General features: G+C 66.9%; 35 protein-coding genes and 1 pseudogene. 22 read left to right on the top strand and 14 right to left on the bottom strand.

The features are described 5' to 3' along the window. Positions 1-100: 100 nt before the first annotated feature. From CH339_RS17490 to CH339_RS17480, 3 genes are read left to right on the top strand one after another with little or no spacing between them, the layout of a single operon-like run. Complete coding sequence (locus CH339_RS17490; protein ID WP_111435668.1) at positions 101-781, top strand: response regulator transcription factor; 681 nt, start codon at positions 101-103, stop codon at positions 779-781. After that, positions 765-2,189, top strand: coding sequence for an ATP-binding protein (locus CH339_RS17485; protein WP_111435667.1), 1,425 nt, complete (start codon positions 765-767; stop codon positions 2,187-2,189). Before CH339_RS17490 ends, CH339_RS17485 begins: the two co-directional genes overlap by 17 nt. Before the next feature lie 51 nt (positions 2,190-2,240). Continuing rightward, a complete protein-coding gene (locus CH339_RS17480) occupies positions 2,241-5,228 on the top strand; it encodes a bifunctional [glutamine synthetase] adenylyltransferase/[glutamine synthetase]-adenylyl-L-tyrosine phosphorylase (protein ID WP_111435666.1) in 2,988 nt (995 codons plus the stop codon). A gap of 30 nt (positions 5,229-5,258) precedes the next feature. Here CH339_RS17480 and CH339_RS17475 read toward each other — a convergent pair whose 3' ends face one another. Further along, positions 5,259-7,625, bottom strand: a complete 2,367-nt coding sequence (locus CH339_RS17475; protein WP_111435665.1) for a PAS domain-containing sensor histidine kinase — start codon at positions 7,623-7,625, stop codon at positions 5,259-5,261. A 227-nt stretch (positions 7,626-7,852) separates the two neighbouring features. Next, positions 7,853-10,495, bottom strand: coding sequence for an aminopeptidase N (gene pepN / locus CH339_RS17470; protein ID WP_245408163.1), 2,643 nt, complete (start codon positions 10,493-10,495; stop codon positions 7,853-7,855). 278 nt (positions 10,496-10,773) lie between these two features. Between pepN and CH339_RS17465 the strand changes: the two genes are divergently transcribed. From CH339_RS17465 to CH339_RS17445, 5 genes are all read left to right on the top strand, one after another. Continuing rightward, positions 10,774-12,000, top strand: a complete 1,227-nt coding sequence (locus CH339_RS17465) for an acyl-CoA dehydrogenase (protein ID WP_111435663.1) — start codon at positions 10,774-10,776, stop codon at positions 11,998-12,000. Between the two features lie 33 nt (positions 12,001-12,033). Beyond that, positions 12,034-12,660 (top strand): LysE family translocator, encoded by a 627-nt coding sequence (locus tag CH339_RS17460; RefSeq protein WP_111435662.1) that lies wholly within the window; start codon positions 12,034-12,036, stop codon positions 12,658-12,660. A gap of 16 nt (positions 12,661-12,676) precedes the next feature. Then, positions 12,677-13,171, top strand: a complete 495-nt coding sequence (locus CH339_RS17455) for a GFA family protein (RefSeq protein ID WP_111435661.1) — start codon at positions 12,677-12,679, stop codon at positions 13,169-13,171. A gap of 43 nt (positions 13,172-13,214) precedes the next feature. Next, positions 13,215-14,432: a CaiB/BaiF CoA transferase family protein gene (locus tag CH339_RS17450; protein ID WP_111435660.1), complete on the top strand. Its 1,218-nt coding sequence runs from the start codon at positions 13,215-13,217 to the stop codon at positions 14,430-14,432. 120 nt (positions 14,433-14,552) lie between these two features. Next, positions 14,553-16,469, top strand: a complete 1,917-nt coding sequence (locus CH339_RS17445) for an adenylate/guanylate cyclase domain-containing protein (RefSeq protein WP_170138568.1) — start codon at positions 14,553-14,555, stop codon at positions 16,467-16,469. 13 nt (positions 16,470-16,482) lie between these two features. On the opposite strand, the gene CH339_RS17440 is transcribed toward CH339_RS17445, so the two are convergent. Continuing rightward, a complete protein-coding gene (locus tag CH339_RS17440; protein WP_146610223.1) occupies positions 16,483-16,827 on the bottom strand; it encodes a hypothetical protein in 345 nt (114 codons plus the stop codon). A gap of 274 nt (positions 16,828-17,101) precedes the next feature. Between CH339_RS17440 and CH339_RS17435 the strand changes: the two genes are divergently transcribed. From CH339_RS17435 to CH339_RS17415, 5 genes are read left to right on the top strand one after another with little or no spacing between them, the layout of a single operon-like run. Then, the gene (locus tag CH339_RS17435) at positions 17,102-18,988 is read left to right on the top strand and encodes an ABC transporter ATP-binding protein (protein WP_111435657.1); all 1,887 of its coding nucleotides are present in this window, start codon (positions 17,102-17,104) and stop codon (positions 18,986-18,988) included. Continuing rightward, positions 18,988-20,925 (top strand): ABC transporter substrate-binding protein, encoded by a 1,938-nt coding sequence (locus CH339_RS17430; RefSeq protein WP_111435656.1) that lies wholly within the window; start codon positions 18,988-18,990, stop codon positions 20,923-20,925. The genes CH339_RS17435 and CH339_RS17430 overlap by 1 nt, the downstream gene beginning before the upstream one ends. A 6-nt stretch (positions 20,926-20,931) precedes the next feature. Continuing rightward, the gene (locus CH339_RS17425) at positions 20,932-21,954 is read left to right on the top strand and encodes an ABC transporter permease (protein ID WP_111435655.1); all 1,023 of its coding nucleotides are present in this window, start codon (positions 20,932-20,934) and stop codon (positions 21,952-21,954) included. After that, positions 21,955-23,118: an ABC transporter permease gene (locus tag CH339_RS17420; protein WP_111435654.1), complete on the top strand. Its 1,164-nt coding sequence runs from the start codon at positions 21,955-21,957 to the stop codon at positions 23,116-23,118. It begins immediately after the preceding gene. A gap of 52 nt (positions 23,119-23,170) precedes the next feature. Beyond that, the gene (locus CH339_RS17415; protein WP_111435653.1) at positions 23,171-23,836 is read left to right on the top strand and encodes an O-methyltransferase; all 666 of its coding nucleotides are present in this window, start codon (positions 23,171-23,173) and stop codon (positions 23,834-23,836) included. A gap of 172 nt (positions 23,837-24,008) precedes the next feature. On the opposite strand, the gene CH339_RS17410 is transcribed toward CH339_RS17415, so the two are convergent. The 5 genes from CH339_RS17410 to CH339_RS17390 are packed head-to-tail and all read right to left on the bottom strand — an operon-like array spanning position 24,009 to position 29,545. Next, positions 24,009-24,761 (bottom strand): polysaccharide deacetylase family protein, encoded by a 753-nt coding sequence (locus CH339_RS17410; protein ID WP_111435652.1) that lies wholly within the window; start codon positions 24,759-24,761, stop codon positions 24,009-24,011. Then, on the bottom strand, positions 24,758-25,897 hold the full coding sequence (locus CH339_RS17405) for a glycosyltransferase family protein (protein ID WP_201240863.1): 1,140 nt from the start codon (positions 25,895-25,897) through the stop codon (positions 24,758-24,760). The genes CH339_RS17410 and CH339_RS17405 overlap by 4 nt, the downstream gene beginning before the upstream one ends. A 16-nt stretch (positions 25,898-25,913) precedes the next feature. Further along, positions 25,914-27,008 carry a glycosyltransferase family 4 protein gene (locus CH339_RS17400; protein WP_111435650.1) on the bottom strand — a complete coding sequence of 365 codons (1,095 nt, stop codon included), beginning with the start codon at positions 27,006-27,008 and terminating at the stop codon, positions 25,914-25,916. 6 nt (positions 27,009-27,014) lie between these two features. Beyond that, the gene (locus tag CH339_RS17395) at positions 27,015-28,259 is read right to left on the bottom strand and encodes a glycosyltransferase family 4 protein (RefSeq protein ID WP_111435649.1); all 1,245 of its coding nucleotides are present in this window, start codon (positions 28,257-28,259) and stop codon (positions 27,015-27,017) included. 20 nt (positions 28,260-28,279) lie between these two features. Beyond that, complete coding sequence (locus tag CH339_RS17390; protein ID WP_111435648.1) at positions 28,280-29,545, bottom strand: glycosyltransferase family protein; 1,266 nt, start codon at positions 29,543-29,545, stop codon at positions 28,280-28,282. Between the two features lie 215 nt (positions 29,546-29,760). Here CH339_RS17390 and CH339_RS17385 point away from each other — a divergent pair, with 215 nt between their 5' ends. The 3 genes from CH339_RS17385 to CH339_RS17375 all read left to right on the top strand — a co-directional run bounded on the left by CH339_RS17385 (position 29,761) and on the right by CH339_RS17375 (position 33,813). Further along, a complete protein-coding gene (locus CH339_RS17385; RefSeq protein WP_111435647.1) occupies positions 29,761-32,400 on the top strand; it encodes an ABC transporter ATP-binding protein in 2,640 nt (879 codons plus the stop codon). A gap of 94 nt (positions 32,401-32,494) precedes the next feature. Beyond that, positions 32,495-32,953 carry a cyclic nucleotide-binding domain-containing protein gene (locus CH339_RS17380; RefSeq protein WP_111435669.1) on the top strand — a complete coding sequence of 153 codons (459 nt, stop codon included), beginning with the start codon at positions 32,495-32,497 and terminating at the stop codon, positions 32,951-32,953. 20 nt (positions 32,954-32,973) lie between these two features. Continuing rightward, the gene (locus CH339_RS17375) at positions 32,974-33,813 is read left to right on the top strand and encodes an MBL fold metallo-hydrolase (protein WP_111435646.1); all 840 of its coding nucleotides are present in this window, start codon (positions 32,974-32,976) and stop codon (positions 33,811-33,813) included. A 92-nt stretch (positions 33,814-33,905) separates the two neighbouring features. Here the strand turns inward: CH339_RS17375 and CH339_RS17370 are convergent. Both CH339_RS17370 and fliK read right to left on the bottom strand, forming a co-directional pair. After that, positions 33,906-34,175 (bottom strand): annotated as a pseudogene (locus CH339_RS17370) (EscU/YscU/HrcU family type III secretion system export apparatus switch protein); the annotation flags it as partial. Then, entirely contained in the window at positions 34,172-36,040 is a 1,869-nt protein-coding gene (gene fliK / locus CH339_RS17365; protein ID WP_170138567.1) for a flagellar hook-length control protein FliK, read from the bottom strand. The gene fliK and the pseudogene CH339_RS17370, both read right to left, overlap by 4 nt. A 207-nt stretch (positions 36,041-36,247) precedes the next feature. On the opposite strand from fliK, the gene CH339_RS17360 reads away from it, so the two are divergent. The 4 genes from CH339_RS17360 to CH339_RS17345 all read left to right on the top strand — a co-directional run bounded on the left by CH339_RS17360 (position 36,248) and on the right by CH339_RS17345 (position 39,717). Continuing rightward, positions 36,248-37,696: an adenylate/guanylate cyclase domain-containing protein gene (locus CH339_RS17360; RefSeq protein ID WP_111435643.1), complete on the top strand. Its 1,449-nt coding sequence runs from the start codon at positions 36,248-36,250 to the stop codon at positions 37,694-37,696. 73 nt (positions 37,697-37,769) lie between these two features. After that, positions 37,770-38,537, top strand: coding sequence for an SDR family NAD(P)-dependent oxidoreductase (locus CH339_RS17355; protein WP_111435642.1), 768 nt, complete (start codon positions 37,770-37,772; stop codon positions 38,535-38,537). 30 nt (positions 38,538-38,567) lie between these two features. Continuing rightward, on the top strand, positions 38,568-38,930 hold the full coding sequence (locus CH339_RS17350; protein WP_111435641.1) for a hypothetical protein: 363 nt from the start codon (positions 38,568-38,570) through the stop codon (positions 38,928-38,930). 73 nt (positions 38,931-39,003) lie between these two features. Next, entirely contained in the window at positions 39,004-39,717 is a 714-nt protein-coding gene (locus CH339_RS17345) for a DUF4396 domain-containing protein (protein WP_111435640.1), read from the top strand. A 48-nt stretch (positions 39,718-39,765) separates the two neighbouring features. Here CH339_RS17345 and CH339_RS17340 read toward each other — a convergent pair whose 3' ends face one another. The 3 genes from CH339_RS17340 to CH339_RS17330 all read right to left on the bottom strand — a co-directional run bounded on the left by CH339_RS17340 (position 39,766) and on the right by CH339_RS17330 (position 45,828). Continuing rightward, the gene (locus CH339_RS17340; protein ID WP_111435639.1) at positions 39,766-40,176 is read right to left on the bottom strand and encodes a VHL beta domain-containing protein; all 411 of its coding nucleotides are present in this window, start codon (positions 40,174-40,176) and stop codon (positions 39,766-39,768) included. 538 nt (positions 40,177-40,714) lie between these two features. Next, positions 40,715-43,102 carry a phosphoketolase family protein gene (locus CH339_RS17335; protein WP_111435638.1) on the bottom strand — a complete coding sequence of 796 codons (2,388 nt, stop codon included), beginning with the start codon at positions 43,100-43,102 and terminating at the stop codon, positions 40,715-40,717. 566 nt (positions 43,103-43,668) lie between these two features. After that, a complete protein-coding gene (locus tag CH339_RS17330; RefSeq protein WP_111435637.1) occupies positions 43,669-45,828 on the bottom strand; it encodes an anthranilate synthase in 2,160 nt (719 codons plus the stop codon). Between the two features lie 347 nt (positions 45,829-46,175). On the opposite strand from CH339_RS17330, the gene CH339_RS17325 reads away from it, so the two are divergent. Together CH339_RS17325 and CH339_RS17320 are read left to right on the top strand one after the other, a co-directional pair. Continuing rightward, on the top strand, positions 46,176-46,427 hold the full coding sequence (locus CH339_RS17325; protein WP_111435636.1) for a DUF4089 domain-containing protein: 252 nt from the start codon (positions 46,176-46,178) through the stop codon (positions 46,425-46,427). A 17-nt stretch (positions 46,428-46,444) separates the two neighbouring features. Then, complete coding sequence (locus tag CH339_RS17320) at positions 46,445-47,833, top strand: AtzE family amidohydrolase (RefSeq protein ID WP_111435635.1); 1,389 nt, start codon at positions 46,445-46,447, stop codon at positions 47,831-47,833. Between the two features lie 39 nt (positions 47,834-47,872). Here the strand turns inward: CH339_RS17320 and CH339_RS17315 are convergent, their stop codons facing one another. Next, a complete protein-coding gene (locus CH339_RS17315) occupies positions 47,873-48,406 on the bottom strand; it encodes a NapC/NirT family cytochrome c (RefSeq protein WP_111435634.1) in 534 nt (177 codons plus the stop codon). Positions 48,407-48,871: the final 465 nt, after the last annotated feature.

Raw genomic sequence — 48,871 nt, 5'->3', positions numbered from 1 at the left:
GCCATCCGGCCTGCCGTCCCGGCCCTTTTCAGGGGACGCGCGACTTGCGCGTCCCTTTAGCCTTTCCCGCGCCGTCCGGTTTGTTTGTATAGTGCGCCCCATGCGGATTCTGGTGATCGAAGACGACCGCGAAGCGGCGGTCTATCTCGGCAAGGCCCTCAACGAGGCCGGCCACGTCGCCGACCATGCGCTGGACGGCGACACCGGCTGGCAGATGGCGGCGACCGGCAGCTATGACGTGCTCGTCGTCGACCGCATGCTGCCCAAGCGCGACGGCCTGTCGATCGTCTCCGAATTGCGCCGCTCCGGCGACCGCACCCCGGTGCTGATCCTGTCCGCCCTCGGCCAGGTCGACGACCGCGTCACCGGCCTGCGCGCCGGCGGCGACGACTACCTCGCCAAGCCCTATGCCTTTTCCGAACTGCTCGCCCGGGTCGAGGCGCTGAACCGGCGCCAGAAGCCGGAGCACGCCGAGGTGCTCTACAAGGTCGGCGACCTGGAGCTCGACCGGCTCTCCCACACCGTGCGCCGCAGCGGCCAGGAGATCACCCTGCAGCCGCGCGAGTTCCGCCTCCTGGAATATCTGATGAAGAACGCCGGCCAGGTGGTCACCCGGACCATGCTCCTGGAAAACGTCTGGGAGTACCATTTCGATCCCCAGACCAATGTGATCGACGTGCACATGTCGCGCCTTCGCGGCAAGATCGACAAGGGCTTCGAGACGCCCCTGATCCAGACCGTGCGCGGCGCGGGATATGTGATCCGTGACGGCGCTCGGTAAGCTCTTCCGCACCACGGCCTTCAAGCTGTCGGCGATCTACCTGGTGGTGTTCGCGGCGCTGGCCGTGTTCATCATCATCTACATCGCCCACAACACCTCCGAGGTGCTGGGCCGCCAGCTCAACGAGACCATCGACGAGGAGATCGGCGATCTGGTCCGGCAATACGAGCGCGGCGGCATCGGCCGCGTCGTGCGTTTCGTCGACCACCTGTCGCGCCGCCCCGGCGCCTCCCTGTTCCTGGTCACCGACTTCAGCGGCAACGCCATTGCCGGCAACGTTGCGAGCGTTCCGGCAGCCGTGCTCGCCGATCCCGATGCAAGGCCCCAGCGGTTGCGCTATGCCCGCTTCGACGGCACCGGAAACGAGGTCGGCGACCAGTTGGCGCTGGTCAAGGTGGTGGAACTGCCGAGCGGCTTCCGGCTTCTCGTCGGCCGCGATATCGGCGAGCGCGAGCAGTTCCGCGACGTCATCCGCCAGGCCTTCCGGATCACCATCGTCGTCATGATCGCGCTCGGCCTCCTGTCGTGGTTCTTCGTCAACCGGCGGGTCCTGAAGCGCATCGATTCCGTATCGGAGACCAGCAAGCAGATCATGTCCGGCGACCTGTCCGGGCGCCTGCAGATCACCGGCACCGGCGACGAGTTCGACCGGCTGGCGGAGAGCCTCAACGCCATGCTCGGCCGCATCGAGCAGTTGATGGTCGGCCTCAAAGAGGTCTCCGACAACATCGCCCACGACCTGAAGACGCCGTTGACGCGGCTCCGGAACCGGGTCGAGACGGCGCTGCGCGAGCCCATCGACGAGACCGATACCCGCGATGTGCTGGAACAGGTGATCGAGGATTCCGACCAGCTCATCCGCACCTTCGATGCCCTCCTGGCCATTGCCCGGGTCGAGGCCAGTTCCTCCGGTGTCGTCATGTCCGACATCGACATTGCCGAGATCGCCGCGGAGGTCGCCGAAATGTACGAGCCTGTCGCCGAGGACGCCGGCACGCGCTTTGCCGTCGATATCGCCGGCCCGGCAAAGGTCCACGGCAACCGCGAACTGATCGCCCAGGCGCTCGCCAACCTCATCGATAACGCGCTGAAATACGGCCGGCCGCTGGAGGAGGGGGGCGACGAGGCCGCCGCAGAAGGCGAGGACCGCAACCGGATTTCGTTGAAGGTCGGCCGCGAGGGGTCGACCGTGGTCGCCGCCGTCGCCGATCGCGGCCCCGGCATTCCCGAAGGCGACCGCGAAAAGGTCCGCCAGCGCTTCGTGCGCCTGGAGGCCAGCCGCAACGCGCCGGGCTCCGGCCTCGGCCTCAGCCTTGTGCAGGCCGTCGCGCGGATGCATAACGGCGACCTCGATTTCGCCGACAACCATCCGGGCCTCGTCTCCACATTGAGGTTTCCGGCAAAATAGGCCGCGGCCATTGCCTGCCCCGGCCGGAAAAAATGCCAGGGAGATGCGGCCATGGCCGACACGGGCGCGACAGGAAACGAGACGCCGAGGGACGGCGGCCCGCTTGCCGGGCGCATCGCTGCGACCGTCCCGCCGGCCGATGCCGAGGTCGCCGAGGGCCTCGTCGCCGACCTCCGTGCCCGGGCGGGAGCCGCCGATGGCGGCGAGGCCGTTATCGGTCTGATCGAATCCGAGCCCGCCCTTGCCACCTTCCTCGGCGCCGTCTTTTCCAACGCCCCCTATCTCCGCGACATCACCCTCAAGGATCCCGCATCCCTTGGCGTGATCCTTGCGGCCGAGCCGGCGGGCTTCATCGCCGGCCTCGTCGACGAGGCGCTGGCGCCCGTGGAGGACGAAGCCTCGCTGATGGCGCGGCTGCGCCGGATCAAGGCGAAGGCCGCGCTTGCCATCGCCGTTGCCGATCTCGGCGGCGCCTGGTCGGTCGTGGAGGTCACCCGCGCCCTCAGCGACATCGCCGATGCGGCGCTCAAGGCCACCGTCCGCTTCCTGTTTCGCGACTACGCCCGCCAGGGCAAGGTCGAGGGGCTGAACGAGGACGATCCGGAGGCCGGCTGCGGCTATGTGGTGCTGGCCATGGGCAAGCACGGCGCCCGCGAGCTCAACTATTCCAGCGACATCGACCTCATCATCCTCTACGCCGCCGACCGCGCGCCGCTGAAGGACCGCTCCGACGCCGCCACCTTCTTCGTCCGCCTGACCAAGCGGCTGGTGAAGATCATGCAGGAGAGGACGGCCGACGGCTACGTCTTCCGCGTCGACCTCAGGCTCCGCCCCGATCCCGGCGCCACCCCGGTCGCCATCTCCCTGCCGGCGGCGCTCACCTATTACGAGTCCATGGGCCAGAACTGGGAGCGCGCCGCCCTCATCAAGGCGCGCGCCGCGGCCGGCGACAGGGTGGCCGGCGACGGCTTCCTGGCCGAGATCGCCCCCTTCATCTGGCGCAAATATCTCGACTATGCGGCGATCGCCGACATCCAGTCGATCAAGCGCCAGATCCACGCCCACAAGGGCTTCGCCGCCATCGGCGTTGCCGGCCACAACGTCAAGGTCGGCCATGGCGGCATCCGCGAGGTGGAGTTCTTCGTCCAGACCCAGCAATTGATCGCCGGCGGCCGCAACATGTCGCTGCGCGGCAAGCGCACGCTGGAGATGCTCGACGAGCTGGTCCATCTCGGCTGGGTCGATGCCTCGACCCGAGACGAACTCGCCGCGGCCTACACGTTCCTGCGCCGCGTCGAACACCGCATCCAGATGGTCAATGACGAGCAGACACAGCTCCTGCCGGAGGAGGAGGGCGCCCTGATGCGCGTCGTCCGGCTTTCCGGCTACGCCGACCTCGATGCCTTTGCGCGCGACCTGCGCCATCACCTTGAGACCGTGCGCGGCCACTATGCAGAACTCTTCGAGGCCGAGCAGCAGCTTTCCGGCAGCCTCGGCAACCTCGTCTTCACCGGCGACGACGACGATCCGGGGACGCTCGAGACGCTCGCCGGCATCGGCTTCAAGCAGCCGCGCGAGGTGATCCGCGCGATCCGCGCCTGGCATTACGGCCGCTATCCGGCGATGCGCTCCACCCGCGCTCGCGAGGCACTCACTGAATTGACGCCGGCGCTCCTGGAGGCCCTGGCGGCAACGGAAAACGCCGACGCCGCGTTCCGCGCCTTCGACGAGATGGTCTCGCGCCTGCCGGCCGGAGTGCAGCTCTTCTCCATGCTGCATTCGAATCCGAACATGCTCGGCCTGATGGCGATCATCCTCGGTGCCGCGCCGCGCCTCGGCCAGACCATCGCCCGGCGCCCGCGGGTGCTCGGCGCCGTCCTCGACCCGGCCTTTTTCGGCACCGTGCCGAGCGGCAAGGAGATCGCCGGGCGCGTCACTGACTTCCTCGCCGAGGCGGGCGACTACGAGGAAAGGCTCAACCGTGCGCGCATCATCGGCCAGGAGCAGATGTTCCTGATCGGCGTCCGGGTCCTGACGGGGACCCTGTCGGCCAGCCAGGCCGGCGATGCCTTCGCCACTCTTGCGGGCGTCCTGGTGCGCACGCTGCTTGCGGAGGCGACGGCCGAGATCGAGCGCGCCCACGGTACCTTTTCGGGCGCCAGGGTCGCGCTGCTGGCGCTCGGCAAGCTCGGCGGCAGCGAGATGACGGCGGCCTCCGACCTCGACCTGATGCTGCTCTACGACATCGACGGGGACACCAGGGAATCGGACGGCCGCCGCGGGCTGGCGCCGAGCCAGTACTACGCAAGGCTGACCCAGCGGCTGATCGCGGCGCTTTCCGCGCCGACGCCGGAAGGCACCCTCTACGAGGTCGACATGCGGCTCAGGCCCTCCGGCAATGCGGGGCCGCTCGCCACCCACGTCGCGGCCTTCGAACGCTACCAGGCCAAGGACGCCTGGACCTGGGAACACATGGCGTTGACCCGCGCCGCCGTCATCGGCGGCGACACCGCGTTCGGCGACCGGGTGCGGTCCTGCATCGATGAGGTGCTGGTGCGCGAGCGCGATCCGGCAATGCTCGCCGCCGAGGTCGCCGCCATGCGCTTTCGCATCGAGAAGGAAAAGGGCACGAACGATCCCTGGGACATCAAGCAGGTCGCCGGCGGCCTCGTCGACATCGAGTTCATCGCCCAGTACCTGCAGCTCGCCTTCGGGCGAACGCACCCGGAGATCCTTGCCCGCAACACGCTGACGGCGTTGAAGAACGCGCTTCGTGCCGGAGTGCTGGGCGCCGGCGATGCGGAAGTGCTGATCCCGGCGATCACCCTCTACCAGGACCTGACCCAGATCCTGCGGCTCGCCATTTCCGGTCCGTTCAAGGCGGAAGACGCGCCGCTCGGGCTGAAGGAGGTGCTGGCCAAGGCGGCGGGCCTGCCGGAGTTCGCAAGGCTGGAAGTGCACTTGAGGGAAACGGAAGCGGAAGTCAGGAGCGTCTTCGAACACCTCGTCGGGCCTGTGATAAGGCCGGAAGAGGGGTAGAGCACTTCACCGAGAGGAACGCGCCGGTCCTCAGATGTCCATCGTCTCCTGGAACTCGCGGACCTCGTCGGTGTCGGCCGGCCCGGGCAAGCGGATGGCGACGATGGTCCCGACGCCGATTTCCGAGCGGATGTCCATCTCCCCGCCGTGCAGCTCGATCAGCGAGCGCGAGATGGCAAGGCCGAGGCCGGCGCCCTTGTGGCTCTTGGTGAACTGGTTCTCCACCTGCACGAAGGGCTGGCCCAGCCGGTTCACGTCGGCGCGCGAGATGCCGATGCCGGTGTCCTCGATCTCGATGTTGAGGCCGCCATCGGCGCGCCGGGCCCGCACTGTCACCTGGCCCCGGTCGCCGGTGAACTTCACGGCGTTCGACAGCAGGTTGATGAGGATCTGCTTCATCGCCCGCCGGTCGCCGACCGCCTCGGCGTCGTTCGGCAGGTCCGCATTGATGGTGATGTTCTTCTGTGCGGCTTCCGGCGACATGATCCGGGTGGATTCCCGCACGATCTCGTTGAAGTCCAGCGGCTCCATCTTGAGCGACAGCCGCCCGGTCTCGATCTTCGACATGTCGAGGATGTCGTTGATGACGTCGAGCAGGTGCGTGCCGCTTTCGTTGATGTCGGAGCAGTACTCCATGTACTTGTCGCAGCCGAGATCGCCGAACATTCCCTGCTGCATAATGTCGGAAAAGCCGATGATGGCGTTCAGCGGCGTCCGGAGCTCGTGCGACATGTTGGCGAGGAATTCGGACTTGGCCTTGTTGGCGTCTTCCGCGCGGGTCTTCTCGTCGGCATATTTTTCCGCCAGTTCGACCAGTTGCTGGGCCTGGGTTTCCAGCTTCTTGCGCGATTGGCGCAGGTCCGCGACGGTGGCCATCAGCCGTCGCTCGCTGTCCATCAGCTTTTCCTCGTGGCGCTTCAGGGCCGAAATGTCGGTGCCGACCGACACGAAGCCGCCGTCCTTGGTCCGCCTTTCGCTGATCTGCAGCCAGCGGTCGCCTTCAAGCTGCGCCTCGTAGCTGCGCGATCCCTGTTCGGCGCGGTCGTCCTCGATGATCTGCGTCATCACGATGGGCTCGCGCGCCTCGCGCATGACGTCTTCATAGTGCGTGCCCGCGACGATGGCGCCGGCCGGCAGGTCGAAGAACTGCTGGTACTTGGTGTTGCACATCACCAGCCGGTTCTCGGTGTCCCACAGCACGAAGGCCTCCGAGATCGTCTCGATGGCATCGCGCAGGCGCATGTCGGCGGTGGCGGTGCGCTCGGCCAGCTTGCGCTGCTCGGTGATGTCGACGGCGATGCCGATCAGGTGCGCGGAGCCGGCCGGCGTCTCCTTGACCACCTCGGCGCGGATCTGCAGCCAGATCCAGGTGCCGTCCGCGCGGCGCATCCGGAACACCCGGTCGACGATGTATTCCTGGTCGCGCAGCAGGCTTTCGGCGAGTTCGTAGAGGCTGCCGTCGTCGGGATGGACGAGGGCGTTGACCTCGCCGAAGCCGATCAGGTCGTCCCGGGGCGGCATGTGCAATATGTCGTACATCGATGTCGACCAGAACATCCGCCCGCGCGACAGGTCCCAGTCGATCAGCCCGCAGCGGCCGCGCTGCAGCGCCGTCTCGATCCGCGCCTGGGTGCGCGAATAGATGGTGTCGGCCTCGTGCGCCCGGGTCGACTGGGCGAAATAGGCATAGACGAGGATGATCAGCGTGCCGGCGGTGCACACGAACAGTGAGACATGGGACGACACCCGCATGCGCCAGTCCGACAGGATGGCGTCGACCGGCTGAACCACGGCGACCATGCCGACCCGGCCGTTGATGTGGCGCACGGTGGCAATCACGTCCTGCCCGTTCGGCAGGGTGTATTCCAGCACCCCGGCGCGCGCGCCGAAGGTCGTCAGCGGCTGCGAATAGCCGAGATATTCGGTGAGCGCGTGACCGTCGAGGTCCAGCCGCGTGGGGGCCGAGGCGGCGACCGCGCCGTTGGCGTCGGCAACGAGGATCATCCGCTGGTCGCTGGTGGCGCCGGGCGGCAGGGAATCGGCAAGGGCGGCCCTGAGCGCGGTCTGGAATCCGGCTTCCGGCAGCTTCGGTTCGGAGAGATTGAGCTGCGAGGAGAGCGCGGTCGCGATCAGCGACAGCTCGTCCTCGGCTTCGGCCTTGATCTCGACGCGGTCGCTGATCAGCGACGTCGCCCGCACCAGCGCCAGGGTCACGACGAAAACGATGATGAGAACGGGGATCGACCGGCGGATATAGGGCTCGGCCTTCAGCAGCCGGCTGTAGGCCGGTCGGGCAAGGAGTTTGACATGGCCGCGCAGGACATCATCGTCATTCGTCTGACGGACGAAAAAACGGCGAATCCAATCGCTCGCATGCGCAGCAATAGCCCGCGCCATGCCAGACTCTCCGGTTGTTGAATTGAAACTGCCTCAGATTCGGAAACGCCGCACCGCCGAATCAATTTCATTTGAATCGACGCGACTCGCCTTGTCCAGAGTCGGATTAAAAAAAAGTGTCGCAGATACTTGGTATCCGCTGGCTATTGTCGGCCGGCGGCAGAAACGGGGCGAAACCGGCCCGGTTTCTGCTTTGCGTGGACAAGAACAATGGATAGATGTTGTGCCTAATCGAGAGAGCGGGACACAATATCTTGAACATCGGCCGACAGCGGCGTGGTCGCAGCGACCTGCCGCAGCGCGGCCTCCGCCCGCTCCCGTCTTTCGGGCTCCAGTGCCCGCCAGGAGCGGAATGCCGAGAGCAGCCGCGCCGCAACCTGCGGGTTGGAGCGATCGAGCTTCAAAACCGCGTTGGCAATGAACTCGAAGCCGGCGCCGTCGGCCCGGTTGAACTGGGTCGGGTTGCCGGTGGCAAAGACGCCGATCAGCGAGCGCACCCGGTTCGGATTGGACCAGGAGAACGCCGTATGGGTGGTGAGCTCCTCGACCTTTGACAGCGTCCCGGCAAAGGGCGCCGCGGCCTGGACGGCGAACCACTTGTCGATGACGAGGGGATCGCCGGCGAACCGGTCGTGGAAATCGGTCAGCGCCTCCCTGGCGGCCGGCGCCGCGGCGTGGACGAGCGAGGTCATCGCCGCCAGCCGGTCGGTCATGTTGTCGGCACCGAAGTAGTGATCGCGCGCGCGCGCCTCGGCCGCTTCGCCGCCGGCAGCGAGCAGGTAGTCGAGGGCGACGTTGCGCAGGGCCCGCCGTCCGGCGGCATCCGCATCGGGGGAATAGGGGCCGCTGTCGGCAAGGGTGTCATAAAGCGAGCGGAAGATATCGCCGAGCGCCGTGCCGATGGCCGAGCGCAGCGCATTGCGAGCGGTCGCGATGGCGTCCGGATCGACGTCCTCGCCGATGTCGCGGGCGATGTCCGTCTCGCCGGGAAGCTGCAGCGCAAGCGCCCGGAACGCCGGGTCGAGGCCGGTGTCGCTGGCGATGGCGCCCATGGCATCGAGGAAGCTGTCGTCGCTCGGGACCGGCTTGCCGGCATGGGCGGCGGCGGTCGTCTCGGTCAAAAGGCCCATGGCGAGGTTCTGGATCGCCTGCCAGCGGTTGAAGGGGTCGCTGTCATGGCCGGCAAGGAACCCGAACTCGCCGGTGGTGAGCCCGCCGACCAGCTTCACCGGGGCGGAAAAGCCGCGCAGCAGCGACGGCACCGGCGGCGCCTTGACGCCGGAAAAGGTGACCCGGTGCCGCTCGTCGACCACATGGATGGTGTCGCCAGTCACGGTGGCACCGGCGACCGCGCCGTAGGAGAGGTCCTGGCCATCCGGGCCGACGAGGCCGAACCGCACCGGGATATGCATCGGCTTCTTGACCGGCTGGCCCGGCGTCGGCGGGCACGACTGCTCGAAGGTCAGGGTGAGCTTTTCAGCCGTTGCATCGAAGGCGGAGGTGACGGCGAGCGCCGGCGTGCCGGCCTGCTCGTACCACAGCATGAACTGGGAAAGGTCGGTGCCGGTGGCGTCCGCAAAGGCGGCAAGGAAATCCTCCACCGTCACGGCCTCGCCGTCATGGAGTTCGAAATAAAGGTCCATGCCGGCCCGGAACCCCTCCGGTCCCAGAAGGGTTTTCAGCATGCGGATCAGCTCCGCCCCCTTCTCGTAGACGGTGGCCGTATAGAAGTTGTTGATTTCCTTGTAGGTGTTCGGGCGCACGGGGTGGGCGAGGGGCCCCGCATCCTCGGCGAACTGATGGCTCTTCAGGAGCCTGACGTCGCTGATCCGCTTGACCGCGCGCGAGCGCTGGTCGGAGGAGAACTCCTGGTCGCGGAAGACGGTCAGCCCTTCCTTCAGGCAAAGCTGGAACCAGTCGCGGCAGGTGATCCGGTTGCCGGTCCAGTTGTGGAAATATTCATGCGCGATCACCGCCTCGATATTGGCGTAGTCCTGGTCGGTGGCGGTCTGCGGATCGGCGAGGATATAGCGGTCGTTGAAGACGTTGAGGCCCTTGTTCTCCATCGCCCCCATGTTGAAGTCGGAAACGGCGACGATCATGAAAATGTCGAGGTCGTATTCGCGCCCGAACGCCTCCTCGTCCCAGGTCATGGAGCGCTTCAGCGCGTCCATGGCGTAGGCGCAGCGTGGCTCCTTGCCGGGCTCTACATAAATCTTCAGGTCCACCTTGCGGCCCGACTGCGTCGTGAACTCATCTTCCACCACGCCGAGGCTGCCGGCGACCATGGCGAACAGATAAGAGGGCTTGGGGAACGGATCGTTCCAGACCGCATAGTGCCGGCCGTCCGGCAGATCGCCGGAATCCGTCAAATTGCCGTTGGCGAGCAGGATCGGCGCGTCGTCCTTTTTCGCCTCGATGCGGGTCGTGTAGACGGCGAGCACGTCCGGGCGGTCGAGGAAATAGGTGATGCGGCGGAACCCCTCCGCCTCGCACTGGGTGCAGTAATTGCCGCTGGAGCGGTAGAGACCCATGAGCTGGGTGTTGGCCGTCGGGTCGACGAGAGTTTCCACGGTGAGCGTGAAGGCGCCCTCCGGCGGCGCGGTGATGGTCAAAAGGTCGGGCGTCGCGTGATAGGCGTCCCCGGAAAGCCGCTTGCCGTCGATCCGCACCGATTGCAGGCTCAACTCGTCGCCGTCGAGCCGCAGCGGGGCATTGCGCGGCGTGCCGTTGTTGCGCCGGATCGCCATCTCCGCCGTCACCCGCGTCTCGGTCGGATCGAGGGCGATGGTGAGCGAGATGGTGTCGATGAGATATTCCGGCGGGCGGTAGTCGGCGAGGCGCACGGCGCTGGCGGTTTCGTTCTTCACGCTTGTCATTCCGTTCGATTTTTCGCGTCGGGCGGGCGCCCCGGCGCGGGGATCCATTGTTTGCCGGTTACGCGACTTTGCCGGCCCGGTAAAGCGGCAAGGCTTGTTACCGCTCCGGTGTCGCAATCGCAACGCGCCGCAAGGACGCTTCGTTCCGCCTTGCTGGCACCGGCATTTGATCCATGATAGGGGTGTTTTCCGCTTCATTTAAGGCCCCCGGTCGGAACCCGTTCCGGCGCCCGGCGAGGCCAGGCCATCAACAGCGTGGGAGTTGATCAATGTCCGATGCGGCAGCCGCATTGAGCGCCAAGGGATCGCCGTCCGGCGGCGGGCGCTTCCAGTGGGACGACCCCTTCCTTCTGGAGCAGGATCTGGAAGAGGACGAGCGCCTGGTGATGGAGGCGGCCCGCGCCTACGCCCAGGAAAAGCTCCAGCCGCGCGTCGTCTCCGCCTTCCGCGAGGAACGCTTCGATCCGGAAATCATGACGGAGATGGGAGACCTCGGCTTCCTTGGCTCCACGCTCCCCGAGGAGTATGGCTGCGCCGGCGCCAGCTACGCCATCTACGGGCTCGTCGCCCGCGAGATCGAGCGCGTCGATTCCGGCTACCGCTCGGCAATGAGCGTGCAGTCGTCCCTCGTCATGCACCCGATCCATGCCTACGGCAGCGAGGAGCAGCGCCGCAAATACCTGCCGAAGCTCGCCACCGGCGAGTGGATCGGCTGCTTCGGCCTGACCGAGCCCGACCACGGCTCCGATCCCGGCGGCATGCGCACCCGCGCCGAAAAGGTCGCCGACGGCTATCGGCTTACCGGCACCAAGATGTGGATCTCCAACTCGCCCGTCGCCGACGTCTTCGTCGTCTGGGCGAAGTCCGACGCCCATGACGGCGCCATCCGCGGCTTCGTCCTGGAAAAGGGCATGAAGGGCCTGTCGGCGCCCAAGATCGAGGGCAAGATCTCGCTGCGCGCTTCTGTGACCGGCGAGATCGTCATGGACGGCGTCGTCGTTCCCGAAGACGCGCTGCTGCCGAACGTTGCCGGCCTCAAGGGCCCCTTCGGCTGTCTCAACCGCGCCCGCTATGGCATTGCCTGGGGCGCCATGGGCGCGGCCGAGGCCTGCTGGCACGCCGCCCGCGACTACACCATGGAGCGCAAGCAGTTCGGCCGGCCGCTCGCCGCCAACCAGCTCGTCCAGAAGAAGCTCGCCGACATGCAGACCGAGATCGCCATCGGCCTGCAGTCCTGCCTGCGCGTGGCGCGGCTGTTCGACGAGGGCAGGACGGCGCCGGAGATGGTGTCGCTGATCAAGCGCAACAATTGCGGCAAGGCCCTCGACATCGCCCGCACCGCCCGCGACATGCACGGCGGCAACGGCATCTCGGAGGAGTACCATGTCATCCGCCACATGGTGAATCTGGAGACGGTCAACACCTATGAGGGCACCCACGATATCCACGCGCTCATTCTCGGCCGCTCCCAGACCGGCATCCAGGCCTTCTGCTGAGCAGCCCGTCTAGGGCAAATCGGAGATGCTCTGATGACCGTTGAAATCTGGCTTACCTTCGTTGCCGCCGCGACCGTGATCCTGATCCTGCCGGGGCCGACGGTGCTGCTCGTCGTCGCCTATGCCCTCGGCCAGGGCCGGCGCGTGGCGCTGGCCATGGTCGCCGGCGTCGCGCTCGGCGATTTCGTCGCCATGACGGTGTCGATGGCGGGGCTCGGCGCCGTTATGCTGGCTTCGGCAACGCTGTTCACCGTCATGAAATGGATCGGCGCGGCCTATCTCGTCTATCTCGGCATCAAGCTGTGGCGCGCTGATGCGCGGCTCCCGGCTCTTGGTGCGGAGGACGCCCCGCCGGTGCCGCTCACGGGCGCCTTCACCCACGCCTTTGCCGTCACGGCGCTCAACCCCAAGAGCATTGCCTTCTTCATCGCCTTCGTGCCGCAATTCATCACCCACGATGCGCCGCTGCTGCCGCAACTCGTCGTGCTTGAGGCCACCTTCGTGGGGCTTGCCGCCGTCAATGCGGGCGCCTATGCGGTGCTCGGCGACCAACTCCGCAGGCGTATGACGAAGCCTTCCGTGCTGCGCTGGCTGAACCGGGCAGGGGCTTCCTGCCTCGTCGGCATGGGCGCGGCGACGGCCGCCATGCGCAACGGCTGACCGCGGGGAGGGATCGATGGCCGACGAGGTCTTTTGCGAGGGCGGCTGCCATTGCGGCAACGTGCGCTACCGCATGCTGAAGAAGCCGCTCATCGTCCATGCCTGCCACTGCCACCAGTGCCAGTGCATCAGCGGCAGCGCCTTCGTCATGAACGCGCTGGTGGAAGCCGATGCCGTGGAACTGACCTCCGGCACGGTTTCCAGCTTCCATTTCCCCGGCACCTGCCATACGGCCTTCTTCTGTCCGGACTGCGCCACCCATGTGTGGAGCACCTATACCGGCGGGCGCCTTTCCGCCTGCCGCTTCGTGCGCGTCGGCACCCTCGACGATCCGGACCTCGCCCCGCCCGACGTCCACATCTTCACGTCAAGCAAACAGGCCTGGGTGCCGATCCCGGAGGGCGTTCCGCAGTTCCCGGAGTTCTATCGCCACAAGGACGTCTGGTCGGCGGAGAGCCTTGCCCGCATGGAACCCTACTGGCAAAGGGCCCGGGCGGGCGGCACGGCATGACACTGCAACGTCCGATCGACCGCCGCGGCCGAAAGGCCCGCCCATGACCGCGCCGCTTGCCGGGGTGAAGGTCGTCGAACTGGCCCGCATCCTCGCCGGTCCCTGGGCCGGCCAGACGCTGGCCGATCTCGGCGCCGATGTCATCAAGGTGGAGAGCCCGGCCGGCGACGACACCCGCACCTGGGGTCCGCCCTTCGTGACCGGCGCGGACGGCGAAAAGCTCGACGCCGCCTATTTCCACGCCTGCAACCGCAACAAGCGCTCCATCGGCATCAATTTCCGCGACGCCGAAGGCCAGGCGATCGTGAGAAAGCTGATCGCCGGCGCCGATGTCGTCATCGAGAACTTCAAGCTCGGCGGCCTGAAGAAATACGGCCTCGACTACGACAGCCTCAAGGATGCCAATCCGCGCCTCGTCTATTGCTCCATCACCGGCTTCGGCCAGACCGGGCCCTATGCGGCCCGCGCCGGCTACGACTTCATGATCCAGGGCATGGGCGGCATCATGGACCTGACTGGTAATCCCGACGGCGAGCCGATGAAGACGGGCGTTGCCTTCGCCGATCTTTTCACCGGGCTCTATGCGACCATCGGCATCCAGGCGGCGCTGAGGCAGCGCGACGCCACCGGTCGCGGCCAGCAGATCGACATGAGCCTCCTCGACGTCCAGGTCGGCGTGCTCGCCAACCAGGCGCTCAACTACCTCGTTTCCGGCAATGCGCCGAAACGCATGGGCAACGCCCATCCCAACATCGTGCCCTATCAGGTGTTTCCGGCGAGCGACGGCCACCTCATCATCGCCGTCGGCAATGACGGTCAGTTCGCCCGGCTCTGCGCCGTCCTTGGCGTTGCCGAACTCGCCGCCGATCCCGCCTACCGCACCAATGCGGACCGTGTCGCCAACCGCGCCGACCTGATCGCACTCCTCACCGAGCGGACCCGCACCTTCGCGCGTGACGCGCTTTTGTCAGAGCTGGAAAAGGCCACAGTCCCGGCGGGCCCGATCAACAGCGTCGCCGACGTCTTTGCCGACCCCCAGGTGATCGCGCGCGAAATGCGCTGCGATCTGCCGGCGCCCGATGCCGAGGGCGGCACGGTTCCCTCCGTCCGCCTTCCCATCGTCTTCGGCGATGCGCAGATGGCGGCCGACCGCGCCGCCCCGCGCCTCGGCGAGGATACGCTCGACATCCTCACCGATGCCGGGTTCGACGCCGAGACCGTCAACCGGCTCCTCGCCAAGGGCGTCGTCGTCGGCCGGTAGCGACCACGCGACCCGTAAACCTTACGCCGCTTTCACGTGAGCATGGCTGTGAGGCAAGCTATACTTGCGGCCATGAGACGGGTGAGGAAGAAAAAGGATCGCCGGCCCCGGTCGGTCCGCATGGCGGTGCTGCTGTCTGTGGTGTTCGGCAGCCTGATCGCCGTCGCCGTCTCCGCCGGCCTGACGGTCGCGGTTCTCTCCAACTACCGCAACACGGTCTCGCTGCTCGATGACAAGGCGGTGCTCCTGATGCGCGCCTTCGAGGACGGCCTCAGCCGCCATCTCGATCCCTCGCGCCAGGCCGTCACCCGCCTTGCCAAACTCTACCGCGACTCGGACCTGACCATCGGCGGCGCCTCCATGCAGTCGATCCTGATGGGCGCGCTGATCGGCCGTCCGGGCGTCGACGTCGTCCTCGTCTACGGCCCCGAGCTCAACTGGTCCGGCGTTATCCGCGACACCGACGGCACGATCCGGCGGATCAGCGACCGGGCTCCGCTCAGCAAGAAGGTCATCGCCAAGCTGCGAGGCATCAAGGCGGATGACGGGACTCGGTGGACCGATCTCCTCTACATTCCCTCCGCCCACACGGTCTACACCAGCATCGCCGCGCCGCTGGAACGCGGCGGCAGGATCGACGGCTATCTCGTTGCCGCGATCTCCACCGAGCGGCTGTCGGAGCTGACCCGAGAGCTGGCCGTGGCCGGCGCCACCGCCTTCATCCTCGACGGCAACGGCCGGCTGATCGCCCATTCGGACGCCGCCGCCCTCAACCTCGATTCCTTACGCGACGACGGCCACCCGACGGTCGATCCGGCACGGGCCGGCGACGACGTTCTCGCCTCCCGCGACCGCTGGGAGCCGATCGACGGCTTTCCGAAAACGCACAAGGCCGGTATCACCATCGCCGAGTTCGATGTGGAGGACGGCCGGGACGGCGCCGGGCCGGGTCCGCCGGTGATCATCCTGACGTCGCAGCTTGCCGGTTTCGGCCCGCAGGACTGGACCATCGGCATGCACCTTTCCGGCAGCGACATCTCCAGCGAGATCCGGCGCCTGTGGGGCAGCGCGATGGTCGGGCTCGGCGCCCTTGTCGTCGCTGTGCTTTTGTCGTTCTGGCTCGCCCGGCGCGTTGCCCGGCCGCTGGCGCGGGTCTCCCTGCAGGCCTCGCGCATCGCCAATCTCGACATCGAGGACGTCGACGACCTGCCGCCGAGCCGCATTCGCGAGATCGATACGACGGCGAGCGCGTTTAACAGGATGCTGGAGGGTCTGCGCGCCTTCACCACCTATGTGCCGCGTTCGCTGGTCGCCAAGCTGGTCAGGAGCGGCATGGCCGAGACGACGCGGTCGCGCGAGGCGACGCTGACGATCATGTTCTCCGACATCGTCGGCTTCACCACCCTGTCGGAATCGCTGAGCGTCCAGGAGACCGCGGCGCTGCTCAACCGCCACTTCCAGATCCTCGTCGCCTGCGTGGAGGCGGAAGGCGGCACCGTCGACAAGTTCCTCGGCGACGGCATGCTCGCCTTCTGGGGCGCCCCGGACCAGCTCGACAGCCACGCCGATGCGGCGGTCAGGACGGCCATCGCCATCGGCCGCGCGCTGCGGGCCGAGAACGAGGAGTCCGCGGCCCGCGGCGACCCGGTCCTGAGGCTGAGGATCGGCATCCACACCGGCCCGGTCATCGTCGGCAATATCGGCACCTATGAGCGGGTCAACTACACCATCGTCGGCGACAACGTGAATGTCTGCCAGCGCATCGAGGCGGAGGGAAAGGTGCTCGCACCCGAGGCCGAGGTCGCGATCCTGGCGAGCGCCGATACGGTCACGGCCCTCTCCGTCGCGCCCCGTTCGACTTTCGCGGGGAGCCGCCTGTTGCGGGGGCGGATGACGCCGGTGGACCTTTATTCGATCGATCCGGCAACGCCGGAAACCGACCTCCGGCCGGGCGCGGCCGCAGATCGCAGCACCGAGGCCCCGCCAGAGGCGAAGAAAGGCGGCAAGGCCGTCGACCTTGCCGCAGACCGGCCGTAAGGGTGCAGGCCGCCTACGGGCAGATCCACACGCCGCCGCCGATCGCCACGCAGCCGCGCCGCCGCCAGCCCGGAGGGCGCCGCTGGAACCGCTGGCCGCAGCGCACCGGGCGGCAATAGGGTCCCACATGGCGATGAAAGACGCGCCGGCCCCAACGACGGGCGTAGCGGAAGCGGCAGCGCCGGTGGCACCGGTGAACCCTGATGATGTTGTCGCGGACGAGCGGCGCGATGGCCGCCTCGCTGGCGCCGAGCGCCATCGGGCTTCGCGCCTGGCCTTCGTGAGCCGTGCCGATGACGCAAAATCCGCCGACCAGCAGCGCCAGAACGGCATGTCGTAACACTGTGTTCCACATCATGGGTGCTTGTCCGTCTTATTGGCCTTGGAAGCGCCCGTCCTCCCCGACGGGCGGATGGCACTCTTGCATGCCGGGCATATCGTGGCGTGCAACGGCCGCCCGGACAAGCGCCCAAGGCGAGGCGCGTCGCCGGGCCGGCAAAAAAAGCGCTCTCCCATAACGGAAAAGCTTTCGCGTTTTCGGTGCTTAATTATAATCGCCGGTGCCGGTCCGGGGCCGCAAAGTCCGCGCCGGCAGCAGGGTGTCCGGGAGCGGCGCCGTCAGGAGGGGTAGCGTGAACGTCGTTTCAATCGACGGTCTTTCGGTCGCGTTCGAAGGCGCGGACGGCCGCAAGACGGTCGTCGACGACGTCTCGCTCAGCGTTCCCCACAAGAAGACGGTGGCGCTGGTCGGCGAGTCCGGCTCCGGCAAGACCGTGATCTCCCAGGCCATCATGGGCTTGCTTCCCGACAACGCCCGCATCACCGCCGGCTCGATCATCTTTCGCGAGCCCGGCGCCGACGAGGGCGGCATCGACATCGCCTCCCTCGATCCTGCTGGCGCCAGGATGCGCGCGATTCGGGGCGACCGCATCGCCATCATCTTCCAGGAGCCGATGACCTCGCTGTCGCCGCTCCACACCATCGGCAACCAGATTTCCGAGGCGGTGCGTCTGCACCGCGGCCGGTCGGGTCCCGAGGCCCGCGAGGTCACGCTGGAGATGCTGCGGCTGGTGCGGTTCCCCGATCCGGCGCGCGCCCTCGACACCTTCCCGTTCGAGCTCTCCGGGGGCTTGCGCCAGCGGGCGATGATCGCCATGGCGCTGGTCTGCCGGCCGGCGCTCTTGATCGCCGACGAGCCGACCACCGCCCTCGACGTCACCATCCAGGCGGAGATCCTGAAGCTCATCCGCGAGATGCAGTCCGAGCTCGACATGTCGGTGCTGATGATCACCCACGATTTCGGCGTCGTCGCCAACATGGCCGACGAGGTGGTGGTGATCTATCACGGCCGGATCATGGAGAGCGGCCCGGCCGAGGCGATGTTCCGCGATCCGCAGCACCCCTATCTGAAGGCCCTGCTCGCCGCCGTGCCCCGCTTCCAGATGACGGCCGACGAGCGGCTGGTGCCGATCCGCCCGATCTCCACCGACACCGACGTCAATCCGCCGGCCTGTTCCGATCGCCACCACGTCGCGACCGGCGCGCCGCTGCTCGTCCTGAAGGACGTGGAAAAGACCTTCTTCCTGCGCAAGAGCGGCTGGTTGGGCGGCGAGCGCCGGATCGTGCGCGCCCTCGACCGGGTCAGCCTTACCGTGCATCGCGGCGAATGCCTCGGCCTGGTCGGCGAATCCGGCTCCGGCAAGACGACGACGGCCAAGGCGGTGCTGCGCGGCATCGACATCGACGGCGGCACGATCGCCTATGACCGCGGCGACGGCATGGAGGACGTGACCGGGCTCGCCGGCGACGACCTGATGGACTACCGGCGCCGCGTCCAGCTCATCTTCCAGGATCCGTTCTCCTCGCTGAACCCGCGCATGACGGTCAACGAGTGCCTGTCGGAACCGCTCCTGATACATCGCGTCGGCACGCCGGCGGAGCGCGCCGAACGGGTCCGCGAGCTGATGCGCATCGTCGGTCTCGATCCGCGCTTCCTGCGCCGCTATCCCCACTCCTTTTCCGGCGGCCAGCGCCAGCGCATCGGCATCGCCAGGGCGCTCGCCCTGCAGCCGGAACTGATCCTGTGCGACGAGCCGGTCTCCGCCCTCGACGTCTCGGTCCAGGCCCAGATCCTCAACCTTCTGCGCGACCTGAAGGCCGACCTCGGCCTCACCTATCTCTTCGTCAGCCACAACCTTGCCGTCGTCGACTACATCGCCGACCGCATCGCGGTGATGTGCAAGGGACGGCTGGTCGAGGTCGCCGGCTGCCGGGCGGTCATCGACGATCCGATCCACCCCTACACCAAAGCGCTGCTTGCCGCCGTGCCTGAGCCGAGCCTCGACCATCTGCTCGATTTCTCCGCGCTCTCGGCCTCGCGCGCGTCCGATCCGGGCGCCTGGCCGGAGCCGTTCCGCATCGAGGACGGCACCTATCCGGCGCTGGTGGAGATGCGCCCCGGCCACCTGGTCTGCGCGCCGGGGCTTGCGGGCGACAGCGCCCTGAAGGAGGCCGTCTGATGGCTTTGGCAATGCGGATCCATGCCGCGCTCGCCGCGGCGGCGCTCGCCGTCGGCATCGGCGCCGGCCCGGCGGCGGCGCTTGACTATGTCGAGACGCCGACCCTTGCCCGCACCCATGGCGATGTCGACTTGCCGCCGGTCGCCGAGCGCCTGCCGGATGTGCCTCTCGTTGCCGATTTCGCCGCCACCAAGCAGACTCTCGGCCGCCATGGCGGTGACCTCGACACCATCATCGGTCGCGCCAAGGACATCCGCCTCATCAATGTCTGGGGCTATGCCCGCCTCGTCGGCTACAACACCAGCTTCGAACTCGTGCCCGACATCCTTCAGAGCGTCGACGTGGAGGAGGGGCGGATCTTCACCTTCCACCTCAGGCCCGGCCACAAATGGTCGGATGGAGCGCCCTTCACGGCCGAGGACTTCCGCTTCTGGTGGGAGGACGTCGCCAACAATCCGAAACTCAACCCGAACGGTCCGGCCACCTTCATGCGCGTCGACGACGCGCTGCCGGAGTTCGAGGTCATCGACGAGGTGACCGTCCGCTTCACCTGGAAGGGCGTCAACGCGGTGTTCCTGCCGACCCTTGCCCAGGCCCGCCCGCCCTTCATCTACCGTCCGGCCCATTACCTGAAGCAGTTCCACGTCCGCTATGCCGATCCCGAAGAGCTCAGGAAAAAGGTCGAGGAGATCAACGCCCGCAACTGGGCGGCGCTCTTCAACGGCAAGGACGAGATGTACCGGGCCAACAATCCGGACCTGCCGAGCCTGCAGCCCTGGGTGCCGACCAAGGCGCCGTCCGACCGGCGCTTCATCATGGTCCGCAATCCCTATTACCACCGGGTCGATCCGGCCGGCCGCCAGCTTCCCTATATCGACCGGGTGATCATTTCCGTCGCCAACGGCCGGCTGATCCCGGCCAAGGCCCAGGCCGGCGAATCCATGCTGCAGGCCCGCGACCTTGCCTTTTCCGACATCACCGTCTTAAAGAGCGGCGAGAAGACCGCCGGCTACGACACGCGCCTGTGGCCGATCTCCAAGGGCGCCCAGCTCGTCCTCTATCCCAATCTGACGGTCAAGGACCCGGTCTGGCGCAAGCTCAACCGCGACGTTCGGTTCCGCCGCGCGCTGTCGCTCGGCATCGACCGGCGGATGATCAACCGCGTGCTCTATTTCGGCTTCGCCACGGAGGGCAACAACACGGTCCTGCCGATGAGCCCGCTCTTCGAAGAGTACTACCAGACTGCCTGGGCGCACTATGACCCTGTCGTTGCCAACGAACTCCTCGACGAGATCGGCCTGACGGAGCGCCGCGGCGACGGCATCCGCCTGCTGCCGGACGGCCGGCCGTTGGAGATCATCGTGGAGAGCGCCGGCGAGAGCCAGGCCGAGATCGACGCCCTGGAACTGGTGCGTGAGACCCTCACGGACATCGGCGTCAAGATCTTCGTCAAGCCGTCCCAGCGCGACGTGGTACGCAACCGCGCGCTCGCCGGACAGCTCGTCATGGGCATTTCGTCCGGCTACGACAACGGCGTGCCGACGGCCGAGATGCCGCCCGCCGATTTCGCCCCGACCACGCTGGAATCCTTCAATTGGTCGGCCTGGGGCGCCTATCACGAAAGCCAGGGACGGGAAGGCGAGGCGGTCGACTATCCGCCGGCCCGCGAGCTCATCGAAGAGTACGTCCTCTGGCGCCATTCCACCTCGCACGAGGAGCGCCAGGCGATCTGGGAGCGGATGCTGCAAATCCATGCCGACCAGGTTTTCAACATCGGCATCGTCACCATGGCGCGCCAGCCGGTTGTCGTCTCAGAACGCCTCAGAAATGTTCCCGAGGAAGGGATTTACGGCTGGGATCCCGGCGCCCAGTATGGCATCCACCGCATGGACGCCTTCTGGATCGACGATGCCAAAAAGACCGCCGAAAGGGACTAGCCCGGAATGCTGAGTTACATCGTCCGTCGCATTCTGACGATGATCCCGACACTCGCGGTCATCAGCCTCCTCACCTTCTTCATCATCGAACTGCCGCCCGGCGACTATCTCTCCAACCAGATCGCCCAACTGAAGGCCCTCGGCGAGGAAGCCTCCATCGCCAAGGTCGAATACCTGCGCTCCGAATTCGCCCTCGACCGGCCGTTCTTCGAGCGCTACCTGATCTGGATCGGCGCCTGGCCGGGCCCGAACGGCTTCAATGGCCTCCTTGAGGGCAACTGGGGCTGGTCGTTCGAGTATGACAAGCCGGTCGCCGAGGTGGTCGGGCCGGCCCTGCCGCTGACCGTAGTGCTCAATTTCGCCACCGTCCTCTTCGTCTATATCGTCGCCTTTCCGATCGGCATCTATTCGGCGACGCGGCAATATAGCTGGGGCGACTACGGCTTCACCTTCCTCGGCTATATCGGGCTGGCGACGCCGAACTTCCTGCTCGGCCTGATCCTTCTGTATTTCTCCAACCGCTGGTTCGGGCTCTCCATCGGCGGGCTGATGGACCCGGACTATATCGGCCAGCCCTGGAGCATGGGGAAGATCGGCTCGGTGCTGAGCCACCTGATCGTGCCGACCGTCGTCATCGGCACCGCCGGTACCGCCGGCATGATCCGGAGATTGCGCGCCAACCTCCTCGACGAACTGCACAAGCAGTATGTGACGACGGCGCGCGCCAAGGGCCTGTCGGAAAACCGGCTCCTGGTGAAATATCCGCTGCGGATGGCGATCAACCCGTTCATCGCCGACATCGGCAATCTGATCCCATCGCTGGTCTCCGGCTCGGTCATCGTCTCCGTCGTCCTCAACCTGCCGACGGTCGGCCCGGTCCTCCTCGATGCCCTGCGCTCCCAGGACCAGTTCCTCTCCGGCTTCATCCTCCTCTTCGTCGCCATCCTGACGCTGGTCGGCATGCTGGTCTCCGACATCCTGCTCGGCATCCTCGACCCGCGCATCCGCTTCGGCGCGAAAGGACACTAGATGCACGAGAAGGAGGGAACCGGGGGCCACTACGTTGACGCCGCGGCGTTCGACCCGCTGGTCGCCGAGGCGCTGACGCCGGATCAGGAGCGCTTCTACCAGGCCTCGCAATGGCGGATCATGTGGTGGAAGTTCCGCCGCCACCGCATCGCCGTCGCCTCGGCCTTCCTGCTCGTCCTGTTCTACATGTCGGTACCCTTTGCCGAGGCGATCGCGCCCTATCCGGCCCATCACCGCGACAACGACCACCTCTACGCACCGCCGCAGATGGTGCATTTCTTTCACGAGGGCAGCTTCGTCGGTCCCTTCGTCTACGGCACCACGGCACGGGTGAACCTGGAGCTCCTGAAATGGGACTACGACGTCAACGACAATGACGTGCAGCCCCTGCGCTTCTTCTGCTCCGGCGCGCCCTACCGGTTCTGGGACCTTTTCGAGGCGCGGTTCCACTTGTTCTGTCCGGCCGAGCGCGGCACGGTCTATCTCCTCGGCACCGACCGCCTCGGCCGCGACATGTTCTCCGGCCTCGTCTATGGCGCCCGCCTGTCGCTCACCGTCGGCCTCATCGGCGTTGCCATCTCGATCGTCCTCGGCCTCATCATCGGCGGCATCGCCGGCTTCTTCGGCGGGATTATCGATTCCGCCATCCAGCGCGTCATCGAGATCATGAACGCGCTGCCCGAACTGCCGCTATGGATGGCGCTCTCGGCCGCGCTGCCGGTCACCTGGAGCCCGTTCTGGGTCTATGTCGGCATCACCGTCATCCTCGGTCTCCTCGACTGGCCGGGCCTTGCCCGCGCCGTGCGCTCCAAGCTGCTGGCGCTCCGCGAGGAGGAATACGCCAAGGCCGCGGTCTATATGGGCGCCAAACCCTCGCGCATCATCCGCCGCCACCTGCTGCCGGGCTTTTCCAGCCACATCATCGCCAGCGCGACGCTCTCCATCCCGACCATGATCCTCGGCGAGACGGCGCTCTCCTATCTCGACCTCGGGCTCCGGCGGCCCGCCGTCTCCTGGGGCGTGCTCCTCAACGAGGCGCAGAACATCTCGGTGGTGACGATCTATCCCTGGCTGATGGCGCCGGTGCTGCCAGTGATCATCGTGGTGCTGGCCTTCAACTTCATGGGCGACGGCCTGCGCGACGCCGCCGATCCCTACAAGTAGCGGTTCCGGCGCCTTATATGGCGCGGACCCCTCCAATCATCGGACAAAGAACATGACGGCACGCTCCCACGGCCTTTCCGGGCCCATGCAGGACTATCTCCTCGCCAACGGCGTCCGCGAGCCGGAGATCGTCCGGCGCCTGCGCGAAGAAACCCTGAAGCTCGGTGAGGCAAGCTGGGCGAGCGCACCCGAGCAGGGCCAGTTCCTGTCGATGCTGGCGCTGATTTCCGGCGCCCGCTCGTTCCTGGAAGTCGGCACCTTCACCGGCTACACCGCACTGTGGATGGCGCTGACGATGCCGGAAGACGCCGAGATCGTCACCCTCGACCTGGTCGACCAGTTCGCCGCCATCGGCCGGCCCTACTGGCAGGAGGCAGGCGTCGAGGGCCGCATCGACCTGCGCCTCGGCGATGCCTCCGACACGCTCACCGCGCTGGCGGGCGAGGGGCGGTCGGAGAGCTTCGACATGGCCTATATCGACGCCAACAAGCAGAAATATCCCGCCTATTACGAGATGGTCCTGGGGCTGTTGAAGCCCGGCGGGCTCATCGTCGCCGACAACATGTTCTGGGGCGGCTCGGTCGCCGACCCGGACGACCGGAAGAAATCCACCAACGGCATTCGGACCCTGGCAAAGACCGCCCACGACGACCCCCGCGTCGACGTCTCCATGCTGCCCCTCGGCGACGGCATGCTGCTGGTGCGCAAGAAGGGGTGATTTTCCAGAGAGGTTTATTGCTGGCGGAATAGCCGCAAACTCTGCCGTCATCGCGAGAAGGCCGCAGGCCGACGCGGCGATCCAGAGCGGCAGGCTCTGAGCGTGCGGCCCTGGATTGCCGCGCTCGCTCCGCTCACTCGCAATGACAGCCCGCAGGCTCAATCCCGACGCGTCAAAGCCCGAAGAGCCTATCGAGGTCCGGCCAAGCGACCGCCGGGTGCCTTGCCACCACCTCCAGGAAAACCTCCACGAAATGCCACAGCGCCTCGTCATGGGCGAGGTGGTGGGTGAGGAGGCCGAAGGGCTCGGCATCGCCGGCGATGCGTCGGTCGAACTCGGGCGCGATGGTCGCCGCTGCGTCGTCCCAGCCGGAAAAGCTGCGCGTCGTCTTCCAGGCGACCGGGTCGAGGTGAGTGTTGACAAGGTGCGGCCGGCCGTCGGCTTCGGCAAACGCCGATAGCCCGATGAGCCCGACCTCCGGGATGCGGTCGGCGACCTCACGCGCGATCCGGTTCCAGGGCGGCACCAATACCGGCCGGAGCCGATCGTCGAAGAGCCCGAAAAGCCTTTCCCGCCCTCGCGCGAGTTCGGCGAGCACCTCGTCCGCCGGCCGCGCGTTGCCGAGTTCGGCGTTCTTCTCGCCATCGGGCTGATGGTTGGCGTGCGCCCAGCCATGCTGCAGGACAGCGACGGCGGGCTCCGACGCAAGGCGCTCGGCAAGCGCCGCCGCCGCCCCTTCCGGGATCACCGCAAGCGCCAGCGGAACGCCGTAGCGCGCCCGCAATGCCAAGAGCCGGTCGAGGGCAGGCGAGGGCGCGACGGCGTCGTCGTCCCGCCACCAGAACGACAAGCGCGTGCCCGCCGCCGCGGCCTTGTCGAGCCGGTCGGTCACAAGGGCGACAAAGCCTTGCTCGTCGACGCTCATCGCTTCTCCGCTTCGGCAATCAGGATGTCGGCGCTGGTCGCCGCCCCGCCGAGATCGACCTCAAGCCGCGCCGGCGGACGCGCAAGCGCCGCGTCGACTGCGGCGGCAAGGCTTTGCGGCGTCAGATCCTCCTCCGCCACAACTTCGGCCAATCCGCGCGCGGCAAGGAGTTCGGCGCGCTGGGTCTGCTCGGTCTCGCCTCCCGCCTTGAACGGCACGAAGACGGCCGGGACCCCGGCGACGAGGATGTCGATGGTCGTATTGTAACCGGCCTGGCTGACCGACAGCCGCGCGCGCTTCAGGAGTTCGGGAAAATCGGGCCTGGCGCGCTCCACGACGATGCCCTCGGGTGCGCCTGCCGCCAGCCGTTCCAACGTCTCCGCGCCGTGGCTGTGGCCGACGAGGAGCCGCCAGGTCGCGTCCCCGGCTTTTTGCGACAGCGCCCGCGCGCCGAGCGCGGCCTGCAAGAGATCGCCGCCGACGGCGCCGCCGCCGCAGGAGACGATGACCTCGTCGATGCCGTCGCCGGCCGGCGCCACGGCAGACCGGGGCTCATGGACGTAGCCGGTGTAGCGCACAAGGGGCTCGACCTCGTCCGCGAACGGAAAGGAATCCTTCAGCCGGACGATATCGCCGTCGGCATGGATGAGGATGAGGTCGTAGCGGTCGCGGGCGACCTCCGCCATCCGCTGTTCCTTCGCCGGGTCGTCCTTCCTGACGAGGATATCGCGGATCGAGGTGGCGATCAGCGGACGTCCCTCGGCGTGGGCGGCGTCCAGAAGCGGATTTAGCTCGAAGGCGAATTTTTTTCGGCCGAACGGGTAGGTCTCGGTGAGGAGGATGTCCGGCGAATGGTCGCGAAAGGCGGTGAGCAGGCGGTCGGCGCGCATCGCCTTCCAGGCCGCGTCGATGGGCGCGCCGTCGCCGCCGAGGATGGTCTGGAAGCTGGTATCGGCCGCGCGGGCGTGCGGCAGCTCCAGGATCGAGACGCCGTCGAGCGAGAGCGTTGGCGGCAGGGCGTTGCCGCTGACGAACAGGGCGTCGACGCCGCGCGCGCCGAGCGCCCGTGCAATCGCCGCGGCGCGCACCGCATGGCCGGTGCCGAGAAGATGCTGGACGTAGATGAGGGCTTTCAAGATCGCCTCTTTGACTTCAACTGCGCGCCGCGTGGTGGCGCCGGGCATGGGAGAGGAGGGTATCGAGCGCCGGGACCGCCTGGGCGATGTCATGGTGTTCCGCCGCGTGGGCAGCCGCCGCCCGGCCCATGGCCTGTCGTTTTTCCGCACTGGCAAGCAGATCGTCAAGCGCGGCGGCAAAGGCGGCTACGTCGCCGGGCGGGACGAGGAGGCCGGTGGCCCCATCCGCGACGATATCCGGAACGCCCCGCGCGGCGCCGGCAACGACGGCGAGCCCTGTCGCCTGGGCCTCCAGGAACACCATGCCGAAGGGCTCCGTCACCGCCGGCCAGGCGAAGATGTCGCCGCTTGCGTAAAGCGCCGGCATGTCTTCCGGTTTGAGGCGGCCCAGATAGTCGGTGCGCTGCGGATCGAACAGCGGCAGGAGGGCATCGCGCTCCGGCCCGTCGCCGGCAATGACATGGCGCCAGGGCCTGTGCTTGAGGCGCGACAATGCCTCGGCGAGGAGCCGATAGGAGTCCGCCTTGTTGCCTTGCCGCATCATCGCGGCGGTGACGATCACCGGCGGGTCGTTCGGCGTGCGGTCCCCGGCGACGGCGGCGAAGGGCGCGGTATCGAGGAAGGGCGGGATGATCTCCAGCCGGTCGCCGACGACGGGTCTGAGCCCCTCCGCGTCCGCCTCGTGCAGGGCCGCCACCGCATCGGCGCGGCAAAGCGCGTCATCGGCGGCGGCAAAGCCGGAGGCCCAAGGGCCGGTCGCGCGCTTCTGCGCCCGGCTCGCCTCGATCACCGCGTAGGGAATGGCGAGCGCATCGGCGACGCGTGGCCCGATCCAGTCCGGCGCCTTGTGGTAGAGGTGATAGGTGAGGAAAAGGTCGGGTTTTTCGGTCTTTTCGAAGTGGGCGATGAGTCGCGCCGCTTCGGCTTCTGCCTCTTCCGCGAGGCCCTCAAGCGCCTTCGGTTCTTGCACCCAGGACCGGAACCGGCTGGCGAGGAAAACCTGGTGCCCGGCCTCGCCGAGCGCGCGCATCAAAAGCCGCGCAATCAGCCGGTCGCCGGACGGCGTTTCGTGGTCCGGCGGCTTCATCGGCGCGTAGAAGGCGATCCGCACCGGACCTCACTCCGCCGCCGGCCGCTGGCGCTCTTCAAGGCCGAAGCGGCGGGCGAGGTGGTCGATGCCGGGCTCGGTGGAAAAATGCCGCCGCACCCGTTCGCGCCCAGCCTTGGCCAGCGTCGCCCGGCGTGCCGGATCGCGCCCGAGGGCGACAATCGCCTCGGCAAGCGCGGCCGGATCGTGCTCCGGCGTCAGCAAGCCCGTCTCGCCGTCAAGGATCAGCTCCGGGATCGCCGAGACGGCGGTGCCGATGGCGGCGACGCCCATGAGCTGCGCCTCCATCAGCACGTTCGGCAGCCCGTCCCGGTCGCCGGACTTGGTGATCCGGCTGGCGAGCACGAAGAGATCAACGTTCCTGGCCGCATCGATCACCTCGGAGCGCGGTTGCGCGCCTTTCCAGGTCACCCGGTCGGCAACGCCGAGCTTCTCGCCGAGCGACATGAGTTTCTTCGACAGCGCGCCGCCGCCGATATGGGTGAACGTCCAGTGGAAATCGGTCGGCAACCTTGAGAGGGCCTTCAGGAGATCGTCATAACCTTTTTTCTCAACTGCCCGTCCGACGGAAAGGATGCGCACCGGCTTGTCCGCGCTGCCGTCGCGGTCGGACCGGGCGGGAACACTGGCCGGGAACCGGGAAAGATCAAGGCCGTGATAGACGAGATCGACCTTGCCCGGCCGGTCGGCAAGGGCGTTGAGGAAATCCGCGTTGAAGCGGGTGCAGGTGGCGCCCCAGTCGGCGCTGGCGATCTTTTCCGACAGCTCCCATTCCTCAAGCGTCCAGATGTCCTTGGCGTGGGCGGAGAACGACCAGGGAAGGCCGCGGATCATCGCCGCATAGCGGGTGACGGACGCCGGCGTGTGCAGGAAATGGCTGTGCAGGCGGGTAACGTCCGCCGGCAGCTCGTGCGCCAGCACCAGCGCCTGGCCCCAGCGCCGATGCCGGCTGGCACTGCGGTCGCGGGCAAGGTCGCGCTCGAACACCGCCCGCGCGGCAGCCGTCCCCGGCTGGCCGTCGGCCCAAGTCCGCGCCGCGCGAACCCTTGCCGGATCGTCCTTCAGGTACTCCGGCAGGTAGACGACCGGCGCCTCGATCTCCCGGTGGATGTCGTGCAGGTGCGGGTCAGTGGGATGGCGCAGGGAGACGATGATCTGGTCGAGCCCGCGCTTTTCCAGCTCGCGGATCTCCTGGGCGATGAAGGTCTCCGAAAGGCGCGGATAGCCCTTGAGGACGACGGCGACACGGGACATCGGGTTTCTCGCGAAAAGGCCTAGCTGCCGGCGGCCACGAGCGGCGCGGGCGCCGCGTCCGGTCTCGTTCCGGTCCCCGGGGGCGTGCGGCCTTCGCCGAGGATGTCCGCGACCCGCCGGGTGATCGTCAGATGGCCGTCGAGCAGCCCGGAAAAGCCGGCGGTCGACGGCGGCGGCTGCTTCGGCAGGGCGACGAGCGCCTCGGTCATCAGCGGCACGTCCGGATAGTCGTCGATCGCCAGCACCTTGACGAGACCGCACTCCTCGGCCTTGTCGGCGCGGATCGCCTGTTCGCGCCGCGGCACCACGCGCGGCACGATCAGCGTCGGCTTGTCGAAGGACAGGATCTCGCAGAACGTGTTGTAGCCGCCCATGCCGACGATCGCCATCGCCTGGTCGAGATAGTCCTCGATATTCGGCGTGAACTTGCGGATATGGACGTCGCGCAGGCTGGCCGCGCGCTCCATGAAGGCGGCCTGGTGTTCCGGAGCCATGAACGGGCCGAGGAGGACGAGAGCCGGGTAGAGCGGCTCGACCCTCGCCTCGTAGGTGCGCATCACCCAGTCGACGAGCTCTACGCCGTCGCCGCCGCCGCCTGGAGTGACGAGAACGAACGGGTCGTCGCCGAACGGCATCGGCTCCGTGGTCGGCCGGTTGGTCGGCAGGGTGCGGCGCAGATAGCCGGTGAAGCAGACCTTGTCGAGGACCTTTGGCGGCAGGTCGAGCCCGGCGAGCGGGTCGTGGATCTGCGGCAGGCCGTAGGTCCAGATCTCGTCATAGAGTGTTTCCAGCGCCGGCAGCACGTTCTTGCGCTGCCACTCCTCGCGCATGATGTCCGGGTCGTCGAGCACATCGCGCAGGCCAAGGACGAGCCGCGTGCCGCGCTCCGCCAGCACCTGCAGCGTCGCCTCCACCTCGCCATGCAGCCCGAGCGGCTCCTTGTCGACGATGAAGATGTCCGGATCGAACGCCTTTGCCGTCTGCTCGATGATCGAGGCGCGCATCGCCAGCGTCTGCTCGATGTCGATGTGCAGGCCGAGCGAGGTGTACTCGCCGCTCCTCAGCTTGATGACGCCGGGAATGCGCACGAAGTCGACCCGGGCCCGGAAGTCGAAACTGCCGATGATCGGCGAGCCGGACAGGATCAGCACCGACAGGTCGGAGAACGCCCCGACGAGGGCGTGCGCGATCGCCCGGCACCGCCTCAGGTGCCCGAGGCCGAAGGTGTCGTGGCTGTAGATCAGAATCTTCTTCTGGTGCCGCGAAGGGGACGATGCTTGCCGCATGACGCTCACAACGGTTCGGGTGGTGAGGATCCTTGGAGCGACGACGGTCGGCCGTGTCGCTGGTCAGCGCAGCATCGCGCGGGGATCGCCCAAGGGAGAGTGGGTTCGATCTGCTCCGGTGAATTTATCTGTTGCACCGTGTCCCATTCCTGCAATGTTGTAAAGCATCGACATGAACGATTTGATGCAGAGTTCGGGGCCGACGGGACAGCTTGATGGAGAAGACTCTCTACCGGTTTATCTGGCGCCATAGTGCACGGCGCCAGATGGTCATTCTCCTGTTGACCGTCGTATCCTTCCCGATCCTCTACCTGTCGTTGGAACTGCCCAAGCAGATCGTCAACGACGCGATCCAGGGCACCGATTTCCCGCGCGAGTTCTTCGGCTTCGAATTCGGCCAGATCCCCTACCTGATGCTGCTCTGTCTGGCGTTTCTGAGCCTCGTCGTCCTCAACAACGTCGTCAAGTTCACCCTCAACATCTACAAGGGCCTGACCGGCGAGCGCATGCTCCGCCGCCTGCGCTATACGCTCTACGAGCGGATGATGCGCTTCCGCCTGCCGCACTTCCGCAAAGTCAGCTCCGGCGAGATCATTCCGATGATCACCTCCGAGGTCGAGCCCCTCGGCGGCTTCATCGGCGACGCCATCGCCCAGCCCGCCTTCCAGGGCGGCACGCTGCTGGTCTACATCACCTTCATCTTCGCCCAGGACCCCTTGCTCGGCGCGGCAGCGATCTCGCTCTACCCGATCCAGGGCTACATCATCCCCAAGCTGCAGAAGAAGGTGATCCGCCTGCAGCGCGAGCGCGTCAAGAACATCCGCAAGCTCTCCGACGGCATCGGCGAGAGCGTTGCCGGCATCACCGACATTCACGCCAACGCCACCTCCGCCTGGCACCTGTCGCACCTTGCCGGCGCCCTCTACACGAACTTCCAGATCCGCTACGACATCTTCAAGCGGAAATACATGATCAAGTTCGTGAACAATTTCATGAACCAGCTTCCGCCCTTCATGTTCTATTCCATCGGCGGCTACCTGGTCATCAACGGCGACATCACCTTCGGCGCGCTCGTTGCCGTGCTTGCCGCTTACAAGGACCTTGCCGGGCCGTGGAAGGAACTTCTCGACTACTACCAGAATCTTGCCGACATCAGCGTGCGCTACCAGACCGTGGTGGAGAATTTCGATCCGCCGGACCTGATGCCGCGCGAGCGGCTCGGCATCGTCGATGAGGCGGTCGAGGGTCTTGAGGGCGATCTGCAGTTCGTCAGCGTCAACCTGGCGACCGGCATCGCCGGACAGGAACTGCACGACGTCTCGCTCAAGGTCGCGCCGGGCAAGGGGCTGGCCATCGTCGGCGGCGAGGGCAGCGGCCGGCCGGAACTGATCGAGCTCGCCTGCGGACTGGTCGAGCCGACCACCGGCCGCGTCCGCGTCGGCGAAGCACGGCTCGACGAGCTGTCGGAAACCGTGCTCGGCCGCGATACCGCCTATATCGGACCGGCGCCGCACATCTTCACCGGCACGGTGCGCGACAACCTCGTCTATGGGCTGCGCCACCGGCCGCGCAACCACATCGCCGACGGGGAGGATTTCGACGATACGGAGCGCACCCGGCGCCAGGAGGCGGAGCGCACCGGCAACATCCACTTCGATATCGACCAGAAATGGGAGGACCTTTCCGTCCTCAGCGTCGACAGCGACCACGAACTCGATGCCATCGTCGTCAGGCTTGCCAACGGCGTCGGCCTCGGCGCCGATATCTACCGCATGGGCCTCCACGCCTTTCTCGATGCGGACGAAAACCCCGAGACCGTCGACGGCATCCTGAAGATGCGCACGGCCTTCGCGGAGCGTATCGGCGGCGATCCGGACCTTCAGGGACTGGTCGATCTGTGGGACGTCGACCGCTTCAACGCCAACGCGCCGCTTGTCGAGAACATCCTGTTCGGCGCGCCGCGCGACCGCGCCATGGCCATCGATGAGGTCGCCGCCGATCCGGACGTGCTGGAGATCCTCGACGAGGCGGACCTCCGCGAGACGCTGGTCGGCATCGGCATCGACATCGCCGAGGTGATGGTCGAGCTGTTTGCCGAGGTCAGCGACGACAGCGATCTGCTCGGCGCCGACAGCCTGATCCCGGCGGAGGAGCTGCCCGCCTACGACACGCTCCTGAAGCGCATCAAGGCGAACGGACGCGACAGCCTGAAAGCGGCGGAAATCCGCAAATTCATCGGTCTTGCCTTCCGTCTCGTCCCGGCCCGCCACCGCCTCGGCGTCATCGACGACGACAAGGCCGCAAAGATGGTTGCCGGCCGCAAGGTGTTCCGCGAGCAGGCCGAACGCCTCGCCGGCCGCTACGTCACTTTTGCGCCGGACGCCTATGCGGAATCCCTGTCGATCGAGGACAACATCATCTTCGGCAAGCCGCGCCTCGACCGTCGCGGCGCCCGCGAGGAGATCGAGCGCCTGATCGGCGAGACCGCCGATCACCTGGGCCTGCGCGATCACATCGCCCATGCCGGGCTCGATTTCGAGGTCGGCGTTGCCGGCTCGCGGCTGTCCAGCGGCCAGCGCCGCCGGCTGAGCCTCGCCCGGGCGCTGCTCAAGCGGCCGAAGATCATCGCCTTTGAGGATGTCGACAACACGCTCGGCGACAATGTGGGCATGCTTCAGACCATCCGCGAGCGCCAGAAAGGCGCTATGATCCTCGCCGGCAGTTCCAGGCTTGACCGGGTCGCGGGGTTTGAGCGCATTCTGTTGATGCGCAACGGACGCATTTGCGCCGACGGTGACGCCGCGACGATCCGCGCGGCGATCAGCGATCTCGGCGCGGCGGAGGTCGAGCAATGACCGTTCTGCCGGGGACGGTCGCAATCATCGGGACCGGGCAGGGTGTCGGCCTTGGCCCCGGTCCATCGGGCGAGAGCGGAAAAGGGGAAATGTGGTGACGCTCAATGCCGAAGTCGAAGCGCTCCGCAAGGTGCCGCTGTTCAGGAAGATCGATACGGCCAAGCTGCGCCTCCTGGCGTTCATCTCCGACCGCGTCACGGTGCGCGCCGGCGAGGATCTGTGCCGCCAGGGCGAGAGCGGCGATTCCGCCTTCATCGTGCTTGACGGCGAGGCCGACGTGCTGGTCGAGACCGATCAGGGCCTCAGGAAGGTGGCTGGCGTCGCCACCAACGACATCGTCGGCGAGATCGCCATCCTGTGCGACGTGCCGCGCACGGCCACCATCCGCGCCACAACGGAGATGGCGATCCTGTCCATCAACAAGGACAACTTCCTGAAGCTGCTGAAAGAGTTTCCCGATATCGCGCTTGAGGTGATGCGCGTCCTCGCCGCCCGGCTGGAGCGCACGACACGGGATCTGGCGGACCTGCGCTCGGCCACGGGCGGCAATTGAACGATGGCGACGGGGAGAGCATGACGGGACGCAATTCCAGGACGTTTCTGGTCCGACTGTGGGGCGTGCGCGGGTCGATCCCGGCGCCCGGCGCCACCACGGTGCGCTATGGCGGCGAGACCACCTGCATGGAGGTGCGCATCGGCGAGCGCGTGCTGATCATCGACTGCGGCACCGGCATTCGCCATCTCGGCGCCGCGATGAGCCGCGAAGGGGTCAGGGACGTCGACCTCCTCCTCACCCACACCCATCTCGACCATGTCTGCGGCCTGCCGTTCTTTGCTCCCGCCTATGACAAGGACGTCTCGGTGCGTTTCTGGGCCGGGCATCTGGGCGCGGAGGAGGGGACGCTGGAGGACGTGCTGAAGCGGATGATGTCGCCGCCGATCTTTCCGATGTCGGTGTGCGGGCTGACCGGCGTCACCTTCAACGCCTTTTCGCCGGGCGACCGGCTGCCGCTCGGCGGATCCTTCACTGTCGACACCATGCTCCTCAACCATCCGGGCGGGGCGATCGCCTACCGCATCTCATGCGACGACCGGGTGTTCTGCACGGTCACCGACCACGAGCACGGCAACCCGGAGATCGACGCGCGGCTGGCGGACTTCGTCGCCGGCGCCGACGCCATGATCTACGACACCATGTACACCGAGCAGGAATATCAAAGCCACGTCGGCTGGGGCCATTCCACCTGGGAAAAGTGCCTCGACCTTGCCGAGCGCGCCGACGTGCGCATGCCGATCCTCTTCCACCACGATCCCGACCGCACGGACGACGAACTCGACCGGCTCGCAGACGTCATCCGCAAGCGCCATGGCGGCGCCATGATCGCCCATCAGGGATTGGAATTGTCGCTCTGAAGGTAGGGCGGATGCGGCATGGGGCGCGCACTCGACAGCGCCCCGTCCCCCGCTGAACGGGCCGGAGCAGATTTCGCCGGATCCGGCCGCGCCGGAAGCTGGCCGGAGGCCCTGAGCACGAAGCCGATGACCTCGGCGACCGCGCGGTAAAGCTCCTCCGGGATCGCATCGTCGAGCTCCACCGTGCTGAGCGCTTCGGCGAGCGGTTCGTTCTCCTCAACGGGAACGTCGTGCTCCTGGGCGGCCGCGAGGATCTTTTCGGCCAACTCGCCGCGGCCCTTGGCAGTGACCCGCGGTGCGGCATCCGAGCCCTTCTCGTATTCCAGCGCAACGGCGAGGCGGGGTTTTTCGGTCTCGCTCATGTCTCGGTATCCACATGCGTGCCGGCGCCGGGCGCACCGGTCGGAAAGTCCGGCGTTCCGGTATGGACCTGGACCTCCTCGACCCCGAAGGCGGCGTCGGAAAGCGCGCCGCGCAGATCGCCGAGGGCGCCGCGCAACAATTCGCTCGTCTCCTCGCGCTCGGCAAAGACGGTAACCGAGACGTCGCTGTCGCAGAGCGCCACCTGGCCGTTGATGGCGCCGAGCGGCTCGAAATCCATGGAAAACTGGACCCGCCAGATGCGGGACTTGCCGTTTTTGCCCTTTTCCTTGTCGCGGGCGATGCGGAACTGGGCGATCGGCGTCTGCCGGCCGAGGGCCAGCGGGATCTCGAAGGTCCAGTCATGGCCGCGAGCGGCCTGCGCCGGCGCACCGTCGTCGTCGGCGCGCGAGGCGAATTGTGACAGCCGCACCCGGTCGAGCGCGGCATCGGTCTGGGCAAGCAGCGCCCGCATTGCCTGCGTGCCGGTCGAGGAGGCCGTCAGGGACGGCGTTGCGGCGCGCTGGCCGGCTGGCGTGCCGGCCTTGCGGGGGGCGCCCGGGCGGGCGCCAGGTTTGGTCGTTGCCGCAACATTTGCCGCCGCGTCGGCGCCGAGCCAGGTGGTCAGCACGTTGCGCAGCACCAGGAGCGCCGACTTCATGTCGCCGGAGGCCGCCGCGGCCTGGCCCGTGGCAAGCTGCGCCTCCTGGAAGATGCCGGACGACTGCACGGCAAGCCGCATCTGCTCGCCCGTCACCGGGGCATTGGTGGGAAGCCTCAGGCCGAGAAGCTGCTGCACGGCCTTCATCACGGGATCGGGCAGCGTATTGCCGCCGTGCGACGCAACGGCGTTGAGGTTGGCAAAGAGCGGCGCCAGACTGTCCTGGCGCGAGGCTGCGGTGTGGACCATTTCGGAGAGCGCCGCGCGCGCCAGGATGCTGGTCGAGGGGGGAACGGGCGCCCCGCCGGCACCCGTCGTCGGTGCGCCTGGCGTTGCCGTGCCGGCCGGTGCCGTTCCGGTTGCCGCGGTCTGCGGGCCGGCTTGCGTCGCCGTCGGTGCGGATTGCCCGGGCTTTGCCGCATAGGCAGCGGCCTGCTGCGCGACCTGGGCCGGATTGGACGCGGTGTTCGCCTGCGGCAGGGGAGCCTGGGCGGCGGGCGCGGGCTGCGCGGTGCCCCCTTGCGGCGCCACCTGTCCCTGCGCCAGAGGCGGCGGGCCACTGCCCTGAAGTGCCCCGGACGGCGTCGCTCCGGAGGGGGCGGGGGAAACGTTGGCTGGCGGGATTGCGCCCGCGGTTGCGGCCGCGCCTGCGGGCGCCGGCGCCGGCGCGCCCGGCACTCCGGCCTGGGCGTTCGCGCCCGCCGGCACCGCCGTGCCGGCACCGACGGCCTGCGCGACCGTAGCCGTTGGGATTGCGCCCGGCACAGCCGGCTGGACGGCCGTTGCGGTCCCCGGCAGCGGCGGTCCCGCCGGCAAAGGCGCCGGATAGCCGCCGGGCTGGGGCACTTGAACACCCGTCGCCGGGACGGAAACCGGCGTGGGCGGCGCGGGCTGCCCGCCACCGGCCTGAGCGCCAGGCCCGCCGCCGGGCAGCGTCGGCGCCGGTTTTCCGTCGGCATGTATGACGAGCTTGACCTGGGAACCCGCGCCCTCGATCTGCAGCATCAGGCGGGTGCCGACTTCAAGCGGCACGGTCGGCTTGACGGAGAACTGGCCGTCCCTGGTGGCAAGGCGCACGGACCCGTCCTCCCGCACCTCGACGACGCGGGCGGCGATCAACTGGCCGCCTTGCGCTCCTGCCGCGCCGGCCTGGGCCGAGACGCTGACAACGGGCGCCGAGCGCGGAGTGAAGCTTGTAGCGGGCACGCGCGACATCCCCTCAAACGGAACGTTTCACAATAGTTAACGAAGAATAACTTAAGAAAAGCTTATCCCGGCGGCGCGAAAGGCGGAGATCCGCGTCGATTTTCACGCCCCATCAAAGCCGCGCGATTGGCCAAAGCCGTGCTGTCGCCGCGTGGGAAGCTGTACTACCTTGGCGGCTGGCACTTCGGATTGGAATGACGGCCGCCCATGGTCAGGTTCAGGAAAGCGTTTCGCGAACTCAGCGAGGACATCCGCGAGGGAACCGTCTCGGCGGAGGGAATGCCCGAGCGCGTCGCCGAGGACATCGGCCGCCGCGAGGCTCAGGCCGAGCGGCTGATCGGCTGGGCCCAGCTTTCCGCCGTCGTCTTCTTTTCCATGCTTTATGCCATCGCCCCGCGGGCAGAGGGCGCGACAGGCTTCAATTTCGTGCCCTTCGCGCTCGCCGGATATTTCGTCTTCACCGTGCTCCGGCTCTGGCTGTCCTACCGATTCATGCTGCCGGCCTGGTTCCTGTTCCTCTCGATCGTCGTCGACGTGGCGCTTTTGATGGCGCTGATCTTTTCCTTCCACATCCAGTACATGCAGCATCCGAGCTTTTACCTGAAGGCGCCGACGATCCTCTATGTCTTCCTGTTCGTGTCGCTGCGCGCCCTGCGCTTCGATCCGCGTTTCGTGCTGACGGCGGGAAGCGTCGCCGCCATCGGCTGGGTGTGCCTCGTCGCCTATGCGGTTTTCACCGACATGGGCGAAATGAAGATCACCCGCAACTACGTGGAGTATCTGACCAGCAACGCCATCCTGATCGGCGCGGAGATGGACAAGATCATCGCCATTCTCGGCGTCACGGGCATCCTCGGCGTCGCCCTCCTGCGCGCCCGCGGGCTGCTGTTTTCCGCCGTGCGCGGCAGCGCGGCCGCCCGTGACCTCAGCCGCTATTTCGCGCCGGAGGTTGCCCGCTCCATCACCGACGCCGACCGCGAACTCATGATCGGCGAGGGGGTGCTGCGCGAGGCCGCGGTCCTCGTCGTCGACATCCGCACGTTCACGCCGACGTCCGCGCGGCTCCAGCCGAACGCCGTCATGCGCGTTCTCGCCCGCTACCAGGCCGTCGTAGTGCCGGCGATCGAGGCCCATGGCGGCCGCGTTGACAAGTTCCTGGGCGACGGCGTGCTCGCCACCTTCGGCGCCGTGGAGCCATCGAAAACCCACGCCGCCGGTGCTCTGGCGGCCGCCATCGCGGTGCTTGCAGCGGTCGATGCCGAGGCCGGGGCGTTCGCCGCCGAGGGCTGGCCCGGCCCGTTCCGCATCGGCTGCGCGGTGACGGCCGGGTCCGTCACCGTCGGCATCGTCGGCGTCCACGACCGCCGCGAGCACACCGTCATCGGCGATCCGGTCAACCTCGCTGCCAAGCTGGAAACCGCCAACAAGACCGAAGGAACACGCGGGCTGACGACGACGGCCGTCCTCGATCTCGCCCGCGCCCAGGGGTTTTCCGATGCCGCGTTCGGCACCGTCGGCGGCGAGGTTCGCAAGGGCCGGCAGGTGCCGGGGGTAACCGACCCCCTCGACCTTGTTGTCATCGCCCCGGAGGCCATGGCGCCGGTCGCGTCCGATCCCGCCGCCCCCGAACCCGTCCGCTCGCGCCTTTCGACTTGACCGCGGCGGCGGGCGCTGAATACACCAGTCGGATCGGCCCCCCGAGCGGGCGGGCAAAACGGGGGAGGCATCCATGAAACTCGGATCGGACATCAGCGCGGTCGTCACCGGCGCGGCCGGCGGCCTCGGCGAGGCAACGGCGCGGACGCTGGCAGCAAGCGGCGTCAAGGTCGCCGTCTTCGACGTCGCGGAGGAAAAGGGCCGCAAGGTCGCCGACGCCATCGGCGGCATCTTCGTCAAGGTCGACGTCAGCTCCGACGACAGCGTCATGGCCGGCTTCCAGGAAGCCCGCAAGGCGCACGGCCAGGAGCGCATCCTCGTCAACTGTGCCGGCATTGCCCCGGTCGCCAAGACCACCTCCAAGGGCAATCCGCATCCGATGGACATGTTCGAGGCCGTCATCCGGGTAAACCTCATCGGCTCGTTCCGCTGCATGGCGCACGCCTCCACCGGCATGGTGACGGCGGAGCCGGTCACGCAGGATGGCGAGCGCGGCGTCATCGTCTCCACCGCATCGGTCGCCGCCTTCGACGGCCAGGTCGGCCAGGCCGCCTACGCCGCCTCAAAAGGCGGCATTGCCGCCCTGACCCTTCCCGTCGCCCGCGACCTGATGCAGTCCGGCATCCGCGTCATGACCATCGCGCCCGGCATTTTTCTGACCCCGATGCTGATGGCGCTGCCGGAAAAGGTCCGCGATTCCCTCGGCGACCAGGTGCCGTTCCCCTCCCGCCTCGGCCAGCCGGAAGAGTACGCCGCCCTCGTCAAGCACATCTGCGAGAACGAGATGCTGAACGGCGAGACCATCCGCCTCGACGGCGCGCTCAGGATGGCGCCGCGCTAATTCACCTGCACCAATCGAAAAGACCTGCCAATGACCCTCAACTTCCCCGCCACCGGACCGCTGCGGACGGTTTCCGCCGCCGCGCTCGCCGTCCTGCTCCTTGCGATCTCCGGCCCGGCCAAGGCCGAGACCGAGACGGCCCAGGAATACCGGATACGGGCGAACCGGGAGGTCCAGGCCATGAACGAGAACGCCAAGCTCGTCTGCCTCAAGGCGAAGGCGTTTGAAGCGACCTTGGAAAAGGACAGGCCCGCGCTGGAAGACGGCGCCCTGAAGACGCGTCGCGAGGAGGTCGAGGCCCTCAACGCCGGATGCGACCGCCTGACCGCCGAATACGAGGCGCGGCGCCAAGAGTTGCAGGCCGAATACGAAAAACGCTACGGCGCCGAATAGGAGCGGGATCCGTAGCGGCGGCGGCGCGACCGCGAATTTCGGAACAAACCTGCGCGGCGCCGGTTCCGTTTTTATGGACACCTTCCGCGCATTCATATCCAATCCGATTTTCGTCACCGTCTGGGCCGTCCTTGCGGTGGCGAGCGTCATCATCCTCATTCGCGACCTCAGGCAGAACAATTCCCATCTGATGTCGCTGATGAAGGTGGTCTGGGTGTTCACGGTCGCCTATTCCGGCGTCCTCGGCCTCGCCATCTACTGGTTCACCGGCCGCAAGGAAATCGGCGACGACCGTCTCTGGCGCCGCGCGTTTCGCTCCGTCGCCCACTGCTATTCCGGCTGCGGCATGGGCGAGGTCATCGGCGTCATCGTCACCGCCGGCATCCTGTCGCTCTCCAACTGGTGGATCGCCGGCACGACCTTCGTGCTCGCCTATGTGATGGGCTATGCGCTGACCGTCGGCCCGCTGGTCCAGGACGGGGTGCCGTTCGGGACGGCCCTGCGCGATGCGCTGCTGTCTGAGACGCCGAGCATCGCCGTCATGGAGATCACCGCCATCGGCACCGACCTGCTGGTCGGCGGCCGGTCGGGCATCACCGAGACGCTGTTCTGGTCGGCGATGATCCTGTCGCTCACCTTCGGGCTGGTCGCCGCCTATCCGGTCAACGTCCTCCTCATCCGCTACGGCGTCAAGGAAGGCATGATGGACCCGCGCAATACCCATCACGACCATGGCGGCGGCCACGAACACCACGGCTCGCAGCACGCCCACCACGGCGCCCATTGATCGCCGGGCCGCAAAGGCCGCCCGGCGCAGGCGCGGGACTTCAGCCGGTCAGTAGTGCCACTCGACCCACTGGCCACGGTCGTTGGTGGCGAAATAGAGGCTGTTGCCGACGCAGTCGTTCGCGTTGATCTCGTAGGCGATCCAGGCATGGCCGACATAGGTCTGCTGGCTGTAGCTCTGGCCGGGGCGCAGGGTCGCGTATTGCACCCAGCGGCCGCGGAAATTGATCCAGTAGAGCTCGACCGGACTGTTCAGGCTGTTGATGAAGCGGATCTGGGTCGACCGGTTGGAGTGCGGCGACTGCACCGCGCGCGGCCGCGGGCAATTCCGGCCCCGAAGCGGGCGAATACCCTTTTGAACCTTGATGACCGGCGAGGCGTCCGGTGCCGGTGCAATCGCCTCGGCGGGCGGACTGCCGAGGAAGGCCGCAACGATCGTTGCCCCGATGACAGTGAGCATGATTTCGTCTCCAGGAAGGTGTCGTTTTTCTGAGCGAGAGCAAAGGCGGTAACCGGCGACCGTACGACTTCCTCCTTCTCTACCGTAGTTCCGGCGATGTATCGCGGCCGCCGGCGACGACGTCCGCAACAGCCGCTGGACGAAAGGACGACCGCCGGCGGTTCGGACAACGTCGAGACGGGTGCATCAACGGACGAGGAAGCGCCCGATACAGTGCGCGGCCTTCGGAACTACTTTCGAAAAGAGAAGGAGCAATGCATTTCACCGGAAGTCTTCTTGACAGAAACTCCTTTCATCGGCACCTAAATTAGCCCCTAGAAATAATTGTATACGCAGGATTTCTTTTTCGTCAATAAAGGATTTTTGAAGACTTGGTTGAACGGCGAGGCCGCCTCGCCAGCAGGCTGTTTGAGAGTTTTCTACTTTAGGAAAACGCGAATAAAAAACCCGGCCCTTCCACGGGGAAAGGACCGGGTCGATGCGTCGCCGCAGCCGGCGGCACCTGGCCGGTGCCGCCGGGAAGATCGTCAGGAAAGGCTCAACTGTTGTAGGGCCATTTCCAGTCGCGGATCTCCGGCATGTCCTCGCCGTATTTGTGGATGTACTCGGTGTGCTCGATCAGCTTGTCGCGCACGAACTGCTTCAGATACGCGGCCCTGGAGCCGAGCCCGGGCACCCGGTCGATGACGTCGGCGACGAGGTCGAAGCGGTCGATATCGTTGAGCACCGCCATGTCGAACGGCGTCGTCGTCGTGCCTTCTTCCTTGTAGCCCCGCACATGCAGGTTCTTGTGGTTGGTGCGCCGGTAGGTCAGCCGGTGGATCAGGTACGGATAGCCGTGATAGGCGAAGATGACCGGCTTGTCCGGGGTGAAGAGGATGTCGAACTCCCGGTCGGACAGGCCGTTCGGATGCTCCTCCTTCGGCTGCAGCGTCATCAGGTCGACGACGTTGACGACCCGCACCTTCAGGTCCGGCAGGTGCTGGCGCAGAAGGTCGACGGCGGCCAGCGTCTCCAGCGTCGGCACGTCGCCGGCGCAGGCCATGACCACGTCCGGCTCGCCGTCCTGGTCGTTGGAGGCCCAGTCCCAGATGCCGATGCCGGCCGAGCAGTGCTTGATCGCGGCGTCCATCGACAGCCATTGCGGCTGCGGCTGCTTGCCGGCGACGATGACGTTGATGAAGTCGCGGCTGTTCAGGCACTTGTCGGTGACGTGCAAGAGGGTGTTGGCGTCGGGCGCCAGGAACACCCGGATGGTATCCGCTTTCTTGTTGACCACGTGGTCGATGAAGCCCGGGTCCTGGTGCGAGAAGCCGTTGTGGTCCTGGCGCCAGACATGGGACGTCAACAGGTAGTTCAACGACGCGATCGGCCGCCGCCACGGGATCTCCTTGCTCACCTTCAGCCATTTGGCGTGCTGGTTGAACATGGAATCGACGATGTGGATGAACGCCTCGTAGCACGAGAAGAAGCCGTGCCGGCCGGTGAGGAGATAGCCCTCCAGCCAGCCCTGGCAGGTGTGCTCCGACAGGATCTCCATGACCCGGCCGTTCGGCGCCAGGTGGTCGTCCTCCGGCAGGGTCTCGGCCATCCAGGTCCGTTCCGTGACGTCGAACAGGGCGCCGAGCCGGTTGGAGGCCGTCTCGTCCGGACCCATGACGCGGAAATTGGCGGTGTCGAGGTTCCGGCGCATCACCTCGGCCAGGAAGTTGCCCATCACCCGGGTCGATTCCGCCATGGTATGGCCTGGCCGCTCCACGGCGACGGCGAAGTCGCGGTAGTCCGGCAGGCTGAGGTCGCGCAGCAGCTTGCCGCCATTGGCGTGCGGATTGGCGCCCATGCGCCGTGCGCCCTCCGGCGCCAGGGCCTTCAGCTCCGGCTTCAGGTCGCCGTTGTCCTCGAACAGCTCCTCCGGCCTGTAGCTCTTCATCCAGGATTCCAGCAGTTCCAGATGCTGGGTGTTGTTGACGACGTTGGAGAACGGCACCTGGTGCGAACGCCAGTAGTCCTCCGTCTTCTTGCCGTCGACCTCCTTCGGGCCGGTCCAGCCCTTCGGCGAGCGCAGGATGATCATCGGCCACATCGGCCGGGTCATGTTGCCGTTGTTGCGGGCGTCGTCCTGGATCGCCTTGATCTCGTCGGCGATGGCGTCCATCGTCGCCGCCATCTTCTGGTGCATCTCTTCCGGGTCCGAGCCCTCGACGAAATAGGGCTTGTAGCCGTAGCCGACGAACAGGCTGTCGAGCTCGTCGTGGCTCATGCGGGCGAGCACCGTCGGATTGGCGATCTTGTAGCCGTTGAGGTGCAGGATCGGCAGCACCGCGCCGTCGGTCGCCGGATTGAGGAACTTGTTGGAGTGCCAGGCGGTGGCCAGCGGGCCGGTCTCGGCCTCGCCGTCGCCGATCACGCAGCAGACCATCAGGTCCGGGTTGTCGAAGGCCGCGCCGAAGGCGTGCGACAGGGCATAGCCGAGTTCGCCGCCCTCGTGGATCGAGCCGGGGGTCTCGGCGGTGACGTGGCTGCCGACGCCGCCGGGGAACGAGAACTGCTTGAACAGCTTCTGCATGCCGACCTCGTTCATCGGCACGTTCGGATAGAGCTCGGTGTAGCTGCCTTCCATCCAGGTATTGGCGACCAGCGCCGGGCCGCCATGGCCGGGCCCGGAGATGTAGATCATGTTGAGGTCGCGCTCTTTGATGACCCGGTTGCAGTGCACGTAGATGAAGTTCTGGCCGGGGGTCGTGCCCCAGTGGCCGAGCAGCCGCGGCTTGACGTGGTCCTTGGTCAGGGGCTGCTTCAGAAGCGGGTTGTCGAGCAGGTAGATCTGGCCGACGGAGAGATAGTTCGCCGCTCTCCAGTAGGCATTGATGTTGGTGAGCTCGTCTTGTGCGAGCGGCTCAAGGCTGCGTGTTACAGCATCCATCATGAGGCTCCTTCTCGTCGTCAGGCCGCACGCGCCGGGATGGCGGGCGGTCCTTGGCCTCGGCCCCCTTGGGAATGGGCCGGGCATCGTTCTTCGCGGGCGGCCGCCGGCGGTGATTACGCCATCGCTCGGGCGGCCAGCACGGATCCTTGGGCAAATCCACGCTTGTCCGGTTGATCGCACCGCCCGTTGAGACGCGACGTCGGGCGGGTTTTCAAACTGCCGATTCTTTCTTTTACCGGGTCGGCTTTTCTTTTTTGCGACGATCGTGCCGGTATCGAAGGTCTGTCGGCATAATAGCGATAATTCGCAACAACGCCAGCGTATGCAACCGTCACAAATGGCGCCGTGGCTAACGGAATCCCGCGCCTGCCGGCCGGGAGCGACCGACCGCTTCGACATATCATCTATGCACGAACGGGCTGCCGTGAAGGGGCAGCGGGATACTTTCGTATTTCAGTATATCGGCATGGTCCTGAGCACGTCGCCGTCGGGAACACGGTGACCGGCCTGTAGCCCCCCGGTAGCAGTGCAATCTGCCGGGAGGCTGGACGTTCGTTGCCGGGAACCTACCGCTTCACCAGCCCGCCGATGGCGTTTTCGATGATGCGGTAGCCGGTATCGCCTTCCAGCGTCATGATCGATTCCGGGTGGAACTGGACGGCGGCGATGGGTGCCTCGCGGTGCTCGATGGCCATGACGACGCCGTCGTCGGTGACGGCGGTGACGTTGATCTCCGGCGGTAGCGTATCGCGGACGGCATGGAGCGAATGGTACCGCCCGACGGTCGCCGTCTCGCCGAGCCCGGCAAAGAGCGTACTCTGGCGGGCGAGCTTGATCACCGACGGCTTGCCGTGCACCGGGATCGCGAGCTGTCCGAGCGTCGCGCCGAACGCCTCGGCAAGCGCCTGCAGGCCGAGGCAGACGCCGAACACCGGCAGTTCGCGCTTGCGCGCAAGGCCGATGGTCTCGGCGCAATTGAAGTCTGTCGGACTGCCGGGGCCGGGCGACAGAACGACCAGATCCGGTTTGATTTCTTCGAACGCCGCATCGTCGACCGGCGAGCGCAGGGTGACGACCCTGGCGCCGGTCTGGCGGAAGTAGTTGGCGAGCGTGTGGACAAAGGAGTCCTCGTGGTCGACGAGGAGGATGGTGACGCCCTCGCCGACGGGTTTCCGCGCCTCCGCCGTTGCCGCCGTGCCGGCCTTTGCCGCCTCGCGCACGGCCGCGCGCATGGCCTCCGCCTTCAACTCCGTCTCGCGCTCCTCGTCCTCCGGCACGGAATCGTAGAGCAGGGTCGCGCCGGCGCGGATTTCCGCAATGCCGTTCTTGATGCGGATGGTGCGAAGCGTCAGGCCGGTGTTGAGGTCGCCGTTGAAATGCACCATGCCGATGGCGCCGCCATACCAGGAGCGCGGGCTCTTTTCCTGGTTCTCGATGAACTCCATCGCCCAGCGCTTCGGCGCGCCGGTGACGGTGACCGCCCAGGCGTGCGACAGGAACGCATCGAGTGCGTCCATGCCGTCGCGCAGCAGCCCCTCGATATGGTCGACGGTGTGGATGAGGCGCGAATACATCTCGATCTGCCGCCGGCCGATGACCCGCACCGAGCCCGGCACGCAGACCCGGCTCTTGTCGTTGCGGTCGACGTCGGAGCACATCGTCAGCTCCGCCTCGTCCTTGGCCGAGTTGAGGAGCTTGCGGATCTGCGCCTCGTCCTCGATGGCGTCGCGCCCGCGCCGGATCGTGCCGGAGATCGGGCAGGTCTCGACGCGCCGCCCACCGGTAACGCGCACGAACATCTCCGGCGAGGCGCCGACCAGATATTCCGCCGCGCCGAGATTGATGAAGAAGGCGTAAGGGGCCGGGTTGATCTCCGTCAGCCGCCGGGCAATGGCCGACGGCGGCGTCGTGCAGCGCTCGTAGAAGGTCTGGCCGGGCACCACCTCGAAAAGGTCGCCGCGCTGGAAATAGGGAAGGGCGGTGCGGGCAACGTCGGCATATTCGCCGGGCTCGTGGTCGCCGCGCCCCGGATCGCTGTCGTCGATGGCAAACGGCGTCTCGGCGCCGTCGCGGGCCAGCCCCGCCGAGGAGGTGCCGCCATAGGCCACATCGTAGGAGAGGACTGTGGCCCGGCGCCCGTAGTGGTCGACGACCAGCACCTCGTCCGGCAGGTAGAGCACCATGTCGCGCTGGTCGTCCGGCCGCTCCAGCTTCATCGGGATCGGCTCGAACTGGAAGGCCAGGTCGTAGCCGAAGGCGCCGTAGAAGCCGAAATTCTCGTCCTCGTCATTGCCGAAAAGAGCAACGAGTCGGCGCACGACGGAAAAGACGGTCGGCTGGCGCGAGCGGTCTTCTTCGGAAAACCTGCCCTCCGGCGTCTTGATGGTGAGCCGGACGGAGCGCTCGTCGGCGACAAAGTCCGCCGCCTCTGGCATGTCCTTCAACGCCTCGGCGATCGGCGCGATCAGCACCGCGCCGCGGGCGTTGAGCGCCTCGATGGCGACGGTGCGCCCGCTCGTCGTCAGCGCCAGCGGCGGATTGACGAAACCGACGTCCCAGCGCGTGTAGCGGCCGGGATATTCGTAGTTGGACGAAAAAACCGCCCCGCGCATGGTGTCGAGACGGTCGATCCACGCCCGGGTCGCATCCCCATAGGCGATGTCTGCCTGGCTCCGTCGGACGGTGATGCCGCCGGCGGTGGTGAATTCCTTGTCGGATGCGCTCATATCTGGCTCCCATGCCCTTTTTCGGCGGTCGCATCGGCAAATGGCGGGCGACATAACGAAAAGGCCGCCCGGGGGTCCGCGGCGGCCTTTTCGTCAATGCAGAGACAAGACGTGCGTCGGCGCCGCTTTAAAAAGCGCGCCACCACCACATTGCGATCTGCAGGTTCGTCATCATGATTTTCCCATAGCCGACCGCGGCTGGCTTTGCAATCCGCTATCGCGCCGCAAGGGTGCCCCGCGCGCGAACGTAGCAAATCTGTCGCAGCCTCGCGGGGATGGCGCGAAGCGGCAAACCCTCCCTTTCATCGCGGCTTTGGTTTAGATAGATTTCGCACCTGCGAAATGGCATGCCGAACGACAAGAACGCGAGGGCGACGATGACCGATGATCGCGAAAATTGGGACGCCTACATGGAGGCGGCCATCAAGCTCCTTGGCCTGACGGTGCGGCCGGAATGGCGCGAGGCTGTCATTTCCCACCTCATTGTCAATGCCGGGGCCGCAAGCTCCGTTGCCGACTTCAAGGCGCCCGAGACCTGCCTGCCCGCTCCGGAATTCGACCCCCGCAGCACTTCCGCCGATAACAGCCCGAAAAGCTGAACCCGACGAGACCAGCCATGCATATCGATCCGCTCTACGGAACCGTCGAAGAGATCGCCGAGGCCGTGCGCCTCAACGAGGTCAGCGCCGAGGACATGGCGACCCTTGCCCTGCAGGCGGTCGACGCCATCAATCCGCGCCTTGGCGCCTTCACCGACGTCACCACCGACCGGGCGCTGGCCGAGGCGACCGAGATCGACGCCATGCTCGCCCGCGGCGAGCCGCTGCCGCCGCTGGCCGGCGTGCCGGTGGCGGTCAAGAACCTTTATGACGTCGCCGGGGTGACGACCCGCGCCGGCTCCAGGATCAATCGCGACAACCCGCCGGCCGATGCCGATGCGGTGCTGGTCGCGCGCCTGAAGAGGGCCGGGGCGCTCCTCATCGGCACTCTCAACATGGACGAATACGCCTTCGGCTTCACCGGCGAGAACGCCCATGACGGCGCCTGCCGCAATCCGCATGCGACCGAGCACATGTCGGGCGGCTCCTCGGCCGGAGCCGGCGCCTCGATCGCCGCGGCGATGGTCGCGGCAACGCTCGGCACCGACACCAACGGCTCGATTCGGGTGCCGGCCTCGTTCTGCGGCGTCTTCGGGCTGAAGCCGACCTACGGGGCGCTGTCGCGCGCCGGCGTTACGCCGCTGTCGCCCAGCCTCGACCACACCGGCCCGCTCGCCCGCTCGGCCCGCGACCTGGCGCTGCTGTTCGACGTCCTGCGCGATGCGCCGATGACGGCGCCGGGGCCGTCGCCGACCATGCGCGAGTTGGACAAGGGGGCCGACGGCCTCAGGATCGCCGTTGCCGGCGGCTGGTTCCGCGAAAAAGGCTTTCCGGAGGCCCATGCGGCCGTCGAAAAGGTGGCCAAGGCGCTCGATGTGTCCGACGAGGTCGAGCTGCCGGAGGCGGGCCGGGCCCGCGCCGCGGCCTATGTGCTGACGGCGGCCGAGGGCGGCGCCTATCATTTGGAGCGCCTGCGCGAACGGGCGGCCGATTTCGACCCCGACACCCGCGATCGCTTCCTTGCCGGCGCGCTGACGCCGAGCGCCTGGGTCACCGAGGCCCAGCGGTTCAGGCGCTGGTTCCGCGACCGCGTCTCGGCGCTGTTTGCGGCCCACGACATCATCCTTGCCCCGGCAACGCCCTGCCATGCGCCGAAGATCGGCCAGAAGACGTTTGTCCTGGATGGCGAAGAGGTGCCGACCCGGCCGAATATCGGGCTCTACACCCAGCCGATCTCCTTCATCGGCCTGCCGGTGGTCGCCGTGCCGGTGTGGCTCGACGGCGCGCGTCTGCCGATCGGCGTGCAGGTCATCGCCGCCCCCGACCGCGAGGACCTGGCGCTTCGCGTCGCCGCGCAGCTCCAAGAGGACGGCATCGCCAGCGCGCCGGTGGCCTCGATCATCTGACGGCTTGCGGCGAGGGCGCCGATGCGTCCCCGCCGGGGCTTACGGCGTGATCCCGTGACCGACCCCTTGGTGGCAGGCGATGCAGGTCATGCCCGACGCCCGCGCGCCTTCATGGGTGCCGGCGGCGATCTCCGACTGCTTGGCCGCCGCCGCGACCATGGATTCCGGCGTATGGCAGGTCTGGCAGGTAGCGGAGTTGGTTTCCTCCAGCCAGGCCCAGACGGTCTCGGCCATCTCCTGCCTGCGCGCCTGGTACGTTTCTTCGTCGTCGATCGTTCCCCACAGATGGTACCAGACGTCGCGCGCCCCGAACGTTGCCTTCTGCCACACATAGGCCGGCCAAGGATCGCCCTGCAGGTGGCAGTCCTTGCACTGGGCCTGGACGCCCGCGGCATTGGTGAAATGGACGCTCTCCTTGTAGGTGCGTTCCGGCCAGGTCATTTCGTGGCAGACGGTGCAGAACGCGTTGGTGCTGGTCTCATGGATCACCGTGGCGCCCACGCCAGCAAGTGCGAGGCCTCCCACCCCGCCGACGATCAGCGCCACGACGGCGATGACGGCTCCGCGCTTCATTAGAACCCCTCCGATGTTTCGATCTTCGTATAATACGGTCGCTCACATCAGAGATGGGGATGGGTCCCGCTGGTTGCACAGGGCCGGGTGACATTGCGCCGCAAGGAGGTGGGGGGGCTGATGCGGGTTGGCGGCTGCCAACCCGACACGCAATTGCCAGGCCGGCTCCCGAGGCGGGGGTTATTGCCCTTCCCAATACGGTATGCCGGTGATCGGTCGGAAGGCCGTTTCTGGATTGCTTCGCTTCGCTCGCAATTGTGCAAGTTCAGATATTCGCTGATGGGATTGCGGAAAGGAGCGACCCATGCGCGACAACAGCTATGACCGGACGATTGAACGGAACTATGTTCAGAAGTGGCGTTTCCTGATCAGGGAATATGAGGAGGTGAAGGCCGGCCGGTCGTCGGCCTTTGCCACGGTCGGGGCCTTTTACCGCCACCACGGCACCTGCTCGCAGACCTTCCG

Source organism: Rhodobium orientis, from assembly GCF_003258835.1.
GTDB classification, from domain to species: domain Bacteria; phylum Pseudomonadota; class Alphaproteobacteria; order Rhizobiales; family Rhodobiaceae; genus Rhodobium; species Rhodobium orientis.
This window is presented reverse-complemented; position numbering and strand designations above follow the sequence as displayed.

What these genes read in the sequence shown, in the direction of transcription:
- CH339_RS17460 (WP_111435662.1), top strand. Translation starts at nt 12,034, where the DNA reads ATGACCGTTGAAATCTGGCTTACCTTCGTTGCCGCCGCGACCGTGATC.
- CH339_RS17320 (WP_111435635.1), top strand. Translation starts at nt 46,445, where the DNA reads ATGCATATCGATCCGCTCTACGGAACCGTCGAAGAGATCGCCGAGGCC.
- CH339_RS17490 (WP_111435668.1), top strand. Translation starts at nt 101, where the DNA reads ATGCGGATTCTGGTGATCGAAGACGACCGCGAAGCGGCGGTCTATCTC.
- CH339_RS17360 (WP_111435643.1), top strand. Translation starts at nt 36,248, where the DNA reads ATGGTCAGGTTCAGGAAAGCGTTTCGCGAACTCAGCGAGGACATCCGC.
- CH339_RS17395 (WP_111435649.1), bottom strand. Translation starts at nt 28,259, where the DNA reads ATGTCCCGTGTCGCCGTCGTCCTCAAGGGCTATCCGCGCCTTTCGGAG.
- CH339_RS17385 (WP_111435647.1), top strand. Translation starts at nt 29,761, where the DNA reads ATGGAGAAGACTCTCTACCGGTTTATCTGGCGCCATAGTGCACGGCGC.
- CH339_RS17445 (WP_170138568.1), top strand. Translation starts at nt 14,553, where the DNA reads ATGGCGGTGCTGCTGTCTGTGGTGTTCGGCAGCCTGATCGCCGTCGCC.
- CH339_RS17340 (WP_111435639.1), bottom strand. Translation starts at nt 40,176, where the DNA reads ATGCTCACTGTCATCGGGGCAACGATCGTTGCGGCCTTCCTCGGCAGT.
- CH339_RS17410 (WP_111435652.1), bottom strand. Translation starts at nt 24,761, where the DNA reads ATGAGCGTCGACGAGCAAGGCTTTGTCGCCCTTGTGACCGACCGGCTC.
- CH339_RS17420 (WP_111435654.1), top strand. Translation starts at nt 21,955, where the DNA reads ATGCACGAGAAGGAGGGAACCGGGGGCCACTACGTTGACGCCGCGGCG.
- CH339_RS17350 (WP_111435641.1), top strand. Translation starts at nt 38,568, where the DNA reads ATGACCCTCAACTTCCCCGCCACCGGACCGCTGCGGACGGTTTCCGCC.
- CH339_RS17475 (WP_111435665.1), bottom strand. Translation starts at nt 7,625, where the DNA reads ATGGCGCGGGCTATTGCTGCGCATGCGAGCGATTGGATTCGCCGTTTT.
- CH339_RS17465 (WP_111435663.1), top strand. Translation starts at nt 10,774, where the DNA reads ATGTCCGATGCGGCAGCCGCATTGAGCGCCAAGGGATCGCCGTCCGGC.
- CH339_RS17425 (WP_111435655.1), top strand. Translation starts at nt 20,932, where the DNA reads ATGCTGAGTTACATCGTCCGTCGCATTCTGACGATGATCCCGACACTC.
- CH339_RS17415 (WP_111435653.1), top strand. Translation starts at nt 23,171, where the DNA reads ATGACGGCACGCTCCCACGGCCTTTCCGGGCCCATGCAGGACTATCTC.
- CH339_RS17390 (WP_111435648.1), bottom strand. Translation starts at nt 29,545, where the DNA reads ATGCGGCAAGCATCGTCCCCTTCGCGGCACCAGAAGAAGATTCTGATC.
- CH339_RS17355 (WP_111435642.1), top strand. Translation starts at nt 37,770, where the DNA reads ATGAAACTCGGATCGGACATCAGCGCGGTCGTCACCGGCGCGGCCGGC.
- CH339_RS17375 (WP_111435646.1), top strand. Translation starts at nt 32,974, where the DNA reads ATGACGGGACGCAATTCCAGGACGTTTCTGGTCCGACTGTGGGGCGTG.
- CH339_RS17315 (WP_111435634.1), bottom strand. Translation starts at nt 48,406, where the DNA reads ATGAAGCGCGGAGCCGTCATCGCCGTCGTGGCGCTGATCGTCGGCGGG.
- CH339_RS17450 (WP_111435660.1), top strand. Translation starts at nt 13,215, where the DNA reads ATGACCGCGCCGCTTGCCGGGGTGAAGGTCGTCGAACTGGCCCGCATC.
- CH339_RS17430 (WP_111435656.1), top strand. Translation starts at nt 18,988, where the DNA reads ATGGCTTTGGCAATGCGGATCCATGCCGCGCTCGCCGCGGCGGCGCTC.
- CH339_RS17455 (WP_111435661.1), top strand. Translation starts at nt 12,677, where the DNA reads ATGGCCGACGAGGTCTTTTGCGAGGGCGGCTGCCATTGCGGCAACGTG.
- CH339_RS17325 (WP_111435636.1), top strand. Translation starts at nt 46,176, where the DNA reads ATGCCGAACGACAAGAACGCGAGGGCGACGATGACCGATGATCGCGAA.
- CH339_RS17440 (WP_146610223.1), bottom strand. Translation starts at nt 16,827, where the DNA reads ATGATGTGGAACACAGTGTTACGACATGCCGTTCTGGCGCTGCTGGTC.
- CH339_RS17330 (WP_111435637.1), bottom strand. Translation starts at nt 45,828, where the DNA reads ATGAGCGCATCCGACAAGGAATTCACCACCGCCGGCGGCATCACCGTC.
- CH339_RS17480 (WP_111435666.1), top strand. Translation starts at nt 2,241, where the DNA reads ATGGCCGACACGGGCGCGACAGGAAACGAGACGCCGAGGGACGGCGGC.
- CH339_RS17335 (WP_111435638.1), bottom strand. Translation starts at nt 43,102, where the DNA reads ATGATGGATGCTGTAACACGCAGCCTTGAGCCGCTCGCACAAGACGAG.
- CH339_RS17345 (WP_111435640.1), top strand. Translation starts at nt 39,004, where the DNA reads ATGGACACCTTCCGCGCATTCATATCCAATCCGATTTTCGTCACCGTC.